Origin of the sequence: Acinetobacter pittii ANC 4050, assembly GCF_000399685.1 — a bacterium.
Lineage (GTDB): Bacteria > Pseudomonadota > Gammaproteobacteria > Pseudomonadales > Moraxellaceae > Acinetobacter > Acinetobacter pittii_E.
Genome location: NZ_KB976987.1, coordinates 625,196 through 682,866 on the forward strand (window position 1 = coordinate 625,196; position 57,671 = coordinate 682,866).

Annotated in this window: 47 protein-coding genes and 2 pseudogenes (1 of these 49 cut by a window edge); 32 read left to right on the top strand and 17 right to left on the bottom strand. The window is 39.7% G+C overall.

Annotation, left to right across the window (positions count from 1 at the left end; genetic code table 11):
- Together F931_RS22365 and F931_RS06895 are read left to right on the top strand one after the other, a co-directional pair.
- A pseudogene (locus F931_RS22365) lies at nucleotides 1-877 on the top strand (DNA polymerase III subunit gamma/tau); the annotation flags it as partial.
- Nucleotides 878-1,201: 324 nt separating this feature from the next.
- Nucleotides 1,202-3,430, top strand: a complete 2,229-nt coding sequence (locus tag F931_RS06895; RefSeq protein WP_016140676.1) for a phosphocholine-specific phospholipase C — start codon at nucleotides 1,202-1,204, stop codon at nucleotides 3,428-3,430.
- A gap of 48 nt (nucleotides 3,431-3,478) precedes the next feature.
- On the opposite strand, the gene F931_RS06900 is transcribed toward F931_RS06895, so the two are convergent.
- Together F931_RS06900 and gbsB are read right to left on the bottom strand one after the other, a co-directional pair.
- On the bottom strand, nucleotides 3,479-3,913 hold the full coding sequence (locus F931_RS06900) for an acyl-CoA thioesterase (RefSeq protein WP_016140677.1): 435 nt from the start codon (nucleotides 3,911-3,913) through the stop codon (nucleotides 3,479-3,481).
- Nucleotides 3,913-5,070: an iron-containing alcohol dehydrogenase gene (gene gbsB / locus F931_RS06905; protein WP_016140678.1), complete on the bottom strand. Its 1,158-nt coding sequence runs from the start codon at nucleotides 5,068-5,070 to the stop codon at nucleotides 3,913-3,915. The genes F931_RS06900 and gbsB overlap by 1 nt, the downstream gene beginning before the upstream one ends.
- A 526-nt stretch (nucleotides 5,071-5,596) precedes the next feature.
- Here gbsB and F931_RS22495 point away from each other — a divergent pair.
- From F931_RS22495 to pldB, 5 genes are all read left to right on the top strand, one after another.
- Nucleotides 5,597-5,827, top strand: a complete 231-nt coding sequence (locus F931_RS22495) for a hypothetical protein (protein WP_005068773.1) — start codon at nucleotides 5,597-5,599, stop codon at nucleotides 5,825-5,827.
- A 371-nt stretch (nucleotides 5,828-6,198) separates the two neighbouring features.
- Nucleotides 6,199-6,702: a low molecular weight protein-tyrosine-phosphatase gene (locus tag F931_RS06915; RefSeq protein ID WP_016140679.1), complete on the top strand. Its 504-nt coding sequence runs from the start codon at nucleotides 6,199-6,201 to the stop codon at nucleotides 6,700-6,702.
- A 19-nt stretch (nucleotides 6,703-6,721) separates the two neighbouring features.
- Nucleotides 6,722-7,756 carry a UDP-N-acetylmuramate dehydrogenase gene (murB, locus tag F931_RS06920; protein WP_016140680.1) on the top strand — a complete coding sequence of 345 codons (1,035 nt, stop codon included), beginning with the start codon at nucleotides 6,722-6,724 and terminating at the stop codon, nucleotides 7,754-7,756.
- A 4-nt stretch (nucleotides 7,757-7,760) separates the two neighbouring features.
- Entirely contained in the window at nucleotides 7,761-8,885 is a 1,125-nt protein-coding gene (locus F931_RS06925) for a YdcF family protein (protein WP_016140681.1), read from the top strand.
- On the top strand, nucleotides 8,885-9,913 hold the full coding sequence (pldB, locus tag F931_RS06930) for an alpha/beta hydrolase (protein ID WP_016140682.1): 1,029 nt from the start codon (nucleotides 8,885-8,887) through the stop codon (nucleotides 9,911-9,913). The genes F931_RS06925 and pldB overlap by 1 nt, the downstream gene beginning before the upstream one ends.
- Nucleotides 9,914-10,052: 139 nt before the next feature.
- Here pldB and F931_RS06935 read toward each other — a convergent pair whose 3' ends face one another.
- Complete coding sequence (locus tag F931_RS06935) at nucleotides 10,053-11,726, bottom strand: FMN-binding glutamate synthase family protein (protein WP_016140683.1); 1,674 nt, start codon at nucleotides 11,724-11,726, stop codon at nucleotides 10,053-10,055.
- A 674-nt stretch (nucleotides 11,727-12,400) separates the two neighbouring features.
- On the opposite strand from F931_RS06935, the gene hcaT reads away from it, so the two are divergent.
- Nucleotides 12,401-13,564: an MFS transporter gene (gene hcaT, locus F931_RS06940; RefSeq protein WP_016140684.1), complete on the top strand. Its 1,164-nt coding sequence runs from the start codon at nucleotides 12,401-12,403 to the stop codon at nucleotides 13,562-13,564.
- 158 nt (nucleotides 13,565-13,722) lie between these two features.
- Nucleotides 13,723-14,226, top strand: a complete 504-nt coding sequence (locus F931_RS06945; RefSeq protein WP_002115710.1) for a hypothetical protein — start codon at nucleotides 13,723-13,725, stop codon at nucleotides 14,224-14,226.
- A gap of 47 nt (nucleotides 14,227-14,273) precedes the next feature.
- On the opposite strand, the gene accC is transcribed toward F931_RS06945, so the two are convergent.
- The 5 genes from accC to F931_RS06970 all read right to left on the bottom strand — a co-directional run bounded on the left by accC (nucleotide 14,274) and on the right by F931_RS06970 (nucleotide 20,630).
- On the bottom strand, nucleotides 14,274-15,641 hold the full coding sequence (gene accC, locus F931_RS06950; protein ID WP_002115704.1) for an acetyl-CoA carboxylase biotin carboxylase subunit: 1,368 nt from the start codon (nucleotides 15,639-15,641) through the stop codon (nucleotides 14,274-14,276).
- Between the two features lie 17 nt (nucleotides 15,642-15,658).
- On the bottom strand, nucleotides 15,659-16,078 hold the full coding sequence (gene accB, locus F931_RS06955) for an acetyl-CoA carboxylase biotin carboxyl carrier protein (RefSeq protein ID WP_000354611.1): 420 nt from the start codon (nucleotides 16,076-16,078) through the stop codon (nucleotides 15,659-15,661).
- A gap of 17 nt (nucleotides 16,079-16,095) precedes the next feature.
- Nucleotides 16,096-16,551 carry a type II 3-dehydroquinate dehydratase gene (gene aroQ / locus F931_RS06960; protein WP_016140685.1) on the bottom strand — a complete coding sequence of 152 codons (456 nt, stop codon included), beginning with the start codon at nucleotides 16,549-16,551 and terminating at the stop codon, nucleotides 16,096-16,098.
- 235 nt (nucleotides 16,552-16,786) lie between these two features.
- Nucleotides 16,787-18,112, bottom strand: coding sequence for a Y-family DNA polymerase (gene impB / locus F931_RS06965; protein ID WP_016140686.1), 1,326 nt, complete (start codon nucleotides 18,110-18,112; stop codon nucleotides 16,787-16,789).
- Nucleotides 18,113-18,380: 268 nt separating this feature from the next.
- Entirely contained in the window at nucleotides 18,381-20,630 is a 2,250-nt protein-coding gene (locus F931_RS06970; protein WP_016140687.1) for a TonB-dependent receptor, read from the bottom strand.
- A 659-nt stretch (nucleotides 20,631-21,289) separates the two neighbouring features.
- Here F931_RS06970 and F931_RS06975 point away from each other — a divergent pair.
- The 8 genes from F931_RS06975 to F931_RS07010 are packed head-to-tail and all read left to right on the top strand — an operon-like array spanning nucleotide 21,290 to nucleotide 31,820.
- Entirely contained in the window at nucleotides 21,290-23,080 is a 1,791-nt protein-coding gene (locus F931_RS06975) for an IucA/IucC family protein (RefSeq protein ID WP_016140688.1), read from the top strand.
- On the top strand, nucleotides 23,073-24,470 hold the full coding sequence (locus F931_RS06980) for a lysine N(6)-hydroxylase/L-ornithine N(5)-oxygenase family protein (RefSeq protein WP_016140689.1): 1,398 nt from the start codon (nucleotides 23,073-23,075) through the stop codon (nucleotides 24,468-24,470). The genes F931_RS06975 and F931_RS06980 overlap by 8 nt, the downstream gene beginning before the upstream one ends.
- A 15-nt stretch (nucleotides 24,471-24,485) precedes the next feature.
- The gene (locus tag F931_RS06985; protein ID WP_016140690.1) at nucleotides 24,486-25,937 is read left to right on the top strand and encodes a DHA2 family efflux MFS transporter permease subunit; all 1,452 of its coding nucleotides are present in this window, start codon (nucleotides 24,486-24,488) and stop codon (nucleotides 25,935-25,937) included.
- A 12-nt stretch (nucleotides 25,938-25,949) separates the two neighbouring features.
- Nucleotides 25,950-27,785 (top strand): IucA/IucC family protein, encoded by a 1,836-nt coding sequence (locus tag F931_RS06990; RefSeq protein ID WP_016140691.1) that lies wholly within the window; start codon nucleotides 25,950-25,952, stop codon nucleotides 27,783-27,785.
- A gap of 12 nt (nucleotides 27,786-27,797) precedes the next feature.
- The gene (locus F931_RS06995) at nucleotides 27,798-29,708 is read left to right on the top strand and encodes an IucA/IucC family protein (RefSeq protein WP_025470288.1); all 1,911 of its coding nucleotides are present in this window, start codon (nucleotides 27,798-27,800) and stop codon (nucleotides 29,706-29,708) included.
- Complete coding sequence (locus tag F931_RS07000) at nucleotides 29,686-30,564, top strand: (2Fe-2S)-binding protein (RefSeq protein ID WP_016140693.1); 879 nt, start codon at nucleotides 29,686-29,688, stop codon at nucleotides 30,562-30,564. The genes F931_RS06995 and F931_RS07000 overlap by 23 nt, the downstream gene beginning before the upstream one ends.
- The gene (locus F931_RS07005) at nucleotides 30,549-31,175 is read left to right on the top strand and encodes an RraA family protein (RefSeq protein ID WP_016140694.1); all 627 of its coding nucleotides are present in this window, start codon (nucleotides 30,549-30,551) and stop codon (nucleotides 31,173-31,175) included. Before F931_RS07000 ends, F931_RS07005 begins: the two co-directional genes overlap by 16 nt.
- A gap of 21 nt (nucleotides 31,176-31,196) precedes the next feature.
- Nucleotides 31,197-31,820, top strand: a complete 624-nt coding sequence (locus F931_RS07010) for a GNAT family N-acetyltransferase (RefSeq protein ID WP_016140695.1) — start codon at nucleotides 31,197-31,199, stop codon at nucleotides 31,818-31,820.
- A gap of 370 nt (nucleotides 31,821-32,190) precedes the next feature.
- On the opposite strand, the gene F931_RS07015 is transcribed toward F931_RS07010, so the two are convergent.
- Nucleotides 32,191-34,380 (bottom strand): TonB-dependent receptor, encoded by a 2,190-nt coding sequence (locus F931_RS07015; RefSeq protein WP_016140696.1) that lies wholly within the window; start codon nucleotides 34,378-34,380, stop codon nucleotides 32,191-32,193.
- 129 nt (nucleotides 34,381-34,509) lie between these two features.
- Between F931_RS07015 and F931_RS22555 the strand changes: the two are divergent.
- A pseudogene (locus F931_RS22555) lies at nucleotides 34,510-34,694 on the top strand (hypothetical protein); the annotation flags it as partial.
- Between the two features lie 86 nt (nucleotides 34,695-34,780).
- Here the strand turns inward: F931_RS22555 and nasF are convergent.
- The 3 genes from nasF to F931_RS22560 form a co-directional block, all read right to left on the bottom strand.
- Nucleotides 34,781-35,800, bottom strand: a complete 1,020-nt coding sequence (gene nasF, locus F931_RS07020) for an ABC transporter substrate-binding protein (RefSeq protein WP_016140697.1) — start codon at nucleotides 35,798-35,800, stop codon at nucleotides 34,781-34,783.
- A complete protein-coding gene (nasT, locus tag F931_RS07025) occupies nucleotides 35,801-36,391 on the bottom strand; it encodes an ANTAR domain-containing response regulator (protein ID WP_016140698.1) in 591 nt (196 codons plus the stop codon).
- Between the two features lie 368 nt (nucleotides 36,392-36,759).
- Complete coding sequence (locus F931_RS22560; RefSeq protein ID WP_228681271.1) at nucleotides 36,760-36,996, bottom strand: hypothetical protein; 237 nt, start codon at nucleotides 36,994-36,996, stop codon at nucleotides 36,760-36,762.
- Between F931_RS22560 and F931_RS07030 the strand changes: the two genes are divergently transcribed.
- The 12 genes from F931_RS07030 to F931_RS07085 all read left to right on the top strand — a co-directional run bounded on the left by F931_RS07030 (nucleotide 36,890) and on the right by F931_RS07085 (nucleotide 53,142).
- Nucleotides 36,890-38,188, top strand: coding sequence for an MFS transporter (locus tag F931_RS07030; RefSeq protein WP_228681266.1), 1,299 nt, complete (start codon nucleotides 36,890-36,892; stop codon nucleotides 38,186-38,188). The two genes, F931_RS22560 and F931_RS07030, sit on opposite strands and share 107 nt — an antisense overlap.
- 27 nt (nucleotides 38,189-38,215) lie before the next feature.
- Nucleotides 38,216-40,762, top strand: coding sequence for a nitrite reductase large subunit NirB (nirB, locus tag F931_RS07035; RefSeq protein ID WP_016140700.1), 2,547 nt, complete (start codon nucleotides 38,216-38,218; stop codon nucleotides 40,760-40,762).
- A 14-nt stretch (nucleotides 40,763-40,776) separates the two neighbouring features.
- Nucleotides 40,777-42,399, top strand: a complete 1,623-nt coding sequence (gene nirD, locus F931_RS07040) for a nitrite reductase small subunit NirD (protein ID WP_016140701.1) — start codon at nucleotides 40,777-40,779, stop codon at nucleotides 42,397-42,399.
- Between the two features lie 18 nt (nucleotides 42,400-42,417).
- Nucleotides 42,418-45,201, top strand: a complete 2,784-nt coding sequence (gene nasA, locus F931_RS07045; protein ID WP_016140702.1) for a nitrate reductase — start codon at nucleotides 42,418-42,420, stop codon at nucleotides 45,199-45,201.
- The gene (gene mobA, locus F931_RS07050; protein WP_016140703.1) at nucleotides 45,198-45,827 is read left to right on the top strand and encodes a molybdenum cofactor guanylyltransferase; all 630 of its coding nucleotides are present in this window, start codon (nucleotides 45,198-45,200) and stop codon (nucleotides 45,825-45,827) included. Before nasA ends, mobA begins: the two co-directional genes overlap by 4 nt.
- A 146-nt stretch (nucleotides 45,828-45,973) precedes the next feature.
- Nucleotides 45,974-48,247: a molybdopterin-dependent oxidoreductase gene (gene fdhA / locus F931_RS07055; protein WP_016140704.1), complete on the top strand. Its 2,274-nt coding sequence runs from the start codon at nucleotides 45,974-45,976 to the stop codon at nucleotides 48,245-48,247.
- A gap of 228 nt (nucleotides 48,248-48,475) precedes the next feature.
- On the top strand, nucleotides 48,476-49,516 hold the full coding sequence (gene moaA, locus F931_RS07060) for a GTP 3',8-cyclase MoaA (RefSeq protein ID WP_080649441.1): 1,041 nt from the start codon (nucleotides 48,476-48,478) through the stop codon (nucleotides 49,514-49,516).
- Entirely contained in the window at nucleotides 49,517-49,771 is a 255-nt protein-coding gene (locus F931_RS07065) for a MoaD/ThiS family protein (protein WP_016140706.1), read from the top strand. It begins immediately after the preceding gene.
- A 3-nt stretch (nucleotides 49,772-49,774) separates the two neighbouring features.
- Nucleotides 49,775-50,260 carry a molybdenum cofactor biosynthesis protein MoaE gene (gene moaE / locus F931_RS07070; RefSeq protein ID WP_016140707.1) on the top strand — a complete coding sequence of 162 codons (486 nt, stop codon included), beginning with the start codon at nucleotides 49,775-49,777 and terminating at the stop codon, nucleotides 50,258-50,260.
- 23 nt (nucleotides 50,261-50,283) lie between these two features.
- Nucleotides 50,284-51,207 carry a bifunctional molybdenum cofactor biosynthesis protein MoaC/MoaB gene (moaCB, locus tag F931_RS07075; protein WP_016140708.1) on the top strand — a complete coding sequence of 308 codons (924 nt, stop codon included), beginning with the start codon at nucleotides 50,284-50,286 and terminating at the stop codon, nucleotides 51,205-51,207.
- Nucleotides 51,207-52,442 (top strand): molybdopterin molybdotransferase MoeA, encoded by a 1,236-nt coding sequence (gene moeA, locus F931_RS07080; RefSeq protein ID WP_016140709.1) that lies wholly within the window; start codon nucleotides 51,207-51,209, stop codon nucleotides 52,440-52,442. Before moaCB ends, moeA begins: the two co-directional genes overlap by 1 nt.
- A gap of 217 nt (nucleotides 52,443-52,659) precedes the next feature.
- On the top strand, nucleotides 52,660-53,142 hold the full coding sequence (locus F931_RS07085) for a winged helix-turn-helix transcriptional regulator (protein ID WP_005068860.1): 483 nt from the start codon (nucleotides 52,660-52,662) through the stop codon (nucleotides 53,140-53,142).
- Nucleotides 53,143-53,158: 16 nt separating this feature from the next.
- On the opposite strand, the gene F931_RS07090 is transcribed toward F931_RS07085, so the two are convergent.
- Nucleotides 53,159-54,550: an aminotransferase-like domain-containing protein gene (locus tag F931_RS07090; protein ID WP_016140710.1), complete on the bottom strand. Its 1,392-nt coding sequence runs from the start codon at nucleotides 54,548-54,550 to the stop codon at nucleotides 53,159-53,161.
- Nucleotides 54,551-54,673: 123 nt separating this feature from the next.
- Here F931_RS07090 and F931_RS07095 point away from each other — a divergent pair, with 123 nt between their 5' ends.
- The gene (locus F931_RS07095; RefSeq protein WP_016140711.1) at nucleotides 54,674-55,537 is read left to right on the top strand and encodes a DMT family transporter; all 864 of its coding nucleotides are present in this window, start codon (nucleotides 54,674-54,676) and stop codon (nucleotides 55,535-55,537) included.
- A gap of 2 nt (nucleotides 55,538-55,539) precedes the next feature.
- Here F931_RS07095 and tusE read toward each other — a convergent pair whose 3' ends face one another.
- The 4 genes from tusE to tusD are packed head-to-tail and all read right to left on the bottom strand — an operon-like array spanning nucleotide 55,540 to nucleotide 56,935.
- The gene (gene tusE / locus F931_RS07100) at nucleotides 55,540-55,851 is read right to left on the bottom strand and encodes a TusE/DsrC/DsvC family sulfur relay protein (RefSeq protein WP_002115694.1); all 312 of its coding nucleotides are present in this window, start codon (nucleotides 55,849-55,851) and stop codon (nucleotides 55,540-55,542) included.
- Nucleotides 55,852-55,869: 18 nt separating this feature from the next.
- Nucleotides 55,870-56,154, bottom strand: coding sequence for a hypothetical protein (locus F931_RS07105; RefSeq protein WP_016140712.1), 285 nt, complete (start codon nucleotides 56,152-56,154; stop codon nucleotides 55,870-55,872).
- A gap of 17 nt (nucleotides 56,155-56,171) precedes the next feature.
- Complete coding sequence (locus tag F931_RS07110) at nucleotides 56,172-56,522, bottom strand: hypothetical protein (RefSeq protein WP_016140713.1); 351 nt, start codon at nucleotides 56,520-56,522, stop codon at nucleotides 56,172-56,174.
- 44 nt (nucleotides 56,523-56,566) lie between these two features.
- Nucleotides 56,567-56,935 carry a sulfurtransferase complex subunit TusD gene (gene tusD / locus F931_RS07115; RefSeq protein WP_002115623.1) on the bottom strand — a complete coding sequence of 123 codons (369 nt, stop codon included), beginning with the start codon at nucleotides 56,933-56,935 and terminating at the stop codon, nucleotides 56,567-56,569.
- Between the two features lie 65 nt (nucleotides 56,936-57,000).
- Here tusD and galE point away from each other — a divergent pair, with 65 nt between their 5' ends.
- A protein-coding gene (gene galE, locus F931_RS07120) for an NAD-dependent epimerase/dehydratase family protein (RefSeq protein WP_016140714.1) crosses the window boundary here: on the top strand, nucleotides 57,001-57,671 show its 5' portion. 337 nt of this gene lie beyond the right edge of the window; only the first 671 of its 1,008 coding nucleotides appear in the window; the start codon lies at nucleotides 57,001-57,003; the stop codon falls past the right edge of the window.

Below are 57,671 nucleotides of genomic sequence, written 5' to 3' on the forward strand. Positions count from 1 at the left end.
TGAACCTGAACCTGAACCTGAACCTGAACCTGAACCTGAACCTGAACCTGAACCTGAACCTGAACCTGAACCTGAACCTGAACCTGAACCACAGTCTAATCAGGATTTAATGGTATTCGACCCAAATCATCATGAGTTGATTGGGCTTGAGTCAGCAGCTGTTCAAGAAACAGTTAGTGTTCTGGAAGAAGATTTTATTCCAGTACCAGAGCAAAAGTTAGTACAAGTTCAGGCAGAAACCCAAGCCAAACAAATTGAATCTGAACCAGCTTTCTCTGCTGAACCTCAAGGTTTGTTTGAATCATCAAGCGCTGAATTTTCTCTTGGTCAAGATGCGCCTATAACTCATGATTTGCCTTCTGAACCTGTTGTTGAACAACAGTCATTGGTGCAGTCTGAAGTTATTGAAACAGTTGCCGTTGTAAAAGACTCTAGCACAACTGATAATGAGCAGCTTATGCCTCAAGATATCTTGAAGCTTTCTCCTCAAGTTTTAGAAGGTGAATGGACGCTTGAAAAATGGGAATATTGGTTTAGAAATAGCCAGCTTTCTCCAGCGGTTCAAGAACTTGCTCAGCATGGTGTGATGACCGGTGAAATTGGCGGCAATACTATTTTCCATATTCCTCAAGAATATGAAAATATGCTGACTCAATTACAGCAAGGGCTTATTGATGCATTAAATGGACAATGGCCGAATACTCAATTTACAGTTGAATATGGTGCTTTAAATACATCTACCCCATATACCATTCAAAGTGCACGTAAAGAAAAGGCCTTTCACAGAGCAGCTGAGCTATTACAGCAACAGCCAGTCATTAAGAGTCTCATAGAAACTTTTGATGGCGAACTGCAAAATATTCAATTAAAGCCTTAAATTCATCTAAGTTTTGATCTGGTGAAGAATATAAAAATCTTAGAATTTTCATATTCTTCATTGGATTGAAATATTCAGGTCATGTCACCGTCATTGTACTTTTCTATGTTAGCCATTTTAGATTTTAAATGGATTGTACATAGCAATGAAAAGGCAATGCACTGGAATAAATTGTTTTAAGTATTCATATCTTTTATTAATCGGCGCGATTCTGCTGAGTGGTTGTAACGACTCATCAAATGATAATTCAAATACGCCAGATACAGGTAAAAAGCCTGTAATGCGCTGTGCCCCATAAACTTAAATAATAAAAAGAACCTGATCATGATTACACGCCGTAAATTTTTAAATTACTCTTTAAATATGGGTTTTGGTGCTGCGGCATTAGCGGCTTTCCCATCGAGTATTCAAAAAGCTTTAGCAATTCCTGCAAACAATAAAACTGGCACCATTCAGGATGTCGAACACGTTATTATCTTAATGCAGGAAAACCGATCTTTTGACCATTACTTTGGAACATTAAAAGGTGTTCGAGGTTTTGCCGATCGTTTTACGATTCCTTTGCCTAGTGGCCGTCGTGTCTGGGAGCAGCTTAGAAGTAATGGACAAGTTTTAACGCCTTTTCATTTGGATGGGACGGCCAATAATGCACAACGTGCAGATGGGACGCCACATACATGGAATGACAGTCAGTTAGCTTGGGACAATGGGCGTATGGCGAACTGGCCAACCCACAAAACTGATATCTCCATGGGCTATTTTAAAGAAAAAGAAATTCCATATCAGTTTGCACTTGCGAATGCCTTTACGATTTGTGATGCCTACCATTGCTCTATGCATACAGGAACAGATGCAAATCGGTCTTATCATTTGACGGGTACCAATGGTGCAACACCGACCAAGCGTTCATTTGTAAATAATGAGTGGGACTGGATTGATGGTAACCCAGCGACGGCAGATCGTGGTTATACATGGAAGACCTATGCCGAGCGTTTAGAAGAAGCAGGCATAAGCTGGATTTGTTATCAAAATATGCCAGATGAATGGGGCGATAATATGCTTGGTGCATTTCGTACGTTTAGAAAGGCGAACATTGCATCTGGTTATCCAGTTTCAAGTGGTGGTGAGCCGAATAAACCGTATGCCGATACGGGTCAAAAGCTACCGTATAAAGCGTATGATGCTGCGACCGATAATGCCAAAAACCCATTGTACAAAGGCATTGCAAATACGTTGCCGGGTAATAAACCAGAAGAATATCTTGACGCTTTTAAACGCGACATTCGTGAAGGTACGTTACCGCAAGTCTCGTGGATTAATGCGCCATCAATTTATTGCGAACATCCGGATCCTTCAAGCCCAGTTCAAGGGGCATGGTTTATTCAAGAAATTATTGACGCGTTAACTGCGGTGCCTGAAGTCTGGAGTAAAACTGCACTCATTATCAATTTCGATGAAAATGATGGTTACTTTGACCATGTGCCATCACCATCAGCGCCATCTCGTCTTAAAAATGGTCAGTACGCTGGAAAATCAACATTAAGCAGTGCTGATATGCAGGACGAATATTTTGACCATGCTGCACCTGAGGGAAGCCATTCTCAGCCTACACCTGATGGACGAGTTTATGGTCCGGGTCCTCGCGTCCCGTTATATGTAATTTCTCCATGGAGCCGTGGTGGTTGGGTCAACTCACAAGTTTTTGATCATACGTCTGTGCTCATGTTTTTAGAAAAACGTTTTGGAGTAAAAGAGCCGAATATCAGTCCATATCGCCGTGCAGTGTGTGGTGATTTAACCAGTGCATTTAACTTTAAAACACCAAATGCAGATATTTTACCGCAGCTTAATGGTAAACAAACCCGTGTGCAGGCAGATGAGTTAAGAGAAAACCAAGAAGCTTTGCCAGCTGTTCCCGTACCGACAGATATTAAGTTGCCGATTCAACAGAGTGGCATACGTCTGTCACGTGCGCTACCTTATGAACTGCACACCAGCGCGCGCTGTAAAGCGGTCGGTAAGGTGCAATTGATATTCTCTAATACGGGTACGCAAGCAGCGGTTTTCCACGTATATGACAAGCTCAACTTAGACCGTATTCCAAAGCGTTATATTGTAGAGCCGAATAAAACTCTAGATGATGAATGGGACGCTTTAAAAGATAATTTAGGTCGTTACGACTTATGGGTGCTCGGTCCAAATGGCTACCATCGTCATTTTAAAGGAGATACTCAACGTATTGTCGATAGTGGTGTTAAACCTGAAATTCGAGTGTGTTATGACATTGCCAACGGTGATGTGTATGTAGAACTCATGAATGAAGGAACTAAGGATGCAATATTGACGGTAAAACCTTGTGCATACCGCCAAGATGCACCGTTACAACTGACCGTAAAAGCGGGTCAGGTCGTTAAACAACATTGGGCTTTGGCTGACGTAGGACATTGGTATGATTTTGAAATCACCAGTCAAAGTGATCCGTATTATTACCGACGTTTTGCTGGTCGAGTTGAGACGGGTGAAGACTCCTTTAGTGATCCTGCAATGATATAAGTAGAGAGGGGGCAAAAAGAGTAGTTTATTTTCTTTTTGCCCCATTTTTTATAATAAATAACTCTTTAAAACCTCGCGAACTGTCTCAGAAATAGGTACAGTTTTACGCGTTTCGCGATCAACAAACACATGAACAAAATGTCCTTGAGCTGAGGCTTGGTCTTGACCTTGTTTAAAGATTGCCAATTCATAGCGTAAAGATGTCGTGCCGATTTTCCCAATCGCAACACCCACTTGAATAATTTCTGGAAATGACAATTCCTGATTAAAGCTACAAGCTGAATCGACGACTAACCCAATTGATTTTGCTTCATGAATATCAAAACCTATTTTTTGAATCAGTAACGCATTGGCTGCAGTATCAAAATAGCTATAGTAAGTCACATTATTCACATGACCATAAATATCGTTATCTGCCCAACGCGTTTGAATATCTAAAAAGAACTTAAATTGATCACGGGTTTTTAAAACGGGTTTAGTCATCAATGAATCGCCTGATAAATTGCCAAAGCAGCAGCTTCTGTCATGTCACGTGGGTTATTTTGTAGTAAGCGGGTTTGCAACATGGCATCTTGAGCAAGTCTAGGTAAGCTAGACTCATCAATACCCAGATCTCTAAGTTTTAAAGTCAAACCACTACGGTCTAAATGATTCTGCATATGGTCAATAAAAAGATCACACAAACCATCGGTGCTGCCATTACTATATGGATCTAACCATTGCATAAGCTCTGCATAATATTGTTTAGCATGTGGTGCATTAAATTTTAATACTTCAACCAATACTAAGGCATTGGTGTGACCATGCGAAAGATGAAAATGTCCACCCAGTGGATAAGCTAAAGCATGTACCGCAGCAACGGGCGAGTTTGCAAATGCCTGACCTGCAAGCATTGAGCCGAACAGCATATTTTGCCTTGCTTCCAAATCATTGCCGTTCTTAAGAACTTTCGGTAAGTTATGATTTAGTAGCTTGAGTGCATGTTTGGCTAAAATATCGGTATATATATTTTTTTTGTGCTTAGAAGTATATGCCTCAATGGCATGCACCATCGCATCAATACCTGTTGCAGCAGTAATATGGACTGGAAGGTTTTGAGTAAAGGTTGCATCAAGAATTGCTGTGTCGGCATACAGTACTGGAGAGACAATCCCCATTTTTGTCGTTTCACCAGTAGTCACAATTGAGATTGGCGTTACTTCTGAACCAGTACCAGCCGTAGTCGGAATCAAAATAAGCGGAAGGCGAGCTGTAGTGACTTGGTTTACGCCATACATTTCTTGCAAATGTTGAGTTTGGTTGGGGTGGGCAAGCAAAGCAATAACTTTTGCAACGTCCAAAGAACTACCACCACCAAAACCAAGAATGACATCGACATTTTGCTGTTTTGCATAATTGGCTGCATCTAAAACCACTTGTTCTGGTGGGTCAGCCTGCACATCCGCATAAATGACATATTCAATATTGAGGGTATCTAAAATTTGAAGGATGGGACGGTGTAATTGATTTTTAACCATACCCGCATCAGTGACCAGCAATAACTTACGGTAAGTTTTTGAGGACAATATATTCTGTAATTCTTGTATAGAGCCTAAGCCAGAGATGATATTTGGAACAGTTTGAAATTGAAAATGGCTCATATACATTATTTCCTTATTTTTGAACATTATTGTTGAATGGTTCTATAAGATTCAATCTCCAGATAAGTTAGCATAAGACACTTTAAAATAAAGCATTCTCGTAAGGTGATTTTATAGCTCAGGATTTAAACCAGCAAAAGCAAATTTAGATTGCAAAAAACTCAGCTAACTATCGACTAATGGCGGGGTTTTTTATTATTAAGTATTTCTGTAATATCAATTTGATAGTATAAGCAAGGAAAAATGCCAAATAATCAGGATCAATAATCAAAAAGAGGGAGCTGACTTTATAAACTTATGCTTACAAAGTTTTGGTTATAAGTTTTTGAATTAATTTTTTTTTATTGATAGTGGGTGTGTGGGAATTATCCAGTTGTAAAGTTGGAAATATAACCAAATACGTATTTCCTGTTTTTAGAGGTTAGATGTCTTTTTCGTTAGGACCATTTCTGATTGAGACGGGGAAAACAAGGTCTTTTTATTATTAAGAAAAAACATAATTTTTTGAGGTGGAATTTAAATAGTGATGTACACAATTAGATATGTTCATCGGAACAATACTTACTATATCGCTTCGAATAACGAAGGAAATTTTATTATTCTTGAGTCACTTGACTCAGAGTTCCGTATGGGTCATCAAATTTCATATGATGGTGAAAAAGTATTTAACCTGACACTAAATGATGAAACGGATGCAGTCATTAAACTGGAGAGTAACGAAAAAGGCGCATATGAGTACTTACATTCAGTTAAGTAAATAAGCTTTTTTATTCTTAAGTATTTCTGTAAGATCCCCGAGTTGCTTTAAACAACAATAAACCTTAATGATCAGCGCAAAAGTCATAAGGGGAAAGCCTACTTGAAAGAGTAGGCTTTTTTTATATCGTGTCTCGAGTTCTTCGAAATGGCTGAGTCATAAGAAAGGATAAAAGATCAGATAGTTTATCGACCGATTTATCAACTTTTAATCTATTGATAAACATTATTTTCCTTTTCAACCCATGTGAGTTTTGACAAAATGCAACAAGTCACATGGTCAATGCGGTTGTCACAAATTTATAGTTTGTTAAGATTTTGCGTGCACCCAATTTATTTTTATTTAATTCAAAAGTTTGGATGTAATTTCTAATGGAAACACAATATAAGGTGTTATGTGTCTGTTTAGGAAATATCTGCCGTTCTCCCACGGCTGAGGTGGTTTTTAGACATTATTGTGATGCTCATCAACTCAGTGTCATTGTCGATTCAGCTGGAACAAGTAATTATCATCCAAATAAAGCGCCTGATCAGCGCAGTCAGTTGCATGCTAAAAAAAGAGGCTATGACTTATCGACTTTACGAGCAAGACAACTTTCAACTCAAGACTTTTTAGAGTTTGATTTGATTTTGGCAATGGATCATCAAAATTTTGAAGATATTCATGAAGTACTGCAAAGAGCCGTCTCACAATTTGGTGCTCATCAAATTCGTGCAAAAGTAGCTTTAATGAGTGAGCATGATCCTGAATATCCACAACAAGCGTTGCCAGATCCTTATTATGGCGGTGCGGATGGCTTTGAGCGTGTACTCAATCAATGTGAGTCTAGTAGTTTGGCATGGGTTAATATTTTAAAAAAACAATTGAATGTTTAAGAATAGGTTTTTCAACACAATGCAAATTCAGAATCAAGTACAGCTTAAGCCATTCAATACCTTAAGTTTAGATGCAACCGTTTCCCACTATACTAAAGTTGCCAATATTCACGATATTGAAGAAGCTTTAGATTTTGCAGAGCAGCATCAGTTAAATGTACTTGTATTATCGGGCGGTAGTAATATGTTGTTGCCGCAGCAGATCAATGCTTTAGTTATTCATCTTGATATTCAGGGAATTGAAGTTTTATCGAACGATCATGATTTTGTTCGGGTTAAGGTTGGTGCAGGCCAAGTCTGGCATGATTTTGTTTTATACAGCACTGAGCAAAACTGGTTTGGTTTGCAAAATCTTGCACTTATTCCAGGCTTAGTCGGCGCTTCTCCCGTACAAAACATTGGGGCTTATGGAGTAGAGGTGGGTGAGTTTATTGAGTCAGTACAAGTGTATGACCGCAATTTAAAGCAAACTCAAACAATTTTAGCGGCTGACTGCCATTTCGCCTACCGCCATAGTATTTTTAAAGATGATCCGAACCGTTACATTATTACACATGTCACTTTTAAATTACTTAAACAGCCACACTTAAAACTTAATTATGGCGATTTAAAACAAGCAGTTGGAGATAATCAGACTGCTGAAAATTTACAGAATCAGGTCATCCATATTCGCCAAAGTAAGCTTCCTGATCCAAAAGAATATCCAAATGTAGGTAGTTTCTTTAAAAATCCGATTGTTAGTCCTCAAGAGTTTGAGCGTTTAGTCACACAATTCTCAACAATTCCTCATTATCCTCAAGCGAATGGAAACGTTAAAATTGCAGCAGGATGGTTAATTGATCAGGCGGGTTGGAAAGGGAAGCAACTCGATATGGTGGGGATGTTCCATAAACAGGCATTAGTTTTGGTGAATTATGCCAATGCATCTCTTACTGATGTAAAGAAAACTTATCAGGCTGTACAACATGATGTTGATCAGCGTTTCCATATTATGTTAGAACCAGAGCCTGTGCTTTATAACAGTTTAGGTTTAATTGAAAATCATACGGAATAGTTTTATGCCAAAAGTACACTTAATGGTACGTTTAGTCCAAGTAGTCACCGTACTATTTGTGCTATTAGGCTGTTTCGTGGTTTTTTTATATTCGCCGTTTTATTCAAAACTTATTGTAGCTGGGCTTAATTATTTTGTTCCTGTTGACGTTAATCAGGTTGCCGCTGAGAGCCAAAGACAGGCTTCGTTAAGTGAACATGATAATTTAGAACCCGGTTCAAATTTATGGATTGCTCGTCAGGCGTATTTAAAATTGACAGAGCAAGCTTTACGTGAAAAAAAGACATCTGATTTGACCTATATTCAAGAAAATTATAAAGCCTTACAGCAAATTATTCTTTTAGAAGAAAAGGAACAGGATACACAAGAACAGGAAACCACGGTAACCGTTCCTCTAGTCGCTAAAAATTCAGAAATTGATGCTGCAGATGAGGCGAGTAGTCCTGTTAATGAAACACTTTTTATTAATAGTTCTGAAAATAAGGCACTTACCGAGCAATATACAGAGTTTTTAGCAAGAAAACCTGTGGTACCAGAGCATCAAGAAGCTGTCAGTGAACCTGAACAGAAAATCGAATATGTACGTAAAAATCCAATACCTGTACAACCTAAAAAGTTATCAGAGCCTTATGCAATTGTTGTGTTGGGCGGAGGATTAACTTTAGACAAAAATGGTAAAGATATTGTAGTGAATGGCTATACGCGTTTGCGATTAGAAAAAACTTTAGAAGTTGAAAAACAAAATCATCTACCTATTGTACTGAGCGGTGTAGAAGCGCCTTATATGCAAGCTTGGTTAAAAGAGCGCGGTGTTGATGCCAAGCTATTAGAAAAGCGTAGTATGAACACATGTGAAAATACTCGTTTTAGTTCTTTATTGCTTCAGAAAAAAGGTGGAGCACCGACGGTGATGCTGGTTACAGATGAATATCATATGCCGCGTACACGCCGACTCTTTGCCTTAAATGGTATTGAAACTATTCCTGTTGTGGCTCCAATGCCAACTCCACTGACGCGCTGGCAACCAAGTGTGCAAAATTACGATCATAGCCGCCGTGCAAATTATGAATTACTTGCGACAATTCGCGACATGTTGTTTGGCTCAAGTGATTGTCGAGAGGTTCCTTAATGTCAGATATTCCATTTCTCAATCCTGCCGTATTAAAACAATTAGATTTACCGGTTCCTAACCGTGATCTTACGCCGCAGGTTTTGAGTCCACTCAATTTAAATACATTAGAAGAACCTTCTCGTGATTTGTTAGCTTACCGCAAATTATATGGTTTACATTTACTTGAATGTGACCATTGGCAGGGCTATGTTCAAATGCCTTTATTCCGTTTGCATGTACAAGTTTTCAAACCCAAAGTAGAAAAAATACAAGGTACAGTTTGCCTATTGCATGGCTATCTTGAACATAGCGGTATTTATCAGCCAATTATCCGTGAAATTCTTGAGCAGGGTTTTAGCATCATTACTTATGATTTGCCTGGCCATGGATTAAGTGATGGTTCACCGGCCAGTATTAAAAATTTTGATCATTACCAGCAAGTTTTGATGGCTGTTTATCAATATGTAAAACATGCAGATCAATTGCCAAAGCCGTGGGTTGGTATCGGTCAGAGTACGGGTGGCGCAATCTGGATGCATCACCTATTGGAATATGCTGAAAAACGCCAAGATCCGATTGTAGATCGAGTACTTTTACTTTCTCCTTTGATTCGACCGGCAAAAACTGCATGGTGGCATAACCCTGTTGGATTGGGCATTATTCGCCGTATTAAACGTCAAGTACCAAGACACTTTAGACGTAATAATCATAATCCTGAATTTTTACGTTTCATTCGCTTAAAAGATCCGTTGCAACCCCGAATGATGGGAATGGACTGGATTTTGGCCATGTCAAAATGGATGCAGGAAATGGAAGCGCGACCTGCTTGCCGTATCCCAGTCTGGCTTGCACAAGGTGCTCTCGATCAGACAGTTGATTGGCGTTACAACATTGAATTTATTCGTCGTAAATTTAGACTGCAAACGTTGTTAATGCTTGAAGAAGGTTCTCATCAATTAATTAATGAACGTGCGGATATACGTGCTGCATTAACAGGATTGATTCCGGCCTTTTTACATGCAAAGCCAAAACATTTTTATTATTAAAAAATAATGCATCTATCCAAAAAATTTAGATAGATGCATGAATCTGGGGCTTTATTTTTTAATTTTGATAAAGCTATATGAAGCATTTATAGGGAGAGGCGTCCCACTATAAATGCTTAACTGATAAAATTAATATCAATTAAAAATGATTAGCATCCGCCATATTCCACATTCGATAATAAAAATTATCATCGTCATTAATAAGTTCAGACTGTAAAAGTTCACCTTCTTTTAAGAAAAAATGCAGTTGAGCATAGTTCTTAATTTCACGGTCATTTACTCGCTGAGCTAAATGATGAGCTTTAATATCAGAAGGATGACGTAAACCAGCAGCAGCAATCATTTCTGATAATGCATGCAATGTGTTTTTATGGAAATTAAATACTCGTTCTGATTTAGTTGGTACATCAATTGCCTTTTGACGATCTTTATCTTGGGTTGCAACGCCTACTGGGCATTGGTTGGTATGACAGCTTTGTGCCTGAATACACCCGACAGCAAACATGAAACCACGTGCCGAGTTAACCCAATCTGCACCAAGCGCAAAAGTACTCGCAATATCAAATGCACTAATAATTTTACCACTCGCGCCAATTTTAACTTGATCTCTTAGCCCTGCACCGACAAGTGTGTTATGGACAAAGCGTAAGCCTTCACGTAATGGAGTACCGATATTGTCGCTAAACTCAATTGGCGCTGCTCCCGTACCACCTTCAGAACCATCAACAACAATAAAATCAGGAACAATTTTTGTTTCAAGCATTGCTTTAACAATACTCATAAATTGCCAAGGTTGGCCAATACACAATTTAAAACCAACTGGCTTACCACCAGATAATGTGCGTAACTTTTGTAAGAAATGCATCATTTCAATTGGGGTAGAAAAACTAGAATGCTTGGCAGGAGAAATACAATCGTGATCGCGCGAAACACCACGTATTTGAGCAATTTCTTCGGTAATTTTATGTTTAGGTAAAATACCGCCGTGACCAGGTTTGGCACCCTGTGAAAGCTTCAGCTCGATCATTTTGATCTGTGGTAATTGAGATTGCTTGGCAAATTTTTGCTCGTCAAATTTTCCATCAAGCGTACGACAACCAAAATAACCACTGGCAATTTGCCAAACAATATCACCGCCATTTTCCAGATGATAAGGGCTTAAACTTCCTTCGCCAGTATCATGATAAAAACCGCCTAATTGTGCTCCTTTATTTAGGGCACGAATTGCATTGGCACTTAAACTACCAAAGCTCATGGCAGAAATATTCATAATAGATGCGCTATACGGTTGTAGGCATTGTGCATTACCCACCTGAATACGGAAGCTTTTTGGATCTGCGGGCGGGCAAGGGCTTATTGAGTGAACAATAAAACGATAATTTTCTTGATAAACATCGATGATTGAACCAAAAGGTTTATCTGCATTTTCATTTTTAGCACGTTGATAAACTAAGCTTCTTTGCATGCGTGAAAAAGGTAGAGCATCTTGATCCGCTTCAATAAAGTATTGGCGAATTTCAGGACGTATATCTTCAAACAAAAAACGAAAATGCCCCATAATTGGGTAATTTCTTAATATTGAATGTTTATTCTGCAAAATATCATAGAGACCTAATAAGCTTAAGGCGCCTGTAACCACCCATAAACCGTTAAGGAGAGTGTCAGAAACAAAATAGTAGATACTATGAGGGGTATATACAGTACGAAACCACGTAATACTGAGCGCAGTAAAAATACATAAAAACCAGATAGAATGGCGTGAGAAAAATGTATTGAGAAATTTATGTCGAATGATTTGTGCTGGACTCGCCATATTGGAACAAATTCCTAATGTTTTACTGGCACATACCTTGCCAAGAAGCAAGTCAAACTACAAGTATGGAATTGTTAGCTCAAACCTAAAATAAAGTAGAAGATATAAAATCCACACAAATAATAAAAATTAAGAGGGTTATTTATTTTGGATAAATTCTATTTTTAAATGTGAAGTTACTCGGAGCTGAGAATTAAATTTTTTGCTTTTTATTGTCTTTTCTAGATCTCTTAATTAATTTAAAGAAATCTAGTATATTTTTAATTTTACACAGCGAATTGGAGTGGGGGAAATAGGATGACTTAATTTAGATTGAAAGCGAAATTTTGAATATATCGGAATTTATAGAGGGGTTTATCGATAATGTTGTTTTAGGATGAGTAAAAACAGAAAAAGACAAATTAAAAAAATAAGAAAAAACATCTGATGATTAAATACCTTATGAATATTAAATGTATTTTTACACAAGTTAACAGATTGTACAAATTAAATTACAGTTCTCTTTTCCCTTATTTTTTCTTTCTTATCCATAAAAAATGCTTTTAGAGACAATTGAATTAACAATAATTTAGTTATTTGTATTACAAAACAAAGTGTTAAAATTAAAGGGTTGGGATGTTTTGATATATAACTATCTCTAATTTTAACCTATTGAAAATGCAAAGGTTTATAGCTTGTTCCAACCACTTACCATCCAAACTAGACTTGGCGGATTCTACTTTTTCTACTATTCCATTGTTGGTACATTCATGCCTTATTGGAATTTGTATCTTCAAGATCAAGGATTTAATTATCAAGAAATTGGTGTTTTATCATCAATTGCGATTGTAACGCGTTTTTTTGCACCGTTAGTTTGGGGCTGGATTGCTGATAAATCTGGTAAACGAATGCTACTTGTCCGGCTGGCAACTTGGATGGAGTCCTGTATATGGTTAGCTATTTTTATAGTGCCAAATACTTTTCAGTCAATTGCTTTGCTTATGCTTATTTTTAGTTTCTTTCAAAATGCTATTTTAGCTCAATTTGAAGGTGTTACTTTATTTTGGTTGGGTGACCAAAAAGCGAAGCTTTACGGCAAAATTCGTAAATGGGGGTCTGTTGGGTTTATTGTTGGGGTATTCACTATTGGAGCAATTTTAGAAATAGTGCCTATTTCAATGCTCCCAATTTTATTATTAATTATTGCTTCACTGGCCTTCGTCTGGTCTTTCACAATCCGCGAACCTGATAGTGCACCTATCTCACAAAAACATTTAGAACCTTTACTTCCTGTTCTTAAACGTCCAACTGTGGCTGCATTTTTTGCAATTGAATTTATTCTGCTTTTTTCACATGCGCCTTTTTATAGTTTCTATAGTAATTTTTTGAAATCTTTAAGTTTTAGTACCACGCAAATTGGTTTCTTATGGGCTATGGGTGTTTTTGCTGAAATTTTTATGTTTTCAATTGCTGCAAAAGTTTTTCAACATTTCTCATGGCGTATTTTGGTAATTGTTTGCTTAATATTGACGAGCATACGTTGGATGATGGTTGCAATATTTTCACATTATTTTGTTGGTCAAATTTTTGCACAGTGTTTGCACGCTTTTAGTTTTGGTTTATTTCATTTAATTGCGATGCGAGTAATTTTTCAAAACTTCTCAGCGGGACAACAGGGACGCGGACAAGCACTTTACAGCACGATGTGGGGATTAGGGGTAGCCTTTGGTAGTGTTTTAGCTGGGCATTTCTGGAAAATTCTTTCTGGTGAAGTCATCTTTATGTGTGCAAGTGCGGTGGTACTATTAGGCCTAGGTTTTGTGATGTGGCTTCCTAAACAAATCGACTCTTCCACATAAGTTTGAGGTGAGATAAAACTTTAATAACTTTGTATTGAAAAAAGCAAATAAATATAAAATTGTTTGTTGACTTGTTGTGGCACGTTACAGTTGAAAAATATTGTTTTTATATGGTTATGGAGCAATGATTTTCTAAAAAAATATGCTAACTTAAGTTCATGCGTTTAATGATTAATAAATCTATGAAAAATATTTATATTATTGGATTATTGTGGGCTTGTTCTGGTTTAGCTGTGGCAGAAACAGCTACTCAACAGCCAGCCGAACAACCTGTTCGGACTGCAAGTAATCCTAACGCTATACGTATTGTTACGCGTCCTGAAATTATGGGATTATGGGGAATGGAGATTCCAAATAATAAGAAATGTGTGGAATATTATAACTTTCGCAGTAGTAACGATGTAGTGATTAAAAGCGGTCAGGAATGGTCTTATGGTATTTATGAATATCAACCATCTGATGATCCTAAAGAGCAGCTAGCCGCTTTAGTGATGCAAATTAAATTTGATAATAATAAAGTAGATTGTTCTGGTCAGAAGCAAGACCAAACAGGTGATGTCTCACAATATTTTGTACAATGGAAAAACGATCATACCATCAATTTCTGTTCGACTGCGAAGGGTGAGCAATGCTTTGCGACTCTGCGTAGAGTGTTACCATAAAATGATAGATATAAAAAAAGCCTCTTAAAAATAAGAGGCTTTTTTTATTATGCAGTTTCAGCTTTCTTTTCTTCCACTTGCTTTAACAAGTGTTTTTCAAGGTAATGGATGTCCATTGCTTGAGAGCAGAAGCTCTTATCTTGCAAAATAAGATCTTTATGCAAAGGAATATTTGTTTTAATTCCTGTAAGGATCATTTCATCTAATGCTTGACGCATACGTGCAATTGAAGTTTCACGATCTTTACCATGAGAAATCAATTTAGCAATCATAGAGTCATAGTAAGGAGGAATGCTATATTCTGGGTAGATATGAGAATCTAAACGAATACCTGCACCACCTGGTGCATAGAAACTTTCGATTTTACCTGGTGAAGGTAAGAAAGTTGTTGGGTCTTCTGCATTGATACGGCATTCAATTGCATGTCCCTGAACTTTAATGTCTTCTTGTTGAAGCTCTAGTCCTAGGCCACCTGCAATACGTAACTGCTGTTCAATAATATCAACACCAGTAACCATTTCAGTTACAGGGTGCTCTACCTGAACACGAGTATTCATTTCAATAAAGAAGAATTCACCGTCTTCAAATAAGAATTCAAATGTACCAGCACCACGATATTGCATTAACTGACAAGCATGAACACAAGCTTCTAAAATATCAGCTCGAGCTTGCTCTGGTAAATTCGGTGCAGGTGCTTCTTCTAGTACTTTTTGATGACGACGTTGTAATGAACAGTCGCGGTCATATAAATGGATTGCATGACCATTACCATCACCAAGAACTTGAACTTCGACATGGCGAGGTTTTTGTAAGAAGCGTTCCATGTAAACGGTATCATCACCGAACCACATTTCTGCATCACGTTGCGCTGCTTGAACTGATTCAAGTAGTGTATCTACACGCTCAACAATACGCATACCACGTCCACCACCACCAGAAGCGGCTTTAACAATGAGCGGGAAGCCAATTTCTTTTGCTTCTGCCAATGCATTGTGGATAGTCACTGCATGGTCACAACCTGGTACAGTAGGTACGCCAGCTTTTTTCATGGCAACAATCGCAGAAACTTTATTCCCCATAAGGCGAATATGTTCTGGACGAGGGCCAATAAAAGTAAAGCCTGAACTTTCTACAATTTCAGCAAACTCAGCATTTTCTGAAAGGAAACCATAACCCGGGTGAATAGCATCAGCACCGGTAATTTCTGCAGCAGTAATAATTGCCGGGATATTTAAATAGCTATCACTACTTGCACCCGGACCAATACATACTGCTTCATCAACAAAACGTAAATGCATCAAATCCTTATCGGCATCTGAATAGATACCAACAGTCTTGATTCCTAATGTTTTACAAGCCCGGGTAATACGTAAAGCGATTTCACCACGGTTTGCAATTAAAACTTTTTGCAACATAGACGTCCCCGGGGTAATTACGCGCGATAACGGAATAAAGGTTGACCGAATTGGATAACTTCACCATTTTTCACTAAAATTTCTTCAATCACGCCACTTTGAGTTGCTTCAATTGGGTTCATGATTTTCATTGCTTCAATAATACCCAAAGTTTCACCAGCAGATACAGTTTGACCTACTTTAACAAATGGTGCTTCGCCTGGGCTTGGAGCAGCGTAGAACACGCCAACCATTGGAGAAGTTTCAACTGCTCCACGCGGTGTTTTTGCAACTGGTGCTTCTGCAACAGGAGCAGCCGGAAGTGCTACACCAGCCGCAGCAACGACAGGATTGCGACGAGTTAAAGCGATTGATTGATCACCTTCTTTAACTTCGATCGCTTGCAAGTCAGACTCAATCATTAAATCGATGAGTTTCTTAATTTTGCGGATATCCATGGGCGACTATTCCTAAACTAGTTTGGGTTAGATGGTTGAATTTTTTCAATAGCGTAATCGAGCGCAAAACGATAGCCTTTTGCACCTAGACCACAAATCACGCCAATTGCTTTATCAGATAAATAAGAATGGTGTCTGAATGCCTCTCTTGCATGGACATTCGACAAATGTACTTCAATGAATGGAATCGCAACGCCAAGTAGGGCATCACGTAGAGCAACTGAAGTGTGGGTGAGGGCAGCAGGATTAATAATAATAAGTTTTACGCCTTCAGTTTGTGCCTGATGAATACGATCAACAATGGCACCTTCCCAGTTGCTTTGAAAAGTATCTAATGTAATTGAAGCTTGTTGAGCTTGATTAATAAGTTGTTGGTTAATATCACCTAAGGTAAGATGACCATATACTTCTGGTTCGCGTTTTCCCAGCAAATTCAAATTCGGTCCATGAATCACCAAAATGGTCGAACTCATTCAGATTGCTCCAGCTCTAAAGTTGCAAATATTCTTTGCAAGATGTCTGCAAAGTTTGCTTATTATGGCATATGTTTCTACAATTTTTTTATAATTTGTTTTCATCGTCGCAGAAAGGGTATACCAAATTCGGCTTATATATTGTAAATTTTGCGATGATTTAGCAATGTTAAAAAATGACAAAATTTCAAGTAATTTAATAGAGCTTATTTTAAACTGAATTGACAAAAACAGTTCATGTATTTTGTGTAACGGCTATAGAGTTCTCTCCAATCACTAAGAGTTCATTCCACCGAGTCAGATAGTTTTTTGAACGGTGGCATTGTTTCATATGCCAAGATGAACTTCGAGAATGATAACCGACTTGTAAATAGTGACTACCGAATCGGTTACGAACTGTGCTGAGCGTTTGCATCAATTGTTGTCTTTGATGAATTAACTCCAGAGGTTGCCATAAATCATCAATGTGATGTTGACGGGGATGCAAACCACAAAATAAAACTCCAATCTTAATGTATTTCTTATTTTCTTTATATAAAACATCAATTTGTTGCATTGCTGCTTTTGTTAATATACATAGATCATCTGTTGCATAATTTAAGCCTATCGCTTGAGATGATGCTTTTTTATAAGGTGGTTTATCTATTTTTTCATAAAGCATGACTTGAATGCAGGCACATAGTTGCTCTTGTTTCATTAAACGGCGATGAGCACGGTTGAGATGGAAAATAAGTGCTTGTTTAATAATTTCAATGCTGGATAAAGCTTGAGCAAAACTACGTGAAGCTAAAATTCGTTTTGTGACGATGGCAGGATCGTCGAGTTGAATACAGGATTGGCCTTTTAGCTCACGAATGGTACGTGCCATCACCACAGAAAAAGCTTTTGCTAGATGATGCTCATTGGCAAAAGTTAAGTCTAAGCATGAATAAATCTCATAGCTTCGTAATTGTTTGACCAATTGATAGCCAATTCCCCACACTTCTTTGACCGAAGTATTTTGCATGAGGTCTTCAAGAAGCAAAGGATCTAAAGTGATGAAATTACAAATTTTATTAAAGCTTGGAATCTTTTTAGCATAGTGATTGGCTAATTTTGCTTGAGTTTTTGAATATCCGATACCAATACAGCAAGGTAAGCTTAACCAACTTTCTAGAGTTTCTACGACTTTGGCACAGTAAGAGTGAATATCTATAGACTGTAGGTAAGGGGTAAGGCGAATAAAGCATTCGTCAATAGAATAAGCTTCTAAATCATCGGGTGAGAAAAACTCCCCAAGTACTGAAAAAAAGCGACGCGACATCTCGGCATATAAAGTGTAGTTACTTGAATAGACGTGTACACCTGCTTGAAGAGCGTATTGCTCGATTTGATACCATGGAATACCCATTTTGATACCCATGTTTTTTGCTTCTTCACTACGTGATACAACACATCCATCATTATTAGAAAGTACTACAACAGGCAGACCAATAAGTTTGGGGTTAAATAAGCGCTCACAACTAACATAACAATTATTGATGTCGACAAGCGCGTAAATTTCGCGGTGTGAGATTTCCATTGTGACTTACCCCATTAAAAATATTGGTAAAACGACATATTGATATTATTTTCATAAACACGTTGATGTGGAGTGTTTAGGTGAAAAAAGTTGCATTTTGAATATGTAACAAAATCAAGTTAACAAAAATTTTGTCAGAATGCTAGGTAAATTCTGTGGGTTTCTCTCAAGTTAACAATTGAAAAAATAAATAAGGCTTTAATATTTTTAATAAAAAAAGGAGATCCCATGGATCTCCTTTTTGTGAAACAGTCTAAGTTAGTTTTGATTACCACTTATGGCTATAAGAAACCTTCAGCGTTGCACCATTTGCCACTAAATGGCTAGTGTTATTACCCGATCTTAATAATTGGCTATAAAGAGGATAATACTTGCGGTTAAACATGTTCTCTAAACCAATCGTCACAGTGTCTTTTTTGTTAAGCGCAAAGCTACTGATTAAATCTGCTGTTGTATAAGTTTTTACATCGTAGCGTCCAAAACTATTTACACCGTTCAAGCGATAATCTTCTGAACCGAAGTAAGTAGCTTGCAGACGGTTCGTCCAAGTTTCAGTTGGGCTATAAGACACGTAAGCTGTGAGTTTTAATGGTGGAATACGGAAGCCTGTCATGTCTTGTTCAGTGCCGTTTTGCGGTTTTTCACGACCTTTCATCCACGTAACGCTACCACCCGTTCCCCAAACATTAGCATCGTCAAGATAGTCAAAAGTTGCTTCCACACCAGTAACTTTTTCTTTGGTTCTAGTCATATCCAAACTATTACTTACTGGTTGCACTGCACCAAGGTCAGAAGTAGAGTGGAATACAGCTAAACTTGAAGAGAAGTTATTAAAGTTTCCTTTCCAACCCAACTCATAGTTATCAACTTTTACGGGTTCTAAAAATGATGAGCCAAGATTAAAACCTGTGCTGGCATTACGAATGACTACACCAACATCAGGTAATTGAAAACCTTGATTAAACGATGCATAAATCGAGTGTTGGTCATTTGGAGAGAAAGTCACGTTAGCATTGTACAACCATGCATCGGCTTTCACTTTTCCACCCTGAACTGTGTAAGGGTCGGGTTTACCTAATTGTGATAATGGAACAAAACTATCAATTTGGGCGTAGCTATCTTCATAGCGTGTACCAGCTTCTGCTGACCATTGATCATTAAAGCGGTGCTTTAACTGTACAAAGCCACCCACACTTTGTGTGGTAAGTTCAGGTAAATAAATAAGCTTGCCAGTTTTTACAAACTCTAAGCCACCAGATTGATCATAAATATCAGGATCGAAAATATCTAGAGGCATTTCGCTTTTTTCACGGCTGAAGTCACCACCCCAAACCAATGATGTGTCGCCTAAAAACTCAAGTGGTGTAGTAACAGTTAAACGGCTACCGAGTACGTTATTTTCTTGATAGATTTGATCCACTTGTCCACCGCGTGGGCTGACTTTATCTGGGGCAACACGTGCGTCAAATGGTGAAAAACGAGTAAAGAAGTCGCGGTAATAAATTTGGGCATCAACCTTATTACCAAAAAAGTCTTTATGGTTATAAGTCAAATTGTAGATTTGGTTTTCGTTTTTAGTCTGATCTTTGAGCTTTAAGCCTTTAATTGCTTTTGCCGGTACGGTTCCGGCAGGGGTATTCTTAACGCTTGTGTCAGATGCATAATCTGAGTCTTGCTCGGCATTGTAGTAGTTTGCAGCAAACTGTAGGTATTGGTTGTCATCAATATGGTAACCCAGTTTACCACCTACGCTGTAAGCATCAGCATCATATAAATCGCCCTGACTTGGTTCAGGTGCAACACGGTCACCGCTTGCATCGTACGGACTACCAATACGCTGGTAACCAAAGTCGAGCGCATAATCAAAAGCGTTAAAGCTGCCTGTGAAATATTGATGAATATCGCCACTTAAAGCATTAGAACGGAAATTTGTTAAAGGTGTTTGAAGTCCAACCACGGTTTTAGCTGTAGGTTCACCACCCGCAGCTTTTGTGGTAATTGAAATAATACCGCCAGCAGCACCACCACCATAAATTGCGTTACTGCCTCGAATCACTTCAATGTTGGCAATACTTTCAGGGTCAATTGCTGAAAGTCCGCGTGATGTGTCACGTGTAAGGTTCATTGGTACGCCATCGACCAAGATGAGGGCATTACGGCCACGTAAAGTTTGGCCGTAATCGGTAATGGTTCGGCTTGAATCTGACAGGCCCGGTACGGCTTTCGCTAAAACGGTTGCAATACTGCCAGATGAACCATTTCTTAAAAGTTCAATTTGCTTTTCATCTAGCTTGGTTACTTGCTTGGCAGAAGTAGAAAGTTCATCTGCACGTGAAGCGGTAATTGTGATTGTAGGTAATGCTTCAGGCTTTTTTTCAGCATCGGTTGTCTCAGAAGACGAGGCTGCAAAGGCTGAGTTTGAGAGAAAGATGGCCCCACCAAGTGAAAGGAGTGGAATAATATTTTTTACTTCAGACTTCCTCGTAAAAAGTTTGTGACTTTTTATCTTATTTCCCATTGTCTCGCCCTGAGAGTGATTTTAAATTTGTCGAATTATAAGTGAGAATGATTGTAATTCATAATATCGTTGTTGAAAAAAATAAAGTCATAGCCTGCAAATGTCATTTGCTATTCGTTTCTTAAGAGCAATCGAATGTTTATTCATATTCGATTTCCTTAATTTAATAAGGCTGGGCGGGCTTGGTGTGGTTTGTACTCTGAATAATTCCACACACTAACAAGAATTTTCACTAGGCTCTATAGAGTAGGTTTACATATGATATTCCAAGTAGCCCATTTTTTACTCGGATTTTATCATTTTTTTCAACTGATCCTAGCTAATTGCTTTTTTGTTTTTAGTAATTTGTTTCTTGCTCTATTGGGGAACGAAAAGAAAATATTTTGGGGTACTTTATTGAAAATTATAAAATAATTGTGATTTATGTCACATTTAATTGGCGTAAATTTATCTAATCTAGTTTTGCATTGATCAATATCTTGGAATATTTAAGGCTTAACTTTTTATTATTGTTGATTTTACTTTGTGAATAAAATTGAAATTTGCTGGTAAAATGTAATTATTTATTATTGAATGTTAATAATAATTATTATCATTTGTATTTGCACTTAAATGTGGATATTCTCTGTAGGTATTTATCCCTCCACAGAGTAATCCTGATGAGATCAATCACAAATAAAATTGCCTTGCAGCATTTAGTGAACTCATATTTACAAGAAACAGGTCATGGTCGTTTTCTCTCTTTAACAGAACAATCTCCTCATTTAACAGAAAGAGGTAAGGGTAAAGTTTTACTGAGTATCCCTTTACACGCAATCAATGGGGTTCTTTATGCACCGATTGAATATTTCAGTCAGGTGGGGCGACACCGTTTTGCTGACTTGCCATGGGTCGAGCGGGAAGGTCAAAATCTGGCACTCAGCCCTGTAAATATTGCGGCAAATTTACTGGAAAATTTAATTGAACAATCTAAAGCCCAGCAAATTGATGCATCTTCATTGCTGGAATGTTGGATTCAGAGTCACAGGGCGCTGCATCAATTTCTTGGTCATCGTGAGCCAGACTTTGATCAGATTGTAGCAAAACAGCAAAATTTTATTCAGAGTGAACAGGCATTGGTACTTGGCCATAGCATGCATCCTTCACCAAAAAGTCGTCAGGGTTTTGTACAGGATGACTGGAAGATTTTTTCACCTGAAACACAGAATACCTTCAAAATGCAATTTGTATATGTGCACCCCGAACATATTGCTTCGGACAATGCACATAAAATTAATATTCCCACACAGTTCAAACATGATTTGGAACCATATTTCAATTCGTTTCACCGCGCAAAAATAGCCCAATTCCCTGATTATGCCTTGTTGCCTTTACATCCATGGCAGGCACGTTATCTAAAGGATAAGGACTGGTATCAACAGCTTTTACATGAAGAGAAATTGATTGATTTTGGCGCATTAGGCTGGGATGTCAAGGCAACAACTTCAGTACGTACATTATACAGTGAGCAATCACCTTGGATGTTCAAGGCATCTATGACTGTGGCTGTGACTAATTCAGTTCGGGTCAATCTGTATAAGGAATGCCACCGTGGTTTGTTGAGTTATCAGCTGTGGCATGATGATTGTCTAAGTGAATTTAGGCAGAGAAATCCGAACCTTCAGGCTTTGAGTGATCCTGCTTGGATCGCATTGAAATTTGATGGTCAAGTACTAGATGAAACCATCTGTATTTTGCGTGAAAATCCATTTAAGGTCAGTGATGATGTGACTTGTATTGCTTCATTGTGTCAGGATCATCCTGTATTGGCAAAAAATCGTTTCAGTGAAATTTTTGCAGATATTTCAAAACAAACAGGTCAGTCTCAGTCGCAAGTTGCCTTGCTATGGTTTGATCGCTTCTTGGAAATGACCATTCTGCCATTGATGGAGTTGTATCATGAATATGGAATGGCTTTTGAGGCCCACCAACAGAATACCTTAATTGAACTGGAACAGGGTATGCCTAAAACAGTATGGTTTAGGGATAATCAAGGATTTTATTATATCCGTGAGCTTGCCACAGAAATTTTGAAACACTATCCGACATTGGCAACAGATGGTCAGGCAGTGTGCTCATTGTCACTGGTGGATGAACGTTTCCGTTATTATTTTATTGGTAATACCTTATTCGGTCTGATTAATGCCATAGGTATGACGGGCGCCGTTCAGGAGCAACAATTAATTGAAATGCTGCAATCCTACCTGTTGCAGGCCTATCAGAAATATCCTGAAAGCAATTTATTAAAGACTGTTTTACATCATGAAACTTTTCCTTATAAAGGCAATATGATGACACGTCTGTATGAGTTGGATGAGTTACAAGCTGATATTTCTCAGCAATCAATCTATGTTGATTTAAAAAATCCACTCTATGTTAGACAAGTTATTGAGGAGGCCGACTATGCTTGATTTCATCGGTGTTGGTCTGGGGCCCTTTAATCTAAGTCTTGCTGCGTTGGTGAATCAGCATGCTTCATTGAAGTATTGTTTCTTTGAAAAACGTGAAAATTTTGACTGGCATGCAGGATTACAGTTGCCAGGTGCGATGTTGCAGGTCCCTTTTATGGCCGATTTGGTCAGTCTGGTTGAGCCGACAAGCCCTTATAGCTTTCTGAACTATTTAAAGGCACAGCAACGCCTCTATAAGTTTTACTTTCGTGAGAATCTGTATATTCCACGCAAAGAATATAATCATTATTGCCAGTGGGTTGTACAGCAGTTGCATGATCTACATTTTGGTCATCGAGTGGTAGACGTTGCTCCAATCTCTGGAGGTTTTCAGGTAATTGCTGAACAGCGTGGGCGATTGTCCATTCATCAGACCCGCAAACTGGTATTAGGGGTGGGAACAGTACCGCGACTACCCAAACCATTACAAGCAATTTCAGAACAAACCGTATCTTGTTTGCACTCTTCTAGCTATCTACAGCAGTGTACCGATAATCTTTCTGGCAATGTGGTACTGATTGGCTCTGGTCAATCTGCAGCAGAAATTTTTATTGATTTATTTGATCAGCAGATTTCATCAGAAACAGGTAAACCCAAATTTCATTTATATTGGTTGACTCGCTCCGCAGGTTTTTCACCCATGGAAAATACACCATTGGGTCTGGAAAGTTTCAGTCCAGATTACATGCGTTATTTCTACCATTTACCAGAAGCTCTCAAGGATACTCTGCCAACCGCACAAGCCCACTTGTACAAGGGAATCAGTAGCAGAACTATTCAGGAAATCTATGAGCGCCTTTATCATCGTAGTATTGGACAAGCGGATACCTGTGTGACTATTGCCGGCAACTATCAGTTGGAGAATGCACAGTTACATGGGCCGAATAATATTCAACTTGAATTTTTACAGACTCAGCAACAGCAGGTGTTGAAACTACGGGCAAGTACCGTGATTGCAGCAACGGGTTATCAATATCCTGCACAGACGTTCCTGAATAAGCTAAATGACGGGATTGTATTAGATACCCAGCAACGCTGGAAAATTAGTGAGCATCATCAACTGCAGTATCAAGGGGATGGTGAGATCTATATACAAAATACCAGTCTCCAACACCATGGCGTTGGGACTCCAGATCTGGGCTTGGGTGCATTTCGTTCCGCACGGATTGCCAATCAGATTCTGAAAGAAAACTATTTTGATGTAGATGGGAAACAAGGCTTTCAGGATTTTCAGCTGGATAGTCAAGCCTTGACGACTGAATTCAAGATAAATAATTCCCGAACAAATACAGTCATGCCGCGTCCCTCTGGGAAAACCGATGATCAGTATTTAAAAGTCATGAGCAAATAACACAGGGGACAGGAGATGGCTGAACAGCCACAACCACTGTTGCAGACAGAAAATCCTGAATCTTCAGGGTTACAACGTTGGGTGATGATCTGTGTGATGTTGGGAACTGGCACGGTCAGTATAAACAACAGTAGTTTTAACCCCGCTATTCCTCAGTTGATGCATGATTTTCAGATCAATGAAACAGCAGTTAGCTGGGTGATGGTTATTTTTCTGCTGAGTATGAGCCTGAGTCTATTACTCACAGGTTATATGAGTCAGCGATTCGGTAAACGTCAGGTATATCTGACTGCACTGATAGTCTTTGGTTTGAGCTCGCTGTATGGTGCTTTTGCAGGGCATTTTGGAACTGTATTGCTGGTTCGTGCTTTACAAGGCTTTTCAAGTGGCTTGATGATCCCATTGTCTCTGGGAATTATATTTATGGTAACTCCGCCTGCGCAGCGGGGTGCTGCTACAGGGCTATGGGGTGCCATGATCATGCTGACTTTGGCATGTGGACCCATGTTGGGTGCACTGGTTTTGGTGTGGTGGAACTGGCAGGTGTTATTTTTATTGAATGTTCCGCTGGCGATCTGTGCATTGGTGATGGGGGTACGGTGGTTGCCGTCACAGCAGACTAATGTGAGATTGTTACGTTTTGACTGGAGTGGTTTTGTACTGCTTGCTGTGGGTATTGTAGCGTTGCTGCTCAGCTTGAGCAAAATTCAGCAGTTGAGTGACATCCAAACGTCTGAGTTTATGTTGTTGTTCAGTACAGGCATTGCGGCATGTTGTGGCTTTTTCTGGTTCAGTCGTAATAAGCCCAATGCTTTAATTGACTGGCAACTATTTACCAGTAGTGGTTTTAACTACAGTGTCATTATTTCAGTTGTACATACTATCGGACTGTTCATTACCTTACTCCTGATTCCACTGCTGTTACAAAATACTTTAAAGCTCAGTCCAGTGTGGACAGGGTTGATCCTGATGAGTAGTGCGCTGACCACCAGTCTATGTAGTCAATGGGCGGGTAAATATCTCGATCAACATGGCGCCCGGCTATTAATTTGTTTTGGTCTTCTGTTGACTGTTGCTGCATTCGCTGGTTTGGCATTGATTCCTGGGACACATGTTATCTCCCTAATGTTTTGTATGATCTTGCATGGGCTGGGATTTGGTTTGTCCTATATGCCAGCGACAACAGCTGGGTTAAATAGTCTGGAAGATCAAGAACTGGTGACTCAGGGAGCAGCTGTTAATAACTTACTGCGCCGGATTTGCGCTGCAATTGCTGTCGTGGTTGCTGCACTCTATCTGCAAATTCGTACACACAATATTCCATATTCACCAGAACTCGCAATTGCTCAAATTCATGCGATACGGGAACTGTTTTTGATCTGTGCAGGCGTGATGCTGTTGGCATTACCCGCTGCATGGAAGTTTCCTAGTCAGAAGCAAGCGGACGTTTTGGTTCAAAATCAATAAAGGTAAAAAATAATGGGCAATTTACATCCAGCACTTTCCACGACCACACATTCTGTGAATACAAGCACTTTGGCTTGGCAACAGCCTGATCAAGCCACAATGAAAAAAGTTGAGCAGCGTGTGATTAAACAATTGCTACAGGCATTGATTTATGAAGAGGTGATTCCAGCCCAGTTTGAGGATGGGGTTTTTCATATTGATGTGATCAATCTACAAGGGCAGTTGGTACGTTATTTGGCTGCAGGGCAGCGATATCTTAGTTTTGGACTAGTACGCATGAATGCTACGGATGTCATCCGTGAAGATCATCAGGGGCAGAAAACGGTCGCACAGCTGAATTTAGTGATTGATGAGGTCATCCGAAGTATTCCACAAGCAGCCCAGATTGATGGTTTTATCAGTGAGTTGAAGCGAACTTTTATTCATGATGTGCAGTCTCAGCATTGCCAGAATGAATATGCACTACCAGCAGCACAATATAGTTATGATGTGCTGGAAACCTATCTGATGGATGGCCATCCCTATCATCCTTGTTATAAATCTCGAGTGGGTTTTAATCTGCAGGATAATCTGAAATATGGGGTTGAATATGCACAACCTATTCATCTGGTATGGATTGCAGTACATCAGTCCATATTTTCCCATAACGCATCCAGTCATTTAAATGCGGATGATTTCCTGCAGCAGCAGTTGACTGAACAGGATCAGCAAGAGTTTACAAAGGTTTTGGGTCAGCAAAAAAATGCGGATGATTATATTTGGTTACCCGTTCATCCATGGCAATGGGAAAATACTATTGTGCATGTGTTCTTTAAGGAAATTGCTGAACAGAAGATTGTTTATTTAGGACGAGGGGAATATGCCTATATTGCTCAGCAGTCACTGAGAACACTGACCAATTTACAACATCCTGAAAAGCCTTATATCAAATTGTCCATGAGTCTGACAAATACCTCAAGTTCACGGATATTGGCGACACATACAGCAATGAATGGGCCGTTAATTACAGATTGGCTACAGGGTTTAAAAAAGAACAGTAAAATTGCCCAAAAATTGGATTTTGATATTCTTGGTGAAGTACATGCCTCAGCAGTGGATTTCACTCGTCTGCCTGAATCACATGCGAAACAGGCATATGGAACTATTGCCAGTTTGTGGCGTGAAAGTGTTCAGCAGTATCTAAAATCTGGTGAAGACGCTATTCCTCTGAATGGAATTGGTCATGTCCAGAAGGATGGGAAGTTACTGATCGCACCTTGGCTGGATCAGTATGGTGTGGATGCATGGGTTGGGCAATTGCTGTCTGTGGTCATTCAGCCAATTCTATATTTACTCTTTGCTGAAGGAATTGGAACTGAGTCGCATGGGCAAAATATTATTTTGGTTCATCGTAATGGCTGGCCAGTACGAATCATTTTAAAGGATTTTCATGATGGGGTACGCTTCAGTCCTGATCATCTAACTCATCCAGAAGCTTTTCCAGCCTTGCATGCATTACCCGCAGAACATGCGAAAGCTAATCGTATGTCATTTATTCTCACGGATGACCTAAATGCGGTGCGGGATTTTAGTTGCGCTTGTCTATTCTTTGTTGCATTGAGTGATATCGCCATAACACTAAAACAGCACCTTGACTTTAGTGAACAGGTCTTCTGGCAAAAAGCAGCAGATATTATTCATCATTTTCAGCAGCAATATCCTGAACACCAGTCACGCTATGCTGTGTTTGATGTCTTTGCAGAGCAATATTGTATTGAATCGCTAACCCGCCGCCGCTTATTCGGTGATGGTGAGGTACAGATGCGTTATGTCAATAACCCTCTGTTCCATTTCCGTCAGCCTGTTTAGGGGAATAAATAAATGAATACCATGGTGTTTTCACCTGCCGTTTCAGGGCAGGAGATATTGATGGATCTGGTTAATAGTCTACTTGCAGAGCAATATATTTCAGAATCGAAGATCCTAACAAAGGATGAGGCTCAACGACTATGTAGACAAAGGTTTCAGCGTGGACTTGAAACACTTTTTGACAGTTATACAGCTGGAGAGCATTTTGCAGTTTTATTTAATTCTGCACAGACTGAGTGTTTGATTCTACCGCTGAAACAGAGTTTGAAACAGCGTTGGCAGATGTATGTTGGAGCATCAATCTGTAAGCTTAGCTTGGACGAAGCACAGGATTATCATGTTCAGAATCTAAGTGCATTGCAGCTATTTGACTTCATGCAGCAATTACACTGCTTCAACTCTGCTGATACATCAAAACTGGCAGATTTTCGTGCAGATTTAAAACAGGCAATGTTGCATGCAGAATTGTCTCAGCAACATCAATTGTCCTTCTCAGAATGGTTAACGCAGCATCCCGCAGACTTATTTATACAGCTGGAGCAGTATGCTGCTTTGCGGGATCGTCCCTATCATCCGCTGGCCAAATTAAAGGATGGTTTTAGTCCTGATGAATATCAGTATTTCAGTCCTGAATTTGCTCAGGATATGAATGTTCACTGGGTTGCAGTAAATAAAGAAAAGTTGGTCTATGGGAAGGATGTTACTGAGATCAGCAGGCAGCAACCTGCGCGTATTTTTCTGAATGCGGAACAGTTCCTGATGTTGAAACAGGAGTGCGATGAAAAAGCGCTGGGGGATAGCTATTTAGCAATTCCCCTACATGCGTGGCAGTTCAAGAATGTGCTGTCCGACAAATTTTCTGAAGAGTTGCATCATAAGGACATTATCCCCTTAGCGTTCCAGTCTAGCGGCTGGTACGCCAGTTCGTCACTAAGAAGTCTTCTTTCAGCGATACAGCCACAGGATAGTCTGAAATTACCACTTGCAGTTAAGTCCCTGGGTTCATTGCGTTTTTTGCCGATTGTAAAAATGATCAATGGACAAAAGAATCAGCAATTGTTGCAGCTTGCTAAGCAAAAAGATGAGGTACTGAAGAGACGTCTATGGTTATGCGATGAAAATCAATGGTGGGCTTATCTTCCAGAGCAACAGGATAATTTAACGCCAGATAATTTAATGCTGTTCAATGAACGGCCGATGCATCTCGCTGCACAGCGCCGTAGAATTCCTGCTGAGTTGTTACAAGCACCTTATCAGATTATTCCTATGGCTAGCTTAGGGCAACTGATGGATGGGCAGGGATGTGTATTTGATTTGATTCTAAAATGGCAGAATTTAACGATCACACCACAGCATATCTGCAATACTTTTGCTGCATTATGCCGTGATTTCTTTGAGGTGAATTTGCGCCTGTTCCGTCTTGGTCTGATGGGGGAAATTCATGGCCAAAATATTTGTATTGTACTGGAACAGGGGCAATTCGCTGGTTTCATGCTCCGCGACCATGATTCTGTCCGTATTTATCAGCCGTGGATGCAGCAGCAGGGCCTGCCTGATCCTGAGTACCTGAGTCCACATGATTTTCGTATTACGCTGTATCACGACAGTGTGAAAAGTTTGATTCTCTATCTGCAAACACTCGGTATACAGGTCAATTTGGCGAGTATCTTGGAAACTGTTGCAGAGTTTTATCAGATTGACTCGGCGGATTTATGGCGCGTATTGGCTCAGCAGTTACAGCAAGCGCTGGATGATGTGCCATTTACGGATACAGCCCGCGCTGAATTAAAGCATATCCTGTTTGATAGTGAGTTGTGGCCATATAAGCAACTGATCCGTCCGCTACTTGAGCAAGATAATCGGGTGGGAAGTATGCCAAGCAGTATGGGAACTGTGCCGAATGTATTCAGGAGTGTTGTTTAACTTCATGAATAGAGAAAACTCAGGTGTGCAGTCACAGATTGCAGTATTGAATATTGAGTCTGATTTTAAAATGACAGAATCTAATATACCAGTACTTAGGCAGTTGCTGGCTGAACGCTTGAATATTCAATTTGATGTGCTACCTGTAGAGGATCAGCAGATACTGAGTTTTACAGATCTGCTAAATCCCTCTGCATGTCTGACAGCATTAAATGATTTTGGTTCCCGCGTGGGTGCAGTGAGTTTAACCTGCACTACATCCATGTTCATTAAATATTGGGCTGTTCCTCTGTTATTTCCATATTTTTATGCCTTGACTTCTGAGGAAATTGATTTGCCATGGGAAATATCCTGTATTTCCACAGTATTGCCTCCTGACTGGTATTGGGATAGAACACTGCATCTGATTAATCTGCCTCAATTACAGCATGGAATCAGTAGAAAACAGCAATCTTTTGAAGGATATGTGCGATTAATACTGGATGACCTGCAAAAGTTGTTTGATGTCCTCGCCCGTATAGGGAAAGTACAGAAATTTTTGTTGTGGGAAAATACCGCATTACGGATTCTGCAATTTTACGACATGATGAACAGAAAAGGAGGGAACCAAGCCTTACTCAGCCGTATCCAGTTTCAACGGCAGTTTTTGATAGATTTACCTGCAGCTGATCTGGGTCTAAAACAGAACCCATTTTATTTACTGGATCAGAGCCGGCAGCAATCGTCCACCACCTACCAACGTAAAAAATGCTGTTTTTATTTTCAGTTACCTGAAGCACAGAAAGAATATTGTGCAAGCTGTCCATTACTGAGAAAGGATAAACACAGAGGTAAATACTCATGCAAGACCAGTTAAATAATTTAATCCAGAGCTATGCAGGTATTGCCAGTTCAACCATTGGTCATGTATTGGACCAAGGGCATTTACCACAGATTCATGCGATTAACCAAATTGGGCATGCGGTAGGCCGAGTGCGTACGGCTACATTGCATTCAGTCAATGGTATGGCACTGCGTCAGGCTTTGCTGAACAGCCAACCGGGTGATGTACTGGTCATTGATGCACGTCAGTTGGAACATCGTGCCTGTTGGGGAGAACAGAGACATCGCGCTGCCATATATCATCAGCTTGCCGCTGTAGTGATATTGGGTGCTGTAACGGATGTAACTGCTTTAAGAAACATGAAAGTCCCCGTTTTTGCTTCATCGGTCAGTTGTCTGACTACACGTCAGCAGGGAGAGTGTGTAGTGGAGTTTGACCAGCAAATACAGGTGGGAGATACCTGTATTTCCCCTGGCGACTTAATGGTTGGAGATGCTGATGGTGTGTTTATTTTGAGTCCAGATATTGCCCATCATCATCTTGAGCAGTTTCAGCAAATGGAAATCCAAGAACGGCAGAAACGGGATCAGTTTTTTAGCGAACATTCAGCACAGGATTATTACCACTTTACTGCATCTGCATAAAATTGAATTGAGGAAATATTTATGATGACATTATCTTCACAGCTGTTGGATGAGTTTCATTACGAGGAAAGAGGAATAGCCTATGGATTAAGGGCTGTGCAACTCCCGCAGGATTTTCCATTATTGTATAAATGGATGCATGAACCTCATGTGATTCCCCAGTGGCAGCTAAATAAACCGGAGCTTGAACTGGCAGTTTATTTTGAAAAGATGATTTGTGATGATCATCAGCGGTTATTTATTATTACGATTGAACATACTGATGTTGGTTATCTTGAGATATATGAAGCCAAGCGTGATCGGCTGGCGCTTTATTATGATGCTGATGACTCTGATCTGGGCTGGCATATTTTATTTGGTGAAAAACATGTGCTTGGGCAAGGGCATTTCAGAGCTGTTATGCGCATGATGAGTTATTTTATTTTTGAAAATTCAACTGCCAGTAGAATAGTGGGTGAGCCGGATGAAAATGTAAAATCTTATGCCTATATTGCAGAAGATATTGCTTATCAAGCGCAGAAAAAAATAAAGATGTTAGAAAAAACAGCAGTTTTATATCATTGTTATCGAAATGAATTTTACTCACGCTGTGGAAGTTATCGGCAACGTGATGGACTAAATGAATCAGAAATGAAAGTACAGTAAAATATAATAAATCAACAACTTAATTTTTTATCTCAAATAGTCAGAACCAGTTTGATATATTGCATGATTTTTCATAATCATATGCTCTTACATACCATCTTAATCCATGATCGATTAAAGAAAGAGGGGTAAGTTTTTTTTGGGAAAACCTAAATCAGACTGTTAAAAAAAGTCGAATTTTAATATCTGTATTTCTCTCTAATAGAACAAGAGAGGCTACATGAAATTGTGAAAAATTGATTGATAATTAACCGTTAAACGTGACAAATCATTAAAAAAGTCCAGACACTAGGGTTGGACTTTTTATTAAATAATAAGGCATATTACGTTAATTTTAGAAAATTTAGAACAGTCTCTCCCAGTTCTAAATTTAATAATTTATAGTATAACTTAGTACAAAAGTACGACCTTCGGCTGGGATTGCTAACAATGAGTTAGCATTGGTTACTGCTGCTTGTTGAGCGAATACAGTTTTATATTGATTTCCCCATAGATTATAGACACCTAAGTCCACACGACCTTTCGCCACAGGGAAATGTGCTAATACATCCATGGTTGTATAACCTTTAATCTCTGCTGCGCTATTACTATCACTCAGTCCAGCTGATTTTAACTCTAGATCGTCTTTATAAGCTTTATCAGTTCCTTTGATCGCAAGCATTTGAGCACGTACACCATAGCCTGCCGTATTATTCCATTCGGCAAACAACGTACCTTTCATTGGTGAAACTGCAAAAGCATTTAACTCATGCCAATTATTGGCTCCATCCTTGTACTGGCCTCTTGTATAACCTAAAGTTCCACCTACCTTATAATTTTCCATGAATGGGTAACTTACTGTTGCTTCAGCCCCATAAATTCGCTGGTCGGTATCAACAACATTTACAGAACGATCCGAGTTAAATTGAACGACTTTATCAGAAGTATTATAAAAACCTGTTAGGCCCAAATTTAAACCTTTATCTTGGTTCAAGCGCCAGCCTAGTTCATAGCTATTCACAGTGATCGGAGCAATACCAGACGTAGTTAAGGTATATGCTGCAACATCACGTAATACACGTTGCACATCTGGATAACTGTAGCCTTGTGAAAAGTTAGCATAGACTTGCTGAGCATCGTTAAGTTTATAGACAGCACCTAGGTTAAACAGGAATTTATCTGAATCTGTAGAGTCTGCAGCCATTAATGTATACGGCTTACGTGCAGTTAAATAGCTGTCTGTGTCAGCTTGAACATATTGGTAACGCACTCCAGCTTGAATATTAAGCTGATCTGTTACTGCATAGTCCCCTTGTATAAAGGTACCAATATTCTGAATTTCAGTATCTGGTCCTGAACCTTGTTTTTCTCCAGTTGGAGTATAAACTAAACCATTATTGCTTGGTATATAGTAGTCCGCCCACTGATGATCTTTTTCCCAGTCATAGTCTAAGCCATAAGTTAGTTTTAAATCACGGTCAGCAACAACAAGATCAGACTGTAAAGTTGAACGAATACCTGCATAATCCACATTTGATTGACTTTGCTTTACACTAACACCGTCAGCTGAATAACCATAAGGTACAAAGCGTGACTTCTCCTTTCGATAGTACGCTTCCACATTCAGAACTTGACCTAAGAAATCCTGATTTTGGTACTGTGTATTAAAAGCATAACGTTCAGTAAACGGCTGATTATCTAAGCTCCAACCTTTGACAGCTTTGTAAGATGGATCTGTTTTTGTGAGCAAATAAGAATAATCAGGCCCATATTCTGTATCCTGTTCATCTTTATAGTACTGAGCACCAAAACTAAGAGTCTGATTATCTGTTAAATTAAAGTTTACACGACCATTCACATCAACGGTGTCAGTATCCATAGTGTTACCCTGCCAAGGGCTTAATGAAATACGATTCCCATTACCATCAAATTGAGAGCCTCGATTGGTATAGTCTATGCCAAGAAAACCGTCGACTTTATCATTTGCAAATGAAGCCGTTTGGCCAACTTGATAAGCCAGGCTGTCACCGCGGAAATTATCGGCTGATGTCACACCTAATTTTGTTTGAAAGCTAACAGGCTTAGACTTGTCAGCACGTTTGGTAATAATATTAATAATTCCGCCAGTCGCACCTGAACCATAAATACTGGTCGCACCTGAAACGATCTCAATATGATCAATCATATTTGGGCTAATACTATTCAACTGACGGGCTACATCACGTGAACCCGTTTGTGATACGCCATCAATCATCACCAGTACATTACGTCCACGCATAGTTTGACCATAATTACTGCTCGTTCCACTGCTTGGTGCTAAAGATGGAACTAGTTGTGCCAAAACATCTGCAACTTTACGACCTGGACCAGCCTGTTGCGCAATTTCATCAGCAGAAATGGTTTGAACTGTTCCTGCAATTTCAGCAATACTTTTGGGTGTACGTGTCGCTGTTATCACAATTGTCGGAAGTTTAGCTTCAGCATTTTGTAATTCGGTAGTTGTTTTAATTGAACCATCGGCATAAAGATGGGTACAAATTGCTGTTGTAAGTACGCAAAGACTGAAGGGTAACAAGCGCATTTTTATTTCCAATTAGTAAATATTAATATTGGTGCAAATAGTAGTCATTATCATTATTAATGTAAATAGTAGTCATTACCATTATGGGTATAGAATCTTTATTGGTTATTTAACATAATAATCTCCCTAAAAATAAAGGGTTATGCGATTATGGATGCCCTAGTGAATTTTCCAGCTTAAGGGGCGAGTGGATTTTGGAATTTATAACGTGTGGAATAAAGACTATCTAGCAGTCAGAAATTACCTTTTCACCAGTGTCTAGTATGCGGACACAAGGGCATACCTTTGGTTTGAGTTATACTTTTAATTATTAATTGATTTTAGCTAAAAGCTGGTGTTAAGTTTTTAATTTTCACTTATCACCAGCTTTTTTTATACTGATTTGAGACTCAATAGCTTATTACGAATATCGCTGTTTGGCTTGTTTATAAGCCTCAAGATTAATGCATTGAGCTCCCAAACTTGTGATTTGTGCTTGTTCGATTTGAAGTTCATCCCATTTTTGCATTTGTTCGAGCAGCCAATAAAAGTCTTCTACTTTTGGAAGTGCACTTTCTTTTACTAAATGACGGACAATATCCTGAATCATGAAGTATTTATCTACATGTACTTCTTCTGAGCAATGAAAACGAACAATTCCAGACTCAACCAATAATTTTAAAATTGGAGCAAAGTCTTGTAACTCGCTCAACTCTTGTTGGGCTTTCATGATTGCGGCAGTGAGCGCGACGAGCGTTTGTGGATGCTGCTCCGCCCATTCTTGCGTTACGGCTAAAACCTTGTCAGCGACAGAAGGAATAACGTTTTGGCTTGAGCAAATCATTTTACTTAAACCAAGAAGCTCACCTTGGGTATTCCAAGGTTCACCTACACAGAAACCATCAATCACATGTTTATCCAGTGCTTCGACCATGTATGGTGGCGGTAATGTTTTGAGCTGAATAGACTGCGCAAGTTTTGGGCTTGCTAAAGCCAACCATTCTCTTAAACAGTAATGGTGAATAGAATGCTTAAACACATGCGCTAAAGAAAGAGGGTGACCTTGTTCAAGATAGCTCGCCACTTTTTGTGCCGTTACTTGTGCGGTGTCATTTTCTTGAATTGCAAGTTGATGAGTAAGCTTTTGACTTAAGCTTATAAAAGCACGATTTTCACTTAAAACCAGCGATGTTTGTAGAGGTGTACCAATTTGATCTGCGCCTACAGCCGCCGCAGGTAACATTGCAGATAAGCAGTGGGCTGCATCTAATAACCCAAAAGCAAGACGGTCGCGCAGACTCGCCCATGATGCTTCTTTAACTAAAGTAACTTCTAAACCTTCTTCTTCAAAGAAACCTCTTTGTTTTGCCCAAAGCAACGCAAGACAATCAAGCAAAGGAATATAGCCGAGTTGTAATTGAATCTTTTCTAATCTGCTCATTTATTCATCCTTTAGTTGATTGCCAAGTAATTTTTGAGCGTCAAGTAAACGCCGTGCCATTTCTCCAATTGTAATGCGGTGGCTCATCGCATTTTTTCTAAGAAGCTGAAATGCAGTTTCTTCAGGTAAGCCATGCAGTTGCATGAGTAACACTTTGGCTTTTTCGACATCCTTGCGGTCAGCAAGTTTGGTTTGAGCTTCTTTTAAATCACCTTCGAGTTTTTTGTGCTTTTTATATTGCTCAATTGAGATTTCTAAAATGGTATGTAAGCGAGAAGGGTCGATGCCATCGACAATATACGCAGTTACTCCCGCATCGATGGCTTGTTTAATGGTGTCTTTATCGGAATTTTTGGTGAATAGAACTGTAGGTAGGTCATAACTACTGACACAACTTTCAATAATGTCACGATGGGGATGATCCATATCAAGCAAGATAACATCAGCTTGCAAATGTTCCAGACGAAAGATATTCAAATGATCCAAAGTAAGGCATGCGACTACTTCAAAATCATTTTCAAGCAAACTTTTTCTTATATAGTCGGCTCGCGCATGATCATCATCAATAAGGGCTATTTTGAGTTTTGGCATAAGTTCAGAAAATCAGGCTAAGAAAATGCGCCAATTCGACGCGTTTTTGTTATCAATTATTTAAGCAAGATTAATGCCATAGCAAACTAAAGAAAAAATCGAGCTTTATCGCTAAATTAGCATGCTTAATGGCGCTACTGATCAATCTTGGTGCAAAAATGCGATTCATTTTGTAGCAGAGCATATTTTTACCTGAACCCTATAAGGGTGCAAGGTTAGAGCAGTCCAAGATATGAGAATGTTCATTTCGATATTTTAAAAAATTTTATCTATATGAAAAATAATAATAAAAAAAGATTAATTTAGTTTTTTCAAAAGCTGGCATGCAAAATGCTTATTCAATAACAGGTCGAAGACGACCATGAGTTTTAAAGACGGCCAATGAAGTCCGTTCTGATCGAGTTTGTGAATACCTTGGTGTGCACAAAGAAGTTACGTTCAGTCGGAGTGAAGGCAATGTCTTTGAATTTGTCAGCCACAAAAGCAACATCTATTAAGCTGTTTAATTTTACAGTTCCAGCGATGCGGGCCTTCCACATGAGTTGGCTCGCTTTTTTTGCTTGCTTTTTTGCGTGGTTTGCCTGTGCGCCTCTCATGCCTGTCATTGCAGGTGAGTTCCATTTAACAAAAGATCAAATTGCTAACATTAGTATTGCAGCCGTTGCTGTCACGATTGTAGTACGTTTGGTTGTCGGGCCTTTGTGTGACAAATATGGCCCACGTAAAGCATACATCACGCTTTTACTTGTTGGCAGTATCCCGGTCATTGGAATCACTGCTGTTAGAAGTTACGAATCCTTTCTCTTTTTTCGCTTTTTGATTGGTGCGATTGGCGCAAGCTTTGTCATTACTCAATATCACACCAGTGTCATGTTTGCTCCAAATGTAGTGGGCACAGCCAATGCAACTGCCGTAGGTTGGGGTAATGCCGGCGGTGGTACCACACAAGCAGTCATGCCTTTGATTCTCTCTGCAATTGTGATGTTTGGCGTTGAGCAATCTATGGGCTGGCGTATTGCACTTTTAATGCCCGGCATAATGATGCTTGTGGTGGCATTCATGTACTGGAAATTTACCCAAGACTGTCCACAAGGCAACTTCGATGAGCTGCGCGCTCAAGGCATTGCAACCGATAGCGGTAAAAAAGGCGGCTGGGCTGTAATGAAACAAGCAGCTGGCAATTACCGTGTCTGGATTTTATTTGGTACATACGGCGCATGTTTTGGTGTTGAGATTTTTATGCACAACATCTTGGCCATGTACTACGTCGAAAAATTTCACTTTGGCTTAAAAGAGGCAGGCTTAACTGCCGGAATTTTAGGACTACTTGCCATCTTTGCTCGCTCTTTGGGAGGTTTTCTCTCTGACAAAGTAGCAATCAAAAAAGGCTTGGATGGCCGTACAAAACTACTCTTTGTCATGATTTTGGGCGAAGGGTTATTCCTGATTTTATTTTCACAAATGAATGTCGCACATTTGGCCATTATGAGCATGGTGGTCTTTGCACTTTTCATCAACATGGCATGTGGTGCGACCTATGCCATGGTTCCATTTATCGACCGTGAAGCACTGGGTGGTGTGTCGGGCATTATCGGTGCCGGAGGCAATGCAGGGGCGGTCGTTGCAGGTTTTTTATTAAAAGGTATGACAGATATTCAATCTTGCCTGATGGCATTAGGTGGATTTGTCATTGTCGCTGGATGCTTCGTGATGTTGATTCGCTTCTCGGTAGAGCACAAGGCAAAAGAACAACGTCTATTTGAGCAAGCTATTTTAGATCGCAATAACGCAGCTTAAAAGCAACGTGATTTGAGGAGAAACACTATGAAATTGGTAATGATTGGTCATGGTATGGTGGGCCACAAATTCATCGAAGCCATTTTAGAAAAAGCAGATGATGAACTGGAAATCACGATTCTCGCGGAAGAGCCTCGTATCGCGTATGACCGCGTACATTTGACAGAATATTTTTCGGGGAAATCGGCAAAAGATTTATCTTTAGCTCGTTTTGACTTTGCCGATGCACATGGCATTGACTTGCGTTTAAACACTAAAGCAACGGCAATTGATACAGCAGCGCAAACAGTTACAACCAACCATGGCGATGTGATTAGCTATGACAAATTGGTGTTGGCAACGGGTTCTTATGCATTTGTTCCACCAATTCCGGGTAATGACCGTGAAAACTGTTTTGTTTATCGTACGATTGAAGACTTAGATGCGATTCGTGCAGCAAGTCTTAATGCAAAAACAGGTGTAGTCATTGGTGGTGGTTTACTGGGTCTTGAGGCAGCTAAAGCGTTGCGTGATTTAGATCTAGAAACCCATGTTGTTGAGTTTGCGCCACGTTTAATGGCAGTTCAAATTGATGACTTGGGCGGTAAAGTTTTACGCCGCAAAATCGAAGATCTTGGTGTAAAAGTTCATACACAAAAAGCGACTCAATCTATTGAATCGGGCAACAGCACTACGCATGTAATGAAATTTGCAGATGGTAGTGAGCTTGAAGCAGATGTCATTTTATTCTCTGCGGGGATCCGTCCACGTGATGAGCTTGCACGCAACAGTGGACTCGCGATTGGTGAGCGTGGCGGTATCGTCATTAATGATTACTGCCAAACCTCAGATACCAATGTTTATGCCATTGGTGAATGTGCACTTTGGCAAAACAAAATTTATGGTTTGGTTGCTCCGGGCTATGACATGGCACGTATTGCAGCAAAACACATTTTAGATGAAGAGTGTCATTGCTTCGCTGGCGCAGACATGAGCACTAAGTTGAAGTTGATGGGTGTGGACGTTGCCTCTGTAGGTGATGCGCATGCTATGACGCCGGGTGCATTAAGCTATTTCTATGCAGATGAGCATGCACTGGTTTATAAAAAGATTGTTGTAAATGCAGATAAAACCAAATTGCTTGGTGCAGTTTTGGTGGGTGATGCCAAAGAATACAACGACCTTTTACAAATGATGTTAAACGGTCTGGCTTTACCGGAAGTTCCTGAAAGCTTGATTATGCCGGGCTTTGAGCAATCAGCAGGTAAGTCGGGTGGCAGCGGTGTAGATTTGCTACCTGACAGCGCAACGATTTGTTCATGTAATAACGTCTCAAAAGCGGATATCTGCCAAGCAATTAGCGATGGTTCGACCTCTTTAGGTGCATTAAAGAAATGCACCAAGGCAGCAACAGCATGTGGTGGTTGTGCGCCATTAGTGACTCAAGTATTGAAATCTGAGTTACAACGTCAAGGTGTGACTGTAAATAACCATATTTGCGAACACTTCCCGTACTCGCGCCAAGAGTTGTATCACTTGGTTCGTGTTAATGAAATCAAAACTTTCGATGATTTGATTCATCAACATGGTCATGGCTTAGGGTGTGACATTTGTAAACCAGCTGCGGCAAACATTTTGGCCTCTTGCTGGAATGATTTCGTACTTGAGCCAAGTCATGCAGGCTTACAAGACAGTAACGACTATTACTTGGGTAACATCCAAAAAGATGGTTCTTACTCGGTTGTGCCGCGTATGGCAGGCGGTGAAGTGACTCCAGATGGTTTAATTGCCATTGGTCAAATCGCGAAAAAATATAACCTGTACACCAAAATTACTGGCGGTCAACGTGTTGACATGTTCGGTGCGCAAGTTCACGAGCTTCCATTCATTTGGGAAGAGCTAAATGCTGCTGGTTTCGAGTCTGGTCATGCTTACGGTAAATCATTGCGTACCGTGAAATCATGTGTGGGAAGTACTTGGTGCCGTTATGGTGTAGACAACTCGGTTGGTTTAGCAATCGAACTTGAAAACCGCTACAAAGGTTTACGTTCACCACATAAATTAAAAATGGCTGTGTCTGGATGTACACGTGAATGTGCGGAAGCACAAGGTAAAGACGTCGGTATTATCGCGACCGAAAAAGGTTGGAACCTTTATGTATGTGGTAACGGTGGTATGAAACCACGTCATGCAGAACTACTTGCCTCTGACCTCGATAAAGCAACGCTCATCCGTTACATCGACCGTTTCTATATGTTCTATATCCAAACTGCAGACCGTTTACAACGTACCAGCGTATGGCGCGACAACATGGAAGGTGGCTTAGATTACCTTAAATCTGTGGTTGTTGATGATTCTCTTGGTTTAGCTGCTGAGCTTGAGCGTCGTATGGAACACATTATCGGCACATATCAAGACGAATGGCGTACTGCGGTAGAAAATCCTGAAGTACGTAAACGCTTCCAGACCTATATTAATGCAGATGTAAGTGAACAGGCCGATCCACACATTCAATTTACGACTGAACGTGGTCAGATCCGTCCATTAACTGATGCTGAACGTTCAGAAGACCGCATTCCAATGGTTGAAGCATAACAAGGAGAATCTCTATGAATATTGTACAAGACAAAAATATGCTTCCTGATGATCAATGGATTGATGTATGTGCGCTCGATGATGTAACTCCCAATACTGGTGCAGGTGCGCTAGTGGGTGGTCAAGCAGTTGCAATCTTCCGTGTGGGGCATGAAAAACGTGTTTACGTGTTAAGCAATAAAGATCCATTTAGCCAAGCCAACGTCATGAGCCGCGGCATTATTGGCGATTTACAAGGTGAGCGGGTCATTGCATCGCCAATCTATAAACAACACTTTAGTTTGGCAACGGGGCGCTGTTTAGAAGATAAAGACCAAAAACTCTCAGTTTATCCGAGCAAAATTGTTGATGGTCGTGTTTTGATCAACCCTGTACCGCAAAAAACTTATATTACTAATACCGGTGTGTCTCAAGACAAACTTAAACTGGTATTGATTGGTAATGGTTTAGCAGGAATGCGTTGCCTAGAAGATTTACTGGATATGGCACCAGACCGTTATGAAGTCACGGTGATTGGTGAAGAACCATGGGGAAACTATAACCGCATTATGCTGTCTCCGGTTTTATCAGGCGAAAAAACCATTGAAGACATCATGCTGCACCCACCAAAGTGGTATGACGATAAAGGCATCAAATTTATTGCAGGTGATAAGGCTGTAAAAATTGATCGTCCACGTAAAGTGGTTTACACCGAAAAAGGACAAACTGTTGATTATGACCGTTTGATCTTGGCGACAGGTTCGGCTCCGTTTATTCCGCCAGTTCAAGGTGTCGACTTAAAGGGCGTGTTAACTTTCCGCGATATTTATGACGTTAACACCATGATTGAATACTGCGATTCAAAAACCAATGCAGTCGTGATTGGCGGTGGTTTACTGGGTTTAGAAGCAGCGTACGGTTTAAAACAACGCGGTATGAATGTGACTGTGCTGCATTTAATGGACCGCATTATGGAGCGTCAACTTGACAGCCGCGCGAGTCAGTTACTGCGTCATAGTATTGATCAAAAAGGTATTAACATTATTACCGAAGCGAATACTGAAGCGTTAATTGGTGATGAAGACGGTCATGTGAAGCAAATCCGTTTGAAAGATGGTACGGTTTTAGAAGCCGATCTTGTGGTATTTGCGGTGGGTATTCGACCAAATATTAGCTTGGCGCAAAGTGCCGGTTTACGTTGTAACCGCGGTGTGTTGGTCAATGACACCATGCAAACGTTTGACCCAAGTATTTATGCAGTGGGTGAGTGTATTGAACACCGTGGACAAACTTTTGGTTTGGTTGAACCATTATGGGGCCAAGCATTTATCTGCGCGACACATTTAGCAGAGCACGGCAGCTTAACTTTTAAAGCACCGACCGTACCGACTCAGTTAAAAGTAAGTGGGGTCGATGTATTCTCGGCGGGTAACTTTGAGCCAAAAGATGATTATGAAGACATTATTTTGAATGATGAAAAACGTCACATCTACAAACGCATTATTATTCAAGGTGATAGAGTGATTGGCGCAGTTTTATTTGGCGATACTGAAGATGGCATGTGGTATGCAGAGTTAATTGCAGATCAAACCCCAGTCTCATCATTTAGAAATAAACTGCTATTTGGTCGAGATTTTGCATTAAAAAATGCAGGCTAAATAGGGAAAGGAGCAGTTATGAATAGTATTCCAAGCGTTGAAATCGATAGCTCCGACCATGTTGCAACAACTATAACCAAAACAACATGTCCATATTGTGGGGTGGGTTGCGGTGTCAGTGTACACGTCCAGCAAAAACCTCAAGGACCTCTGGTACAAGTTGAGGGGGATGCTGAGCATCCTTCCAACTTTGGACGCTTATGTATTAAAGGTAGCCGCTTGGCGGATACTTTGGGGTTAGAAACACGTGTTTTACAACCGATGATGGGACGAAAAGCCGATCGGGTAGTAACGACATGGGATGCGGCAATCAATAAGATTGCCGATAAATTCCAATCTTGTATCGACCAATATGGCCGCGACAGTATTGCATTTTATGTTTCAGGTCAGCTTTTGACTGAAGATTATTATGTAGTAAATAAGTTTGTAAAAGGCTATTTGGGCACGGCAAATATCGATACCAACTCGCGCCTTTGCATGTCATCTGCGGTTGCTGGGCATAAACGCAGCTTTGGTGAAGATATTGTCCCTGCAAGCTATGAAGATTTTGAACATACCGACATGGTGGTTTTAGTCGGTTCTAATACCGCATGGTGTCATCCTGTACTTTATCAGCGGATCATGCAGGCTAAGAGCCAAAATCCGGATATGTTTGTGGTCGTGATTGACCCACGTTTTACCAGTACTTGTGAACAAGCGGATTTACATTTACCGATTTTGCCCGGTCAAGATGTCGCATTGTTTAATGGCTTATTTCAATATTTATATGGAAGTGGTCATGCTGATCAGGACTTTGTAGATGCTTATACCGAAGGTCTGCAAGATGTTTTGGCAAGTAGTCAGCCAGAAACTGATATCGAATATGTGGCAAAACGTAGTGGTATTTCTTTAGACAAATTGCAGTATTTCTTTGAGAAATTCGCTCAAACTGAAAAAGTCATTACCTTATTTTCAATGGGTGTGAATCAATCAAGTCAGGGTGTAAATAAAGCCAACAGTATTATTAACTGTCATTTATTGACTGGAAAAATTGGTAAGCTCGGTGCTGCGCCATTTTCAATGACAGGTCAGCCCAATGCGATGGGTGGCCGTGAAGTCGGTGGCTTAGCCAATATGTTGGCTGCGCACATGGACTTAGATAATCCACTACATCAAAAAGTTGTTCAAACTTTCTGGGACAGTCCATTCATTGCAAATCAAGCTGGCTTAAAAGCAGTTGATTTATTCCGTGCTGTTGAAGCTGGAAAAATTAAAGCGATTTGGATTATGGCAACCAATCCAGTCGTGAGTCTGCCAGATGCCGATCAAGTCAAACGTGCATTAGAGAAATGTGAGTTAGTTATCGTGTCAGATATCTGTGCAGATACCGATACTACGGCTTATGCCGATGTTTTGCTTCCAGCTTTAGGTTGGGGTGAGAAAGATGGAACTGTGACGAACTCTGAGCGTCGTATTTCACGTCAACGTGCTTTTTTACCTGCGCCAGGTGAAGCAAATGCGGATTGGTGGTCTGTTAGCCAAGTCGCGAAAAAATTAGGCTTTAAAGGTTTTGATTTCGCGAGTGCAAGTGACATCTTTAATGAGCATGCAGCGTTATCTGCACAAGATAATGCAGACATAGATACTCGTGAACAAAGTAATAATTTTCGTTATTTCAACTTAAAAGGGTTAATGAATCTGAGTGCTGCTGAGTACGATGCGCTGCAACCCATTCAATGGCCAGTCTGGAGTAAAAACCAAGATGCTAATGCTGTTCAACAACTATTTGGCAAGGGTCAGTTTAGTCATAAAAATGCCAAGGCGAAATTGATTCCGACCGTTGCAATTGACCCAGTTCATGCGGTTTCAGAAGACTATCCACTTATTTTAAACACTGGACGTATTCGAGACCAATGGCACACCATGACGCGTACAGGTTTGTCAGCAAATTTGACCAGTCACCGTGCCGAACCATTTTGTGAGATTCATCCGAGTGATGCCTTGAAGTTTGGTGTACGTGATCAAGGCTTGGTCGAAGTCCGTTCAAAATGGGGCAGTTGTGTACTACGTGTAACATTCTGGTCGGGAGTACGTCGTGGCCAAATTTTTGCCCCAATTCACTGGACTGAACAAGTTGCTTCCGATGCCCGTATTGGTAAAGTCGTTAACCCCGAAGTCGATGCTATTTCAGGCGAGCCTGAGTTCAAACATACACCTGTCACGATTCAACCGTTTTATACCACATGGCAAGGTGTACTTTATGTGCGTGAAGGATACGATTCACATATTCAAGAATCGCTACATCACTGTGCATGGTGGACCAAGGTCAAAATGGTTAAAACTAATCGTTACGAACTTGCAGACCGTCAAACTTTTCATGACACTCAAAAGAACCTAAAAAGCTTTTTGCCCTTTGCGGATGAAACTTTTGAATGGTTGAGTATCGAAGATATTTCTTCACAACTCAGTCATAGTATCATTTTGAAAGACGGTGTGGTGATCGCAAGCTTATATATCGCCCCACCAGATTTATTGCCGGATCGTGATTGGGTCGCAAGTCTGTTTAAACGTGAACGTTTAAGTGCGTTACACCGAAAAGCGTTATTAGCTGGCATGCCAATGTCTGCTATAAATAATGATGGGCCTTTAGTCTGTAGTTGTTTTAAAGTAGGTAAGAACAAAATTATAGATGCAATCAAAACTCAAAATATTACTCATGAAAAACAAGTGACAGCTTGTTTAAAAGCAGGTGGTAACTGTGGTTCATGTTTACCTGAAATCCGTGGCTTGATTAAAGCTTGCCAACAGGAGGTGGAAGTGTGAATAAGGGGTATCCCGTAACTGATTTGGTCATTCTGGCGGGTGGACAAGCCCGCCGTATGAATGGTTTAAATAAATTGTTGCAGCAATTTGATGGTGAAACTCAACTGATTAAAATTCATCAGAAATTAAGGTCATCAGTGTCTGAAATTTGGGTCAATAGTCATCGTGATTATTCAATTTATCAAAGTATTGTGCCGGACATTCAATGTTATCAAGACGATGCAGCAGGTTTTTTCGGGCCACTCATGGGAATGAAAAGTGCATGGTCAAATGTAAGGGCAGACTATGTTTTATTTATCCCTTGTGATGTGACCTATATACCTACGCAAGTCGTTGCCAAATTACACGGTGCACTTCGGAAAAATAAGCAGGCTCAGGCAGCTTATGTTTCAATTAATGGAGATGCCTTATACCCATTTTGCTTATTAAAACGTGAAAGTCTAAATACCATAACAGAGCAAATTGAAAAGCAGCGGTTAAGTTTGAAAGAGTGCTTTAAGCTTTTACATGCTCAAGTGGCTATATTTCAAAAACAGAATCTTTTTTTTCATAGCATCAACTCATTGGATGAGCTTCAGCAATATAAACAAATCAAAGCATTTAAAGAAATTTTTACAGCAAATTAACTTCGTATATGAGTGATTTAAAACTTACATTGGTCGAGTGAAACACGTTTTTAATCTTTGTACTGTTGACTATTTATTGTTTAGGTTCTATTTTGGAACTCAATATTTGTTCCTATCAAATGTATAAAAATAAAGGGAGTCGAAGCATGATTGAAGCGCTGAAGCAAAATAAAACAGATGTGACCGCATGTATTTTGTGTTCTAGAAACTGCGGTTTAAGCGTAGAAATTAAAGATAATCAGTTTGTTAAAATTAAAGGTGATCCCGAACATCCATTTTCTCAAGGCTACATTTGCCAAAAAGCTGCTAGGTTACAGCACTACCAGCAACACGCAGATCGTTTGACCGCACCTTTAAAATGCCAGCCAGATGGCTCATTTCAAGAAGTGAGTTGGGATGTTGCTATACAAGAAATTGCTGATCGATTAGTGCAGATTAGAGATGATTTTGGTGGAACTGCTTTTGCTTCGGTTGGGGGCGGCGGTCAAGGCAACCATCTGGGTGCCGCGTATGGTCGCCAACTTTTGCTGGCCATGAAAAGTTATTATGCTTATAACTCTCTTGCTCAAGAAAAAACAGGTGATTTCTGGCTCAATGGGCGGTTATTCGGTAGTCAGGCTTGCCATACCACAGAAGATGTTGAGTATGCCGACTATGTTCTTTTTATTGGGACAAATCCTTTTCAGGCACACGGTATTCCTAACGCACGCGACACGCTAAAACATATTAAAAAAGATCCAAACCGAACCATGGTGGTATTTGATCCACGTGTTACCGAAACGGCAAAACAAGCAGATATCCACGTGCAGCTAAAACCGGGAACAGATGCTTTTTTAATGTCGGCTATGATTGCGATTATTATTAAAGAAAAACTTTATGATGCAGCGTTTATTGAGCAGCATACTTTAGGCTTTCAAGAGGTGAAAGCAGCCTTTAGCAGAGTGCCGATTGAAGACTATATTGCCAAAGCTGATGTACCAGTCGATTTGATTTATCAAGTGGTTCGAGATTTTGCTAAGGCAAAAAGAGGGTGTGTACGGATTGATTTAGGTATTCAACATACTTTAAATACGACATTAAATGGCTATTTAGAAAAGCTTTTATATTTATTAACAGGGAATTTTGGAAAACAAGGTACTAATAATTTGCATACCATGTTTATTCCAATCTTAAGCGATACGGATGAAAGAAAGCCAAAATATCGACGTAGCGTTTACCATAAAATGTTCCCAATATCAGGGTTTTTTCCACCTAACATTTTACCCGATGAAATCTTGAAAGCAGGGGAAAAGCGAATTCGCGCAGTTTTTGTAGATAGCTGTAACCCGTTATTAACTTATCCCGATACACCTGCTTTTGAGGAAGCATTTAAAGCATTAGATTTGTTGGTTGTGGTCGATGTGGCCATGACAGAAACTGCTAGACTCGCTGACTATATTTTGCCTGCACACACTCAGTTTGAGAAATGGGAATTTACGGGCTTTAATCTTGAGTTTCCTAAGAATGGCTTTCACCTAAGACATCCAGTATTGACCGCTCAAGCGAATACTTTGCCAGAGGCAGAAATTTATACACGATTACTTGAAGCCATGCAGGTGATTCCAAAACGCTTTCCGATTTTAGAAAAAATTGCTGCGGTTGACTCGAAAAAAACAGCCTATTTACCTTATCTATCTGCTTTAGGTTTAACTTTTGCCCGACATAAAAAATATATCCCTTTTGCCGCTTCAATTCTCTATCGCACTTTAGGAAAACAGTTAGAAAAATCAGCTGGTTCAGTTGCTTTTTTACTGCCACTGTCAATTCAATATGCTGTGTTACACACCAAAGCGGTACGCCGTGCAGGTTACAACGGTAATCCTTTAACTTTAGGGGTCCGTTTATTCGAGCAAATTTTAAAGCAACGTTCAGGTGTGGTGTTGTCACAACATGAATATGATGAAGTCTGGAAACTAGTGGCTTATAAAGATAAGAAAATACGTCTTGCTATCCCAGAGATGTTAAACGAGCTTGCAAATTTAAAAAATCATCAGGTTAATGTAGAAGAATTTCCCTTCATACTTTTATCGGGTGAGCGACGTAGCTATAACGCCAATCAAATTTACCGTGATCCAGCTTGGCGAAAAGTAGATGCTGAAGGGGCTTTACGCATTCATCCTGAAGATGCAAAACAACTAAATGTAGATGCAGGCGGTCAGCTTAAATGTATTTCTCAACATGGAGAAATTCAAGTTACTGTAGATTTTGATGAAGGAATGCGAAAAGGAGTTGTTTCGCTTCCGCATGGTTACGGTATGCGCTTTCAAGGTGGAGAGCCAATTGGACCACAATTAAACAGACTAATTTCCGCTGAACATTGTGATCCATTATCTAAAACGCCGTACCATAAATATGTACCCATCCGTTTAGAAAAGTGCTAGAAATAAAGTAGGGCAATATAACAAGTTGAGGCCGCGCTGATTGTGTAAGACTTTTTAAATCTGAGCTAAAACAGTAGGCCAATATTTTAATTAAAACCCGAAGAGTTATGGATGATAAATAGAATTGGAACAAATTTTGCATAAATACCAGAGCACTATAGAGGCGCAATTTTCTACTTTAATTGCCCAGAAAAGGTGCCAGCAATATTTGAACTGTTCTCGACATGAGTGCAAAAGATGAAACAATATCACTCTGAAAATACGCCATCTGTTCTGCAAGACCAATATGGCCGTATCAAGCGAAAGTTACGAATTTCAGTAACCGATCGCTGTAATTTTAAGTGTGTATATTGCATGCCGGAACATCCTGAATGGCTGAATAAACAAGATTTGCTTAGTTTTGAGGCGCTTTTTCAGTTTTGCAGTTTTATGGTGCAACATGGTGTTGAAAGCATCCGTATTACGGGTGGAGAGCCATTAATGCGTCAAGGCATTGTGCATTTCGTTCGCGATTTACAAGCTTTAAAAGTATTAGGCTTAAAACGCATTTCAATGACCACCAACGGACATTATCTGGCTAAATACGCTCAGCAGTTAAAAGATGCTGGTTTAGATGACTTAAATATTAGTTTAGATAGTCTTGATTCGATTCAATTTAAAGAACTCACCAAGAAAAAATTAGAACCAGTTCTTGAAGGTATTCAAGCTGCAAAAGATGCAGGTCTACCTTTTAAAATTAACTGTGTATTAATGAAAAATAAAAATGACGATCAAATCTTACCTATGGTGAGATGGTCGATTGCCAATCATATTCCACTACGTTTTATTGAATTCATGCCTCTTGATGGTGATGCACTCTGGTCAAATAAAGATGTGGTGAGTGAAGCTGAAATTTTACAGGCGTTGCAACCGCATTATTCAGTACAAGTCATCGAGCAGCAGCACGAACCAGCGCGCCAATATTTGCTTAACAATAGCTACGCTCTAGGCATCATTTCTACCATTACTCATTCATTTTGCCACCAATGTGACCGCATACGACTAACCGCACAAGGCGAGTTGTACAACTGTCTCTTTGCTCAACAGGGTTTAAATATTAAGCCACAGCTTCAAGCGCTATTACGCGCACAGAACTCAACCGATCATCTGCTGCATAGCCAGCAGTTAAAAGAGAAAGTTCTGCCGTATATCTGGCATAAAGCCAAAGGCTTTCATGCCTTACAACATCAACAAACCCGTAAAATCAGCATGCATATGCTTGGGGGATAAATGCAGCAATCTATCCAAATTAAAATCGAATCATTCGGTGCAATTGAAAAATTGCTTCCCCAAAATCTTTCGATCGTTTGTCCTACCAATATTTTAGTGAAAGATGTCTTAGATCAAATTGTGACTTTACATCCGGAATGCACACAGGCCATGGAAAAATGTGCATGTGCGGTAGAGGATAACGTTATAACCAGACAATCTGCCTTAAGTGAGCCGTGTACTTTGGTTTTATTATCACCAGTTGCAGGAGGGTAAGTCATGCGAGATTTTGCACGTATACAAGAGCAGGCTTTAAGCCTAGATACTTTTGATCCGATTCAGTCTTTTCCTGAATGTGGTGGTATCGATATTTTTATGGGTACGGTTCGTAATCATCATGAAGGTAAAGCTGTTAAAGCACTGAAATATACCTCGTATAAACCGCTTTCTGAAAAAATGATACGTGAAATTGAACTGGAAATTGAGAAAAAGTATCAGGTATCTTATGTGCGAGTGATTCATCGGATTGGATATTTAGATGTTGGCGAAACAGCCATTATTGCAATTGCTTATGCAGCCCATCGCCGTGAAGCTTTTCAAGCATGTGAGGAAGCAGTTGAGCGAGTAAAGCATGAAGTACCTGTATTTAAAGAAGAGTTCTTTACAGATGGTACAAGTCACTATGTAGAAGGCTGCTGTATTCGTAAGGATGCACCGCAAGAACATAAACATCACCATCATGCCGGCCATGAACACTCACACTGAAATAAGCAAGACTAGGATAAATAATGAAAAACGTAGGAATGAAGCCGGAAAGTTATCGTGTTGCTGAAGCACAAGCAATTTTATATGCACCACCGCACTGTATTGAATTATTAAGACAAGGAAATACTGAAAAAGGGGATGCATTAAAAACTGCTCGTGTTGCAGGAATCTTGGCAGCAAAACGAACTGATGAGCTAATTCCTTTGTGTCATCCACTGCCGATTTATCGTGCAGATGTTGAATATGAATTAGAACATGATTTTGTAAAGATTATTGCTGTGGTCGAAACCATTGGTCCAACTGGTGTAGAAATGGAAGCCTTAACGGCTGCAAGTCTTGCAGGCTTAACCATTTACGACATGTTAAAACCACATTGTGAACCAGAAGAACTCTGGATGGACCAATGTAAATTGCTTAAGAAAAAAGGTGGCAAATCACACTTTAAGCGAGTTCTTCGTCAGCCTGTTTCGGCTGCGGTTATTGTGTTGTCAGACACCGTAGCAGCAGGTAGAAAGCCCGATACTGCCGGGAAATCTGTGGTTGAAACTTTAACCGAGGCAGGATTCGATCCAATTCATTACCAAATTTTGCCAGATGAAGCAGATACTTTAAAAAATTTAGTGCTTAAGTTGAGCAAGTCATATGCTTGCATTATGACCGTTGGTGGTACGGGAATTGGTAAGCGTGATATTACGGTTGATACGCTAGAGCCACTTTTAGAGCGTAAGCTAGATGGTTTAATGGAAGCTGCACGATCTTTTGGGCAAAAACGCACGCCATATGCTGCAATGTCACGTGGAGTAGCCGGTTTTATTGATCGTTCATTGGTGGTGACTTTACCGGGAAGCCGTGGTGGAGCAAGCGAATCAATGGCTGCTATCCTGCCCGCATTAGTTCATATTTTTGATGTTTGCCGTGATTTACCCCATCCGGGAGGCTACGAATAATGTCAGGTTGTGGTACAGAGCGTGGGTTGATTAGCGTAGATGAGGCAATTGAGCTGATGAGTAATCGTCCTAAAAAATTAGGCTCAATTCAGCAAGCACTTCAAAATAGCCTAAGTAGGTATCTTGCTAAAGAAATCTACTCAGAAATTAATTTGCCAAGCTTTTCTCAAAGTGCTGTAGATGGTTACGCGCTTTGTAGCCATGTAGAAGATTTAAATAATCAAAAGTTTCAGGTTACGGGTGAGATTCGTGCTGGAAGCGAAAGTCATGACATTCTGAGTGAAGGTCAAGCAATTCGTATATTTACAGGTGGTAAAATTCCTGAAGGCACAACATATGTTGCGAGGCAAGAAATAGTAGAGGTCGTATCAGCACAAGAAATTTCGTTAACTGAACATATTCGACCTCAAGCTGACATTCGTTTTACAGGCGAAGAAATCCAGAACGGACAGTTACTTGCACAAGTTGGACAGTTTCTAAATATTGGAAGCTTGGCTGCCTTAAGTATGGCTGGTGTACAAACGGTTGAGATTTACCGTGCACCGAAAGTTGCTGTTTTAGTCACTGGTGATGAAGTTGCCGAAAAAGCGGAAGATCTTGCCGAAGGCAAAATCTTTGATGCAAATGGTCCATTGTTAAAAGCTTGGTTTAAAGATTATGGCTTAGATGTTGAAATTATTCATGTGGCAGATGAGGCAGCACAGGTCACACAATATTTCGACCGTTTAAAAGATAGTCATGATGTCATCATAACCACAGGCGGAGTGTCAGTAGGTGATTATGATTTTGTTCGGCCATGCGCTTTTGAAGCGGGTTTTGAACAGATCTTTTGGAAAGTAAAACAAAAGCCGGGTAAGCCACTTTTTTTTGCTGAATATTCTCAACCTGAAAAAGATCACTATTGTTATTTGCTGGGATTGCCTGGTAATCCTGCTGCGGTCTATGTCTCTATGCAGGTTTACGGTAAAGTATTGCTCGACACTTTGCAGGGAAATCAAAATGGGCCAGAGTGGTTTAGTGCAATTTTAGATCATGATTTAAAAGAAGATGCGCGTGAACGTTTTCTACGGATGCATGCTTATTTTGACAATGGACAGCTCAAAGTTAAAAGTTTGGCAAAACAGCAATCGCACATGCTCAGTAATTTAATGCAAGCCAATTGTCTAGTTCGAATTCCGGCAAATGTAAAGTTGGAAGCGGGTTATATATTGAAAGGCGTATTTATTTCAAACTAAGTATAACTAATGATAAATATAACTCACTATACAATTGTGTGAGTTATATTTGTTAAGTAAATTTATATAATAACTTCCTATTTTTTTATAATAAGAATTCTTTTACATAATTGATAAGAAGTTATTTTTATAATGAATCTTGCATAAATCGTGGTAAGTGGTTTAGGGTATAAATAATAGGGCCATTAGGCTAGGAAATATCGAGGAACGCATAAAGATGAAATGGGACGACATCGGTGATCAACCTTGTTCGGTTGCTCGTATGCTATCAGTGATTGGCGATCGATGGACGATGCTAATATTACGTAATGCTTTTATGGGAATACGTCGTTTTGACGATTTTCAAAAGTCATTAGGCGTAACTCGTCATGTCCTTTCGGATCGTTTAAAGCGTTTGGTTGAATATGAAATTTTAGTTAAAGCTCCTTATTTTGACCGTCAGGAACGCTTTGAATATAAATTGACTGATAAAGGTTTTGAGCTTTATCCAATTATCTTATCTATGGCAAATTGGGCAGATAAATGGATGGATCAAGGTTTAGGTAAACCTTTAGAATATCGTCATAAAACTTGTGGTCATAAGTTTGAACCAGTCATGGTATGTTCGGTTTGCCGTGAACCTTTACATGCAAAACAAGTTCAGGTTTCAGCTGGGCCGGGTTATTTTGCATATATGCAGCAAAAACAGAAACAAGCTTAATTTTTCTTATTACCAATCATGAAGACTCTTGTTGAATCGCATCAGCCAGAGTCTTATAGATGTGGTCATGATTTGACTGGGTTACATTAAAGCGGATGAATTGACCAGCATTGGAAGCTTGGCTAAACGCATTTCCTGGTGCAAGAATAACTTGATGGTTAATACAATATTTGGCAATTTCTGAAGCTTCAACTCCCTCTGGCAAATGACACCAAACAAAAATTCCAGCTTGAGGCTTAATCCATGGCTTTATGCCCAAAGGTTCTAGTTTGGTAATTGTCTCGTGCATCGCTTTTGCTAAACGAACCTTTAGTAGTTCTATATGTTTACGGTAAGACCCATCTGTTAATGCACTTAATAAAACTTCAGCCGATACTCCATTGTGAGAAAAACTGGTGGCAATTTTCAGGTCGGTGAGCTGATCAATCCATTCTGGTTTTGCAAGAATATAACCACAGCGAATAGATGCTGATAACGTTTTAGAAAAACTTCCAATAAAGATTACACGTGAAAGATTATCCAAAGCAGCAAGCCGAGGAGCAGGGCTATATTCAAAATCTGAAAAAATATCATCCTCAACAACAATCAAATTTGATTGTTCAATCAACTTTAATAATTGATGCGCCGTAGAAAGAGAAAGTACTGCTCCGGTTGGATTATGAATTCCTGAGTTGGTGATATAAAGACGTGGATTATAAGTTTCAATTGCTTCTTTAAATGCCTCTAAGTCAGGACCTGTTGGTGTGTAGGGAATACCAATCACTTTGACTTGATGAACTTTAAGTAAAGCATGAAAATTGAAATAACAAGGGTCATCAATCAAAACGACATCATCGGGCTTTAGTAAAAATCGGCAAACCAAATCAATCGCTTGGGTGCCTGAGTCTGTTAAAAGTACCTGATTAAGATTTGCGTTTATTCCTTTTGCTTGAGCGCGCCTTGCCAGTAAGTCACGTAGAGCGGGTAATCCTAACGGTGTTGAATAACTCATCAAGCAATCATCTGGGCTTCTTGCAGCTGACCTTAATGCTTTACGAATACTGTCTAATGGCATCCAGTCATCAGGTAGCCAACCGCAGCCGGGCTTAAAAACATCTGCTTTTGCTTCCAAAGATTGACGTGAAATCCATAATGGATCGACTGAGCGATCTAATTTGGGACCTAATTCACTTAAAGCTAAAGGTGCGAGTGGACCAACAATATAAAAACCAGATCCAGTTCTTGATTCGATTTTGCCTAAAGCAATTAATCGTTCATATGCTTCTACAACCGTTGATACAGAAAAGCCAAGATCATTCGCTAATTTACGAACAGAAGGCAAACGCGCTCCAGGCATTAAAGACCGATTTTTTATTTGTTGCTCAATCTCTGAAATAACAATTTCAATTTTTGTTTTGCTCTGATTCACTGACTTAAAATCCCAACTGTACTGGTTAGTCGTACATAACAGTTCTTTTAAATTGTACTGCTTTGTATCTGGTTTAATCACCTTAGCACAGCTTAAATTCTTCGTATAGTGACGGAGAAAATTATGAATAGGTTTATGAATGGCTGGGTAAATGGTTTTATTGGCGTAGCTATTTTTGCGGGTTCATTGCCAGCAACACGTGTAGCTGTAATGGGTTTCGATCCGGGTTTTTTAACCGCAGCACGTGCGGCAATTGCCGGTATTTTAGGCCTTATTCTCATATTAGTTTTAAAACAAAAGAAACCAGCTAAGCAAGATTGGTGGCCTCTTGCCATCGTTGCTTTAGGTGTAGTGATAGGTTTTCCACTATTTACAGCACTTGCCCTACAATACATGAATGCAGCTCATTCAATCGTTTTTGTTAGCCTTTTACCGCTTGCAACAGCAATATTTGCTGTGTTGAGAGGTGGCGAAAAACCGAATCAATTTTTCTGGATATTTGCAGTCTTGGGGAGTGCGGTTGTCTTCGCTTATATGTTTTTCATTTCTGGTGATACATCACTTGGGATGGGTGACTTTTATATGTTGATGGCAATTATTTTTTGTGGCTTTGGCTATGCTGAGGGTGGCGTACTTTCGCGCAAAATAGGTGGGTGGCAGGTCATTTGTTGGGCGCTTATTTTGTCACTACCTTTTATGCTGTTTCTGACTGTTTTTTATATGCCAGCTTCATTTCAGAGCGTGTCTACGTCAGCTTTGGCTGGGCTTATTTATGTGTCTTTGTTTAGTATGCTCATTGGCTTTTTCTTTTGGTACAAAGGGCTTGCTCAAGGAGGAATTGCTGCGATTAGCCAACTACAACTGTTACAGCCTCTAATGGGACTAGGTATTGCCGCTGTCTTGTTACACGAACAGGTAAGTTGGTCAATGTTAGTGGTTACAGCAGCAACTGTTTTATGTGTGGCTGCTGCTAAAAAATTTACCTAACTTTATAAACAATTTGCTGGTTTAGGGATCCCCGCCAAACGACTTAAATGACGGGCAACTAAACCAGTATTAAATTGTTGCTGTAAAACTGCATTATTAATCTCTGGACTGACCGTTTTCATTAAAAATTTAATCAGTGGGCGAGTTGCTGGAGAATGTCCAAACTGTTGATAAAACTGACGTACAGCTGCTAAAACTTCAAAATGCCAATCGGTGAGTTCAAGATCAAGCGATTTGGCAAGTTCTTGTGCAACTTCGGGATTCCAAATTGTGTAATCAACCAAATGACCATCTTGGTCTAATTCTAAATTCATGAAACCAGCCTAAATATATTATTTAAGAGAAATACAACGATTAAACGTCAAAATCAGATCTGTAAATTGATCATAATCTAATACATTAATCTGAGCTAAAGTATCTGTATCAAGTAAGTCTTTTTCGATGCTTAAACATGAAACAGATTCAAATGACCGAATCATTTCAGCAGAAAGCTGTGCAACAGAATCACCCATAAAAACAATTTGGTCACCTGCCTGAAAAAGATGACTTAACTCATCAATAATTTTAGGCGTAGCGTGGTAAGAAGATTGCACAAGATAAAGAGTTGATGGATTCATTAAACTTACACCTTCATCTACCAATATAGAACATGATCAAAAGATTGAATAAATTCAGCATTCAACTGAACAAATTCAATCTCTTGCGCGGTTTTTTGTACAAGAGGATGTTGCTGATTTCTACTTTCAATCAGAATGGGGCTCAAGTCGTAGAACTCAAAACTTTCGACCATATTTGAAGCCACTTTAAAAGCCTGAGTAAACTGATCAAAGCTCAAATCATTTTGCAAAAGACTAAGAGCAGCATCTTTCAATAATACTTTGACTGGTGAGCCAAAGGTTGCTAAAACCATAGTAGCGGAAAGGCTTTCATTGATTTGAAGACTGGTTAAATTGGCTTGGCTTAAAATGACGAGTACAGATTTCACACAATATACCTTTTAAAAGCAACAATCTAAGCAAACAAAGTAACTTAAAATTGAATAAGACGAGATGCTGACTGTACTGCATCAGCAAGTTCACCTAACCCGACAAGTTCAAAGTCTTTGGCAAGGTTGTGATGAGTAAGGTGATGGCGACTGGCATTTTCTGCATCCGTAATACCACGAGCGAGGGCAGCACTCACACAAACAGGAAGACGAATCGCAAGCTTTTGCCATTCATGCGTTAAATTACGCTGGTCGTCAGGAACCCATTGAAAATCATTAGCAACCTGCACGCCATCTTGGTAAAAGAATACACGGAAGTCTTCATTTTTACTTTTGAGTGCCTGAGCAAGTCCTAACGCATGCCAAGCATGAATGGAAGTAGGAGCAGAGGTAATTAGTAGTAATGTACTCATTGAGAATTCACTATGGTCATACGTCTAAATGGGCGTAGATACATTAAGAGAAAGGTAAGTATACAATGATTTTAGTGACAGGTGGTTTAGGCTTTATCGGTTCACACATTGCATTGAGTCTTATGGCTCAAGGGCAAGAAGTGGTAATCGTCGATAATTTGGCTAATTCGACCTTGCAAACGCTTGAACGGCTAGAGTTTATTTCTGGTATGTACGTTCCATTTGTCAAACTTGATGTACGTAATACACCAGCATTGAATAAGGTTTTCGAACAATACTCAATTGATGCGGTTATTCATACTGCCGGGTTTAAATCAATTGAAGAATCTAACCTTAAACCTCTTGAATATTATAATGATAATGTCAGTTGCATCATGAGTTTACTACGTGCCATGCAACGTACAGGTGTTCGTCATTTTATTCACCTGTCTAGCCTTGCAGCTTATGGTAAATCTGGATTGCAATTAAGTGAAACAGAAGAATTTAATTACGCTTATCCTAATCCCTACATCAAGTCTCAACAGATGATTGAAGAAATTATCCGTGATACTTATAAAATTGATCATGAGTGGAAAATTGCAATCTTGCGCTTATCTAATATTGTAGGTGCATTTGAACATGGTGTACTCGGAGAGTATGTTGCTCAGCTCCCTAAAAATATCGTACCGCTTGCAATGCAAGTAGCAGCGATGCAGCGTGATTTGATTGAATTACAAGATCAAGCTGGAACATCAGA

Coding starts and splice junctions, on each gene's coding strand:
- F931_RS22560 (WP_228681271.1), bottom strand. CDS start 36,996: ATGACAGGCATGAGAGGCGCACAGGCAAACCACGCAAAAAAGCAAGCA.
- nasA (WP_016140702.1), top strand. CDS start 42,418: ATGAATAGTATTCCAAGCGTTGAAATCGATAGCTCCGACCATGTTGCA.
- F931_RS07085 (WP_005068860.1), top strand. CDS start 52,660: ATGAAATGGGACGACATCGGTGATCAACCTTGTTCGGTTGCTCGTATG.
- tusE (WP_002115694.1), bottom strand. CDS start 55,851: ATGAATTTAGAATTAGACCAAGATGGTCATTTGGTTGATTACACAATT.
- impB (WP_016140686.1), bottom strand. CDS start 18,112: ATGGAAATCTCACACCGCGAAATTTACGCGCTTGTCGACATCAATAAT.
- murB (WP_016140680.1), top strand. CDS start 6,722: ATGCAAATTCAGAATCAAGTACAGCTTAAGCCATTCAATACCTTAAGT.
- F931_RS07095 (WP_016140711.1), top strand. CDS start 54,674: ATGAATAGGTTTATGAATGGCTGGGTAAATGGTTTTATTGGCGTAGCT.
- F931_RS06980 (WP_016140689.1), top strand. CDS start 23,073: ATGCTTGATTTCATCGGTGTTGGTCTGGGGCCCTTTAATCTAAGTCTT.
- F931_RS06915 (WP_016140679.1), top strand. CDS start 6,199: ATGGAAACACAATATAAGGTGTTATGTGTCTGTTTAGGAAATATCTGC.
- F931_RS06970 (WP_016140687.1), bottom strand. CDS start 20,630: ATGGGAAATAAGATAAAAAGTCACAAACTTTTTACGAGGAAGTCTGAA.
- F931_RS07065 (WP_016140706.1), top strand. CDS start 49,517: ATGCAGCAATCTATCCAAATTAAAATCGAATCATTCGGTGCAATTGAA.
- F931_RS06900 (WP_016140677.1), bottom strand. CDS start 3,913: ATGACTAAACCCGTTTTAAAAACCCGTGATCAATTTAAGTTCTTTTTA.
- F931_RS07000 (WP_016140693.1), top strand. CDS start 29,686: ATGTATTCAGGAGTGTTGTTTAACTTCATGAATAGAGAAAACTCAGGT.
- aroQ (WP_016140685.1), bottom strand. CDS start 16,551: ATGAGTTCGACCATTTTGGTGATTCATGGACCGAATTTGAATTTGCTG.
- F931_RS06975 (WP_016140688.1), top strand. CDS start 21,290: ATGAGATCAATCACAAATAAAATTGCCTTGCAGCATTTAGTGAACTCA.
- F931_RS06990 (WP_016140691.1), top strand. CDS start 25,950: ATGGGCAATTTACATCCAGCACTTTCCACGACCACACATTCTGTGAAT.
- F931_RS06945 (WP_002115710.1), top strand. CDS start 13,723: ATGCGTTTAATGATTAATAAATCTATGAAAAATATTTATATTATTGGA.
- fdhA (WP_016140704.1), top strand. CDS start 45,974: ATGATTGAAGCGCTGAAGCAAAATAAAACAGATGTGACCGCATGTATT.
- nasT (WP_016140698.1), bottom strand. CDS start 36,391: ATGCCAAAACTCAAAATAGCCCTTATTGATGATGATCATGCGCGAGCC.
- F931_RS22495 (WP_005068773.1), top strand. CDS start 5,597: ATGTACACAATTAGATATGTTCATCGGAACAATACTTACTATATCGCT.
- nasF (WP_016140697.1), bottom strand. CDS start 35,800: ATGAGCAGATTAGAAAAGATTCAATTACAACTCGGCTATATTCCTTTG.
- accB (WP_000354611.1), bottom strand. CDS start 16,078: ATGGATATCCGCAAAATTAAGAAACTCATCGATTTAATGATTGAGTCT.
- moaE (WP_016140707.1), top strand. CDS start 49,775: ATGCGAGATTTTGCACGTATACAAGAGCAGGCTTTAAGCCTAGATACT.
- F931_RS06925 (WP_016140681.1), top strand. CDS start 7,761: ATGCCAAAAGTACACTTAATGGTACGTTTAGTCCAAGTAGTCACCGTA.
- F931_RS07105 (WP_016140712.1), bottom strand. CDS start 56,154: ATGAATCCATCAACTCTTTATCTTGTGCAATCTTCTTACCACGCTACG.
- tusD (WP_002115623.1), bottom strand. CDS start 56,935: ATGAGTACATTACTACTAATTACCTCTGCTCCTACTTCCATTCATGCT.
- moeA (WP_016140709.1), top strand. CDS start 51,207: ATGTCAGGTTGTGGTACAGAGCGTGGGTTGATTAGCGTAGATGAGGCA.
- F931_RS07015 (WP_016140696.1), bottom strand. CDS start 34,380: ATGCGCTTGTTACCCTTCAGTCTTTGCGTACTTACAACAGCAATTTGT.
- accC (WP_002115704.1), bottom strand. CDS start 15,641: ATGTTGCAAAAAGTTTTAATTGCAAACCGTGGTGAAATCGCTTTACGT.
- gbsB (WP_016140678.1), bottom strand. CDS start 5,070: ATGAGCCATTTTCAATTTCAAACTGTTCCAAATATCATCTCTGGCTTA.
- nirB (WP_016140700.1), top strand. CDS start 38,216: ATGAAATTGGTAATGATTGGTCATGGTATGGTGGGCCACAAATTCATC.
- F931_RS06995 (WP_025470288.1), top strand. CDS start 27,798: ATGAATACCATGGTGTTTTCACCTGCCGTTTCAGGGCAGGAGATATTG.
- nirD (WP_016140701.1), top strand. CDS start 40,777: ATGAATATTGTACAAGACAAAAATATGCTTCCTGATGATCAATGGATT.
- F931_RS07005 (WP_016140694.1), top strand. CDS start 30,549: ATGCAAGACCAGTTAAATAATTTAATCCAGAGCTATGCAGGTATTGCC.
- F931_RS06895 (WP_016140676.1), top strand. CDS start 1,202: ATGATTACACGCCGTAAATTTTTAAATTACTCTTTAAATATGGGTTTT.
- F931_RS07010 (WP_016140695.1), top strand. CDS start 31,197: ATGATGACATTATCTTCACAGCTGTTGGATGAGTTTCATTACGAGGAA.
- pldB (WP_016140682.1), top strand. CDS start 8,885: ATGTCAGATATTCCATTTCTCAATCCTGCCGTATTAAAACAATTAGAT.
- moaCB (WP_016140708.1), top strand. CDS start 50,284: ATGAAAAACGTAGGAATGAAGCCGGAAAGTTATCGTGTTGCTGAAGCA.
- F931_RS06935 (WP_016140683.1), bottom strand. CDS start 11,726: ATGGCGAGTCCAGCACAAATCATTCGACATAAATTTCTCAATACATTT.
- F931_RS06985 (WP_016140690.1), top strand. CDS start 24,486: ATGGCTGAACAGCCACAACCACTGTTGCAGACAGAAAATCCTGAATCT.